Origin of the sequence: Sporosarcina sp. P1, assembly GCF_002743155.1 — a bacterium.
In the GTDB taxonomy this organism is placed as follows: Bacteria; Bacillota; Bacilli; order Bacillales_A; family Planococcaceae; genus Sporosarcina; species Sporosarcina ureae_B.
Map to the genome: position 1 here is coordinate 1 of NZ_PDYS01000008.1, position 57,671 is coordinate 57,671.

The following is a 57,671-nucleotide window of genomic DNA, read 5'->3' on the forward strand; positions in this document are numbered from 1 at the left end:
CGCTTTCCGCTTTAGTATCATCCAGCTACAAGCGCCAGGCTCTCGGGTCGTTTCAGACTTTCCAAAAAGGCAAAGAACGCCTTTGTGGTAAGTCCTCCAACGCCTGTCGTGCCTACACGGCGCTTTCCGCTTTAGTATCATCCAGCTACAAGCGCCAGGCTCTCGGGTCGTTTCAGACTTTCCAAAAAGGCAAAGAACGCCTTTGTGGTAAGTCCTCCAACGCCTGTCGTGCCTTCACGGCGCTTTCCGCTTTAGTATAAAAAAAGCCTTCCTGCAGACAAGCAGAAAGGCCGAACGTATGTAGTTATGTACGTTACCATTTCTCTCATCTATCAAAGCATTACGCTTTGAGTGATTTGGCACCATTTCACATATGTGACGGTTGCCGGGCTTCATAGGGCACTTCCCTCCGCCGCTCTTTATAAGAGTTACATATTCATTTGATTAACTACTTATACCATACATCGACTTCTATTGTCAACTGAGCTTCTCTAGCAAATACGGGACGGATTGAAAGGCGTAAATTTTTTCTATAGGCTGTCCTTTGCGCTGAATAAGTAAACAAGGAACGCTTTCTATCTCATATTCTATTGCGATAGCCTGGACATAGTTCAAATCCGCCTTTCCAATCGGTAGTTTCGGACGCATTGTCTCGATTACCGTAAGCATTTTTGAAGCGACTGCGCATGTTCCACACATCGGTGTATATAAATAAAAAGCGGCTACTTGCTCTGCCGCCTGTGTGCGTTGCCAGTCTTCAATTGTCCAATTATTCATGTGGTCCACCTGCCAAGTATTTGGAATGTACTTTAAAATTAGCAGCAGCTAAAATGCTTGCCAATAGCTTAACGGGAGTCGTTTCTACTTCGCGGTAGAGACGATCCGTATATAAATGTCTCGCTTCAGGGTACAGTTGTTTGAACAACTTACGAATGGACTCACCGGAAGCGTCCGCATCCATAAAGACGAACAGGTCCTGCTGCTCGTACGGTTCAAGCAGTTCTTCAATATGGTACGCACTGATGGTACCATTCGTACAAAGAATCTCTACAGGCTCTGCAAGGATCGGCACTAGCCGCTTACGATCCGAACCGCCTTCTACAATGAGAACTTTCGGGTCCATCTGTTTCCTCCTAGCGTATAAAAAAGCGCTGAGACGTTCCAGCGCTTTTTTCTTTTAGAATATTATTCAGCTGTCATTTCTTCATACTGCTCAGCTGTCATTAACTCATCAAGTTCAGCTTTGTTATCGATTTCAACTACTACCATCCATGCGTCTTCATATGGTGATTCGTTAACCAATTCAGGGCTATCTTCAAGGTTTTCGTTCACTTCTACCACTTTACCAGTTAATGGAGCGTACAATTCAGAAACAGTTTTCACTGATTCAACGCTTCCGAAAGGCTCGTCTGATTTTAATTGATCGCCAACCTGTGGCAGTTCAACGAATACAATATCGCCTAGTTCAGACTGTGCGAAATGTGTGATGCCGATACGGTATTTACCGTCTTCTTCTTTTACCCACTCGTGCTCTTCTGAATATCGTAAATCTTTTGGTGTGCTCATGTCGTTACCTCCAAAAATATAATAGTTTATCTACCTTTAGTTTGCCATAGTTCCCGTATAAAGACAAGAATCTAAATCACTTCTTCCACGTTTCCGTGAATGTTGTTTCATTAAATCCGACTGTCACTTTTTGGTTATCAGAAACGATTGGACGTTTGATGAGCATTCCGTCTGAAGCGAGGAGTGCGATTTTTTCATCTTCTGTCATGGTTGGTAGCTTGTCTTTCAAGTTAAGCTCACGATATATCTTGCCGCTCGTGTTGAAGAACTTTTTCATTTCAAGTCCAGAGTTCGCGATCATGTTGCGCAGCTCGTCTTCGCTTGGAGGTTGTTCGGCGATGTTCTTTTCTTCGAATGAAATCCCTTCGTCCGTAAGCCATTTCTTCGCTTTGCGGCACGTGGTACATTTTGGATAGCCGTAGTATGTCATAGTCATAATAATCAATCCCTCCTTTTTTTCAGTATAGCAAATAAAGGGGCGTAGATGCTAACTTAGCGGCGTTTGACTGATGTTGTATTAGTGCGTAGAGGGGGGCTGGCAATGTGTTGGGGTTGGGGATTGACGCTTCGGAGGGGACGCGTTTCTGGAGGGCCCGCGGTGAGCCCCCTAGTCGCTACGCTCCTTTAGTGGTCTCACCTGATCGGGCTGATCCTCCCAGAGTCGCCCCTCCTACGCGCCAATCCCTTGCAAAGTGAGCGGGTGATACTTTTTTTGTGTATGGAAGTTAGTGTTGTGATTGATGTTGAACTTCGGTACTTGAACTGAAATAAGTCAAGACACAACAATAATTAACATACGCTCTCCAGTAAGTGATCTAAGTCCCCTCACTATCCACGTAGGATGGAAGCGGAAGTTGGGGTCGACTCCTGGAGGATCAGCGAGAGCCGTAGCGAAGGACGGCTTTTGCGAGTAAAAGCGAAGCGTTAGGCGTATGTGCTTTCATACACTACCTTGAGTAAGCCACGCCCTCAGGAAAGCGTTCCCAACTGGAGCTTCCATCCCCTCACAAATACAAATTCTCTCATCACGCAAAAGCACTTGTTTTTGAACTTAACCATGTTCAAAAACAACAATAACTAACACACCACCTCCAGTAAGTAATTCAAGTCCCCCCCTATCCACGTAGGATGGAAGCGGAAGTTGGGGGCGACTCCTGGAGGATCAGCGTGAGTTCGAGACCCTGGACTGAACGAAGTGAGGGAAGCGGCTCGGGCCACGCCCTCAGGAAAGCGTCCCCCAACTGGAGCTTCCATCCCCTCATACTCACAAATTCTCTTATCACGCAAAAGCACTTGTTTTTGAACTTAACCATGTTCAAAAACAACAATAACTAACACACCACATCCAGTAAGTAATTCAAGTCCCCCCACCATCAACGTAGGATGGAAGCGGAAGCTGGCGGCGACTCTGGGAGGATCAGCGTGAGTTCGAGACCCTGGACAGGTGCCTTAATTTCTGCAAAGTACACAGAAATGCGGCAAAGCGAACCCTTCGCTGTTCACTTGGCTCGGGCCGCGCCCTCCAGAAAGCGTCCGCCAGCTGGAGCTTCAATCCCCTCACACTCACAAATTCCCCCACCACCCCAATGCTCTCACTTTTGAACTTAAACAAATATCAGCCAAAACAAAAACGCCCCACATAGGAGGCGTTCTGTCTAAACTATACTCACACGATATACTTCTCTGCTTCGATCAGCTTCACTGAAGCCTCACGCTTCTTCGCAATCAAGTTATACGGATTATTACGAGTCAACTTACGCAAAGCCGAAATCATCATGCGCTGGTTGTCGCCGTCGACCGCTGCAAGCAACGTCTCTTTTGCTGCCGCTTCGATACGTCCGAACGCTTCCTGACAGAAGATCTGTGTATAAAGAAGCTTCTGGTTCTCTTTCTCTTCACCATTCTTGTTGATCGCCTTCTCCGTACGAAGCACTGCAGACTCCATACCGAATAAATCATTCGCAATATCTGCGATGTTCACAAGAATCTCCTGCTCCTGATCGAGCTTCGTACCGTAACGCTGTGCTGCAAGTCCTGCAACCAAGATGCCGATCTTCTTCGCGTTCTTCACAAGCGCCTTCTCTTGAGCCAATGCTTCGTCACCCACTTCTTCCGGCATAAGCATTAACAACTCTTCTTGCAACGCTTGTGCTTGTTGAAGCAATGGCAATTCGCCTTTCATTGCTTTCTTCAAGAACGTGCCTGGGACGATCATGCGGTTGATTTCATTTGTTCCTTCGAAGATACGGTTGATACGAGAGTCACGGTAAATACGCTCTACTTCGTACTCCGCCATGAAACCGTAACCTCCGTGAATTTGAACGGCTTCGTCAGAAATATAGTCCAAAACTTCTGAACCTACTACTTTATTGATAGAACATTCAATTGCGTATTCAGCAATGGATGCCGCCACTTTTGCACCGTCTTTTTGCTCTTCAGGGCTCATCGCCGCGTTACGCTCTTCAAAGTACCCAACTGTACGATAGATCAAACTTTCTGTTGCGTACAACATAGAAGCCATCGTACCAAACTTTTCTTTCGTTAAGTTGAATGAAGAAATCGGTGTGTCGAACTGCTTACGCTGGTTAGCATATTTGATAGCCAATTCAAGTGCACGCTTCGATCCGCCAATTGTGCCTACTCCAAGCTTGTAACGACCGATGTTCAAAATGTTGAACGCGATCACGTGTCCGCGACCAATTTCACCTAATAAGTTTTCAACAGGAACTTCTGCATCTTCTAGAATCAATGTACGTGTAGATGATGATTTAATACCCATTTTCTTCTCTTCCGGTCCAACTGAAACGCCCGGGTACTCTTTTTCCACGATAAATGCTGTGAATTTGTCGCCATCTACTTTTGCGTATACTACGAAAACATCAGCAAATGCAGAGTTCGTGATCCACTGTTTTTCACCGTTCAGTATATAGTGTGTACCGGCAGCGTTTAATTTAGCAGTCGTCTTCGCGCCTAGTGCATCTGACCCTGAGCTCGGCTCTGTCAATGCATAAGCTGAGATTTTTGCTCCACTTGCAGAGTTCGGCAAGTACTTCATTTTTTGCTCATGATTACCGAATAACACAATCGGCAATGTACCGATGCCTACGTGTGCACCGTGTGTAATCGAGAAGCCGCCAGCTACTGATAATTTCTCAGCAATCAACGCAGATGAAATCTTATCTAGTGCGAGACCTTCATACTCTTCTGGAATATCTGCCGCTAGAAGTCCTAAATCTCCAGCTTTCTTCAACAATGTTACGGAGTTTTCAAACTCATGGTTCTCTAGCTTTTCAACTAACGGTGTGACGTCATTTTTTACGTACTCTTCCGTTGTTTTGGCGATCATCTTTTGTTCATCTGTAAAATCCTCTGGTGTGAAAACGCGACTAGCGTCCATATCCTCAGTTAAAAACGCTCCACCTTTTACGAATTCTGTCATAGTAGTTCCCTCCATAGCTTTAGTCATGTAATTTCCCCCTATTTGTTTGTCTGTTTTTTATAGAACTTCGAATACTCCAGCTGCTCCCATTCCGCCACCGATACACATCGTGACGACGCCGTACTTTTTGCCTTGACGTTTCAATTCATTAATTAATTTCAATGTCAAAATGGTTCCTGTTGCACCTAGTGGGTGGCCTGATGAAATCGCTCCACCATTGACGTTCACTTTATCCGTATCCAATCCAAGTTCGCGAATAACTGCCAGTGACTGAGATGCGAATGCTTCATTGAGCTCAAAGAGATCAATGTCTTCAATAGATAGACCGGCTAGTTTCAATGCTTTTGGCACGGCTACAATCGGTCCAACCCCCATCACTTCAGGTGGAACTCCACCTACTGCGAATGAAAGGAATTTTGCTAACGGCTTGAGTCCACGCTCTTCAGCCACTTCTCTATCCATTAATAAGACCATTCCTGCACCGTCAGATGTTTGTGACGCGTTACCAGCTGTTACGGAGCCTTTCGCTGCGAATGCCGGACGTAATTTCCCCAGTACTTCAGTCGTCGTACCTGGACGCACGCCTTCATCCATTTCGAATAAAATCGTTTTTTCCTGATACTTGCCGTCTGAACCGACAAAACGCTTCGTTACTTCAACCGGTACAATCTCATCGACAAATTTGTCTTCTTTGATTGCTGCTTCCGTACGTTTATGTGATTCAACTGCGAACGCGTCCTGATCTTCACGGGAGATACCATACTTTTGCGCCACTTGCTCCGCTGTATGCCCCATCCCCATGTAGTATTCAGGTGCTTCTTCCGCCAGTTTGTAGTTCGGACGAATCGTATTGCCCATCATCGGGACCATACTCATCGATTCAACGCCACCCGCTAAAACGGCTTCTGAGTGACCCAGCATGATGCGTTCTGCCCCATAAGCGATCGACTGCAAACCGGATGAACAAAAACGGTTGACCGTTACGGCTGGAGTGGTGTCCGGTAAACCTGCCAATGCGCCGATGTTACGTGCTACGTTCATTCCTTGCTCTGCTTCTGGCATCGCACAACCGATGATTAAATCATCGATTGGCCCATCATAATTTCCTGCACGCTTCAATGTTTCCTTTATAGTCAACGCCCCAAGATCATCCGGACGGACAGTTGCCAAAGAACCTTTTCCTGCTTTTCCAATCGGTGTTCGAGCACCGGCTACAATTACTGCTTCGCGCATTCTGTTTCCTCCTTTAGCTATCTCTCATCAGTTACGTAACGGCTTACCCTTGACCAGCATATGCTGCATACGCTGCTGTGATTTCGGTTCTGCCACTAAACTTAAAAATGCTTCCCGTTCTAAATCAAGTAAGTACTGCTCATCGACACGTGTACCATACGGAATCTTTCCGCCTGACAGTACGTATGCGAGTTTCTTCGCAATCTTCAAATCATGTTCGCTAATGAATCCAGAATTGAACATCCCTTCAGCTGCAAGTAATAGTGTCGCATAGCCTGAATCGCCTGTTACAGGAACTTTTGCTCTCTTCGGCGCTACATAGCCTGCTTCAAATAAAGACAAAGCGGCCTGCTTCGCGTCGTAGATCAGATGATCAGGATTAACACTTATGCCGTCTGCAAAGTCGAGGAAGTTGTTCTCACGTGCTTCTTCAGCAGATGTCGACGTTTTCGCCATGGCAATGGATTCAAATACTTTATTCGCAATATGTTGATAATCAGTAGGTACACCGTTCGGTAAACCTTTAAGGTGCTTCTGATACAAGTTGACGTTTCCGCCGCCACCCGGAATCAACCCTACCCCTACTTCAACAAGCCCCATATACGTTTCCATAGATGCTTGAATATGTGCAGCTGGAAGACAAACTTCTGCTCCGCCACCTAGCGTCATCTGGAATGGTGCCGCAACAACCGGCTTACCGCTATATTTAATCTTCAACATCGCGCTCTGGAATGAACGGATGACAAAGTCGAGTTCAAAGATATTATCATCTTGGGCTTCCATTAAAATCATGCCAAGGTTTGCCCCGACACAGAAGTTTTTCCCTTGGTTCCCGATTACAAGCCCTTTGAAATTCTGCTCCACTTCGTCTACTGCGAAGTTGATCATCTGAATAATGTCCAGACCGATCGCATTCGATTGTGAATGGAATTCAAGTAATGCTACACCATCGCCAAGGTCAATCAAGCTTGCGCCAGAGTTCTTCTTAATGACACCGTGCTTTTTCTTGTACTGCTTCAAGTTGATCGCTTTCTCATTCACTTGCACCATCTGATAGTCCGTGCCGTCGAAGTAGTACGTATCGCCATCCTCTTCTTTATAAAAAGTTTCATAGCCTTTATCGAGCAATGACTGAACAAGTTCAGGAATTTCCTTGCCTTCTTCTTTCAGCATGTCCACAGACTTCTTCACGCCGATCGCATCCCAAATTTCAAATGGCCCTTGCGTCCAGCCGAAGCCCCACTTCATTGCGTTGTCGATAGATACGATATCGTCTGCAATTTCACCGTGAAGCTGTGCTGCATAAAGCATCGTTGGTGTTAACGTATTCCACAAAATCTCGCCTGCACGATCTTTTGCATACAGTAACGTCTTCACTTTATTAGCTAGTCCTTTTTGCTGTTTTGCCATCTCTATTGAAGGCGCTTTCATTTTCTGTGTAGGTACATATTCAAATGTCTTCATGTCCAGTTCCATAATATCTCGGCCTTTTTTCACGTAGAAGCCTTGTTTTGCTTTCGCGCCGATCCAGCCATTATCGATCATTTTCGTTACGACATCAGGTAGTTCAAATATTTTTTGTTCTTCACCAGTTGTCTGGTCGTAGACGTTTTTCGCAACGTGCATATACGTGTCCAGTCCCACAACATCTAATGTACGGAATGTCGCGGAAGTCGGACGGCCGATTAATGTACCTGTAATCGAGTCGATTTCTCCGATTGTATAACCGCGTTCTAGCATTTCATGCAAAGTCACTTGTAAACCATACGTACCGATTCGGTTACCGATAAAGTTTGGAGTATCCTTCGCAATAACGACTCCCTTACCTAAACGATCCTCGCCGAACACCGTCATAAACTCTAGAACTTCAGGTGATGTCGCTTGTGCAGGAATAATCTCAAGCAATTTCAAGTATCTTGGAGGATTGAAGAAGTGTGTTCCAAGGAAGTGCTTCTGGAAATCTTCTGAACGTCCTTCTGTCATCGCTTCAATACTAATGCCCGATGTATTGGATGAAATGATGGTGCCTGGCTTTCGCACATTTTCAATCTTTTCATATAAACTCTTTTTAATATCAAGGTTTTCTACGACGACTTCAATGATCCAATCTACGTCCTTTAATTGATCCAAATGGTCTTCGAAGTTTCCTGGTGTAAGTAATGATAAGCTTTTCTTCGTTGTCAGAGGCGCTGGCTTTTGTTTTTGTAATTTCTCCAATGCTGTAGCCGCAAACTTATTGCGGAATTGTGGATGATCATACGTTAATCCTTTTGCCTCGTCATCTGCACCTAATTTCGGTGGTACGATATCTAGTAAAAGTACGGGAATGCCAATATTCGCTAAGTGCGCCGCGATACCAGAACCCATAACTCCAGATCCTAAAACTGCCGCTTTTCTAATTTGATAAGTCACGTGCAATCCTCCCTTATGTTTTTTGAATGAACACTCATTCATTTATAGCGTAAAAAAAATACGCGTTGTCTATGAATCTAAGTATAGATCATTCGAAACTATTTCGCAATATTTAATTTGTATTTAATCAGACTTTTTAAAATAAGCAATTTAATACCAAACCGTCTTTATTCATTGTACACTATTTATTGAATGGAGGCGATTTAAATGAAAGAAATTAAAACGGTAACTGAGTTTGAAGAAATCATTGCGAGTGACCAACCAGTACTTGTGAAGTTTGAAGCAGACTGGTGCCCAGACTGTAAGCGTATGGATATGTTCATTGATCCAATCGTTGAAAAATACGATACATACACATGGTATGAAGCGGATCGTGACGTTATTCCTGAAATTGCTGAAAAGTATGAAGTGATGGGAATCCCAAGTCTGTTAGTCTTCCAAAATGGTGAGAAGCATGCACATCTACATAGTGCGTTTGCGAAGTCCCCTGAACAAGTTACGCAGTTTTTAGACGAAGTGAAGATCTAAAGATGATATGTGAAAATGCTGAGAGCCTATAGGTTCTCAGCATTTGCTTTATAGAGCGGTTGTGTAACTTGTATGAGCGCTTGCCACGCGTGATAGAGCGCATAACTGGATGGATAGAGCGAATATGCTACAACTATGAGCGCTCGGCCCGCTACATAGAGCGCATTACCAACGGGATTGAGCGGGTACACAGCAATTATGAGCGCTACACATTGCCCCCTCGCCAACCAACAACATTTCCTAGAGAGGAGAAGTTCTACATGTCCAAATACATAGAAGTGAAAGGCAAATCCCAATATGATCAAGACATTGAACCTAGCTATCGTCCGTCGGCTTGCGGACCTGTTACAGCGTATGTTTTGCTGCGCCATTTCTTCCCTTCTGAACCAACTCCTTCTATTAATGAGTTGTATCGAACATTAGGTAGTACGAAGATTGGTTTGCCTACTTGGCGCTTTGTTCGTAGGCTGAACCAAATGGTCGGCTCGCAGTGGAATGTGAAGATTTGTACTGTACAGCAGGCTATGGAGCAAATCGATGAAGACCGTCCCGTTGCGTTGAAATTTGATAAGTGGTTCAAGTTCAAATGGCGTAGCCGATTTTCATTCGATTATCATTGGGTCGTGATGGTCGGGTATGAATACGTAGAGAATCAACTACATGTACTCGTTCATGACCACGGTGGCAGAAATTGCGCGAGCCGTGTACGCTCCATTCCCTATGAGCCGAATAAACTGATTTTGACGTTTGTTAAAATCGAACCGTTAAAACGGTGAAACAGGTAGTCCTTGTTTAGCAATCATGGAATATCCGAGTTCTTCCATCACGTTTGCTGTTTCTGCAGTGAACTCCGGAATGTTCAATTCTTCTAGAGGATCGTCGAGTGTAATTTCACAATGAATCGTTGCGAGATTCTTTGAAATCATTAACATTTCCTCTTCTGCATTCAGTTTCTTTTGTACTCCTGCTGTTAATTTTTCTCTCGCCGCGAGCACACCATCTACCGAACCGTACTCCTGTATGAGCTTCAATGCCGTCTTCGGCCCAATCCCCTTCACTCCTGGATAGCCGTCACTGGAATCGCCAGTGAATGCTTTCATATCAATGAATTGCTTAGGAGTAATTCCATACTCTTCTATAAAACGAGCTTCTGTGTATTCATCATACTGCGTGAAGCCTTTTTTCGTCAGCGCAATCGACACATCGGGCTGTAGTAACTGAAGTAAATCTTTATCTCCTGATACCACTGTCAATTTTGCTTCGTCTTTCCACGTTTCAATCAGCGAACCAATCAGATCATCCGCTTCCATATTCTTGATCCCATAACTTTTCCACCCTAGTGTTTCCGATACTTCCCGTGCCATATCGAATTGGGGAATTAATTCTGGTGCTGGTGCAGGACGATGTGCTTTATAGTCTGCGAATAAATCATTACGGAATGTTTTTGATCCCATATCCCAACACACCGCTAAATGTGTCGGTTGGAAAATTGAGATGGCACTCATCGTATGCCGCGCGAATCCTTGTACGCCATTCGTTGGTACATCCAATGCATTGCGGAAAAACTGCCCGCTATGTGCCGTCGCAAAAAATGAACGGAATAACAAAGCCATTCCATCCACTACTAAAATATGCGGTTTATTTTCATTCATTCTAATCCACTTCCTTTGTTAATAGTTTAGCACAGCTGTCGTACGAAGAGATAATAAGGTCAAATAACCAACAGACTGCATATGATAAAACGAATAGAAAAGGAGGCGTAATAGTTGAATCCACAAGATGAATTTATGGGGTATCCGCACTTTACAGATTCATGGCAAGGTGCTGACCCGCAAGGCTTCTCCACAGCGCAATCGTTTTCTTCATGGCAACCTTGGTTTCCGGGGATGCAAGGACCTCAAAGTTTCCCAGGTATGCAATGGTTTCCGAGTATGCCCGGCTTCCCTGCATCACCTAGTTTTCCACAGCAACCGAATTTCCCTGGACATCAGCCAAGTCGGCCAGGGAATCCAGCCGGTCAGGCAGCTGCTCCTACTTCCCCGCCACCGAATCAAATCCCGAGCTATCCAGAATTTCAGACGTTCGCGGTAGATCCGGGTGCCATAGCAGGTTGTTTATATCGCTTTACGTATGTATGGACTTCACGACGTCATGGATTCTGGTTTTATCCAACATTTGTCGGTCGACAATCTGTCGCAGGGTTTCAGTGGAATCCACGCAGATTCCGCTGGGAGTATATAGGCATTGATTTGCAACGTATTGATCAGTTTCGTTGTGTGTAATGAGTCTAAATGAAGGAGTGATAGTTTGAATCAGCAAGATGAAGGCATGTGGTATCCGAAGCTACCTGACGGATATCCAAGTCAGCAGAATGAAGCACACCATCAACAGTATCGTCCGCCATATGGCCAACAACAGCAGGGGTGGCCAGGTGGGTACCCAGGATATCCACCACCAAATCAACAAAACCCGCAATGGCCTCCTAGTTATCCAGGGCATCAACAAGGGTATCCAAGTTATCCTCAACACCCTACTTATCCAGGACACTCGGGGTTTCCCGGACATCCTGGTCAGCAAGGATATCCAGGACATCATCCACAGCATGAGAACCACGGACATCATCAAGGACAGCCAGGAGGTCATCCACAGCAAAGTGCACCGACTTCCGCTCCTCCCAATCAAATACCGAGCTATCCGGATGCTCAACTACGCGCAGTGGATCCGGGCGGCATAGCAGGTTGCTTGTATCGGTATACGTATGTATGGACTTCACGAAACAAAGGGTTCTGGTACTACCCGACATTCGTCGGTAGAACTTCGATCGCAGGATATCGATGGGATCCACGTCAGTACCGCTGGGAGTATTATGGATTAGACTTGCAGAAGATCGATTCATTCAGATGTATGTGAACTGAAATGTAGTGATTCGAAAGCGTTCTAAGAGAAGCCTGACGATTTGTCAGGTTTCTCTTATTTTTCATCCATCTCCAAATGCCTTCTTTATACTTTACGACCGGAACAAAGGCTCTTTAAACATGCAGTTTACATAGCTAAAAACCTAGTCACAAGACTAGGCTTTTGTTAGCGCCTTTTCATACTGCGGATCACTTTCTTCATTTCTTGTTCCACGCGCGTCGATTCCGTGATTTTCTGTAATGCTTTATTATACGTAAACAAATCCAATGAATTTCTCCCAGCTAAATAACTCATTGTGGGGTCAGGCAACTTCACAAAACAACTAGACAATGCCCATGCCACTGCCATTTTGACGTAATAGCCTTCATGTTGCACGCGATCTAGCAAACCGAGTACTCTGTCGATATAGTCGGGTTCACTATAATAAATGAGCAGCATCACAATACCGAAGCGAAGTTCATATTCTTTCTCAGAATGTACATACGGTTGAAGAAATGACCAAACACGTTCCTTATTTTGCTTAGTGAATTTCAACCCCGAACAAAAACTGTCGCATACGGACCAATTATCTATTTTCGGAACAAATTTCGCTACATATAGTAAGAGCTCTTCCACGTCCGCTGTAACGTAACCAATTACTAAGCCTTGTAACATCACTTCTTCAAAATACTCATCATTCGCTGTCTGTAAATACGCTCGCCAATCATCTTTTGCAATCCTTTTTGCAAGTTTACGAAGTTCGGGCATTCGCACCCCAAGAATAGTATCGTTTGTCGGTATGAGTGCAGAGGAAAACTTCTGATAGTCTGTATCTATTTGATCAAAGATTTGTTTCCTGATGATATCGTGCATATAAAATCTCCTAGTAGTTTGTATTTATTTTTTCGGTTCAATAGTGGGTAATTTTTTATCAACTAGCTTAGGGGGAAGTGGTGTGATGGTGCAAAAACAATTGATATTGACTATAATACAGCTTTTCGTCTTCTTGAGGGAGTAAAGTTCTTCGCAAGTGTCTACTGGATTGCCTTCCATATCGACTGGTTCCAATAAAGTTAAGGTTGCACAGCATGTATCCATATCGAATTTTTCCAATCTGAAATAAGGGGTCTTCATGCATTTATAATGGGCACTGAATGGTGTTTGTAATTCGCAATCATGAAGTGTAAAGGGTATCGTATCGTAGACAGGAAACGAACAGACATATTGAAACCCTTGACTGAATGTAGCCATCAATTCTTGTTCTTCCAGTAATCTCTTCATCGCAACACAAATTACACTAGGAGTCGTCATCGTTTTTCTTCCATCCCTTCATATATACGTATCTACTATATATATGACAAAGCCGATAGAATGGTTGGGTGCGGTCAGGCATTCATTGATCATGTTTGGAATATACATCAAGTCGGTTTATTTTGCTTGGCAACATATACAGCATAAGGAACTAAGTTCTTTGCGATAAGAAATGCAAGTTCCTCATTTCCTGGTCTCCAATTCACTTCGAATATCCAAAGCTTATTATTTTCGTCGACGCCTATATCAATGCCAAGCTCATCAAATTCTATGTCGAAAGTACTTTCGAATTCATTGGTAAAACGTTCAGCAAACTTCTCTAAAGTCTGTCTCATATTCCTTCGTTCATCGCCAAATTCTCTTTCTAAAAACGATCTGAGCGTCCCCATACTGCCGCCACGTGCAAGATTACTAGTCACTCTGTCCATTGTACCGATCCGCGGATAAATAATCGAAATCATCCATTTCCCTTCTCCGTTTTTCTGCACATGTAGTCTGAAATCATATGGATTGCCATCTTTAGTACGGCAGGATATATACGGCTGGACCAAGTAGTCTTGCCCACTGATTAAATCTTGAAGATCGGAAATAAGTTGTTTTCGATTTGTGGTTGTCTTCTCTGTATCGACGATCGTATGGAAATGCTCTCCATCTTGCTCGACGAACCAAATCCCCCTTCCTTGATTGCCGGATACTGGTTTGATAATCACTTTTTTATATTTTTTCATAGCCTCCAACACGTCTTTAGGTTGCTCGATCCGGATCGATGGAATTAGATAGTCCACAAATTCTGGCATTTTACTAATCCTTCTATAGACACTCATTTTATTGCCGACTGAGTGTGAAGTGAAAGGAACGATCTTACTTAATTTAATATAGACGTCCATTTCCTCATCGGTCTTCATCCCGCATGCATTGTGTATGACATCCGGAAACATCATATCTTTTTCAACCCACTCGCCTTGTTCATATACATAACCTGAAATGACTTTCTTCTCAAAATTCACGCCTTGTGGTGAAAAGTAGTAAAAATTCACGCCTTCCATTTTAGCGACAGCTGCCCAGGCAAAAGCTTTATCTACTCTGCTCGGGTGTTTCCTTGAATGCAACATCGCCACTGTAATCATCTGCTCTCACTCCTCATTAGATTCTATATAAAACTTGATATTCTTCGCAGCATGCAAAGCGTTTCGTTTCGCTTTTGATGCTGTTTCGCCAGAAGCGATGACATAGCCATACCGACTTCCCATCGAAATGGGCGGTGTCATGAATGTCCCTTTACGTGGTTTCACGTAGACTTCGCGCACACCTTCATGCTTCTTTGCATAATTCTTCCCTGTCACTTTCAACAGCGTGCCATACGCGTTGACGGTAATATAATGCGTATAAATATGGTTTTCGTGCTTTCTCTTCAAATTTATTTCTTCACCCATAAATAGCTTCAATGTCTCTTCCATTAAATTAATACCATATGCCTCTTCTATCATGCGATTCATGGCGCCACCCGATATCCGTGGATTCAACTCAATCAACTTCCAGGTATCCCTGACATATCGTAACTCAAGGTGACAGGCTACATTTTTTGCTCCAAGGTCGTTGCAGATAGATTCCACTGCCTTAATAAGCTTGGCGTATAGGTTTCTTTCTAGTGATAGCTGAATATCATAACCAGTAATGATAAACTTCAAATCTTTTTGGATATCTTGTTTAATTACCGCAACTGGATGGAGCTCCCCCTCAACTACCACTAGTTCAACCAAATACTGTGGGCCATCCAAATACTCTTCAATGACAATTTGCTGGTTAGGATTTGCTTTCAACATACTCTTCATGACACGAGTCATTTCCTTTCGATCTTCAACGAGATACACATCTCTAGATGCTTTTGAAAATGGCGATTTGACGATCAGAGGAAATGTCTCTTGCTCACTGATGAACTGCTTCAAATCCGTCGATGGTTCAAAAATCATAAATTTGGGCGTCGCTTCGTTTGTAGCCAATGCGGTCCTAGTTAATGCTTTGTCCTCCATTTTCAGATAGGCATCAGCAGAAATTTTCGAATGACAAAATTCATTTGCTAGATGAGCGGTCATCGATACAAACGGATCCACGAAACTGAAAATCCCCTTCAGTTTGAATCCCAACTTCTGTATTGCGTGAATATGTTCCCGAATCGTTTCTTCCGTTATGCTGTCCATGTGAATCATTTGCGTAACTTCCGGAAACTCTTCTCTTTGATCGATAAATCTCGCATTCTCGGTTAACAACACGGTGGCATAGCCTAACCTTTCTGCAGCTTTTATCGCCTCCCTGCTCGAACCACTTTTCGTAGTTTCCACAAACAAAATAGTATTCATTTCACACACTCCTTAGCCAAAGCCTGTTAATCATTTATATGTGTTTATAAAAATACAAACAATACAGTCAGTTATTTTTGCGTTCTTTTATTCATATGATTGGTTACTGCTAGTCAGATAGGCCTTCGAACATGCGTGAATATAGTTTTTACGCTCGTGTAACATTGAATAAAAAGAGCAAGATAAGTAAAATACCATTGAATAATTCAGATTAGTAAGTATAATGGTATAATGGCAGTTAAAATAGTTTAAAAATTCTAATCAGTAGAACTACTTTCAACATAATTCATTGATCAGTAAGGAGAGAACACCTATGACAGCGACTACTGAAAATATCGTTCAGTCTTTGCAAGAAGTATTAACCGAAGAACAAGTGACCATTAATGACACCGTGCGTGAACTTCACGGAAAAGATGAGTCTTACCATACAATGAAATTACCAGATATTGTCGTGTTCCCTTCTTGTACGGAAGATGTCAGCAAGATTATGCGCCTATCGAAAGAACTAAACGTAGCCGTCATACCGTTCGGACTCGGCTCAAGCCTAGAAGGTAGTGTCATTCCGGATAGTGGTGGAATCACGATCGACTTTTCAAACATGAACGCGATTCTAGACGTACGTGCAGAAGATTTTCTCGTTACGGTACAACCAGGCGTCACGCGTACACAATTAAATAAAGAACTGAAGAAACATGGATTGTTTTTCTCTGTCGATCCAGGGGCAGATGCGACACTTGGCGGCATGGCGGCAACGAATGCTAGCGGCACGACTTCCGTCAAGTATGGTGTCATGCGCGATCAAGTTCGCGATCTCGAAGTGGTCTTGGCAGATGGCACGGTCATCCATACCGGCAACAAAGCGGCTAAATCTGCATCTGGACTTCATTTAAATGGATTATTTGTTGGCTCAGAAGGAACATTAGGTTGCTTCACGGAGCTGACATTACGCGTCTATGGTATTCCTGAATTCACAACAGCCGCTCGTGCATCGTTCCCTACCGTTCATGATGCAGTGGAAGCAGTCGTTTCTATCTTGCAAGCAGGCATTCCGATTGCGCGGGTAGAGTTGGTGGATGAGCCATCTATTAAACAAGCGAATATCTTCAGTGAAACGAATTATCAAGAAAAACCCACATTATTCTTGGAATTCCATGGCAATGAAGCAGGGTTACAGCAAGATGTCGAATTCACGAAAGAAATCGTTGCAGATCATCAGTGCACGGATATCGAATTTGAAACAGACAACGCCGAACGCAATCGACTATGGGAAGCCCGTCACAATCTGGCCTATGCCTATATTCATGGAAATCCCGGCAAAAAACTAATGGTCACAGACGTCTGTCTACCGATTTCAGAACTGGCTGACGCGGTCAATCATGCACGTGAAGTAGTCGAGTCACTTGAAATGCCAGGTGGAATTGTCGGCCATGTAGGCGATGGCAACTTCCACGTCTTGCTGATGATGAATATGAATGATCCAGCAGAACTGGCGAAAGCCGACGAACTTAACGAAAAAATCGTTCGCTATGCACTGGAGCGTGGCGGTACTTGTACCGGAGAGCACGGCGTCGGAATCGGCAAACAGAAATACCAGCAAGAAGAACATGGCGCTGCACTTCTGGTCATGCAGAAAATCAAGCGAGCACTCGATCCGGATAACTTACTCAATCCAAACAAGATTTTCCATTTAGATTCTGAGGTGATGAAACCATGAAAACACTTGAAGCAATCGGCTCAATTGCTGGAAAGTACTTTGCATTTTGGGTCATTCTAGTCGCTGTAATTGCGTTCATGTTCCCGACTCCTTTTCTCGGACTTGGTGCATACATCACGATTTTACTCGGCGTTGTCATGTTCGGCATGGGACTGACGTTACGTGCGGTGGACTTCAAAATCATTTTGACCAATCCGTTATCTGTGATCATAGGTGTAGCCGCTCAATTTATTGTCATGCCATTGGCTGCATTCGGACTTGCCTATTTATTGAAACTACCACCTGAACTAGCAGCCGGTCTTGTATTGCTTGGATCTGTTCCAGGAGGTACTGCTTCAAACGTCATGGTCTATTTAGCAAAAGGAAATCTCGCATTATCTGTTGCGATGACATCCCTCTCTACTCTATTGGCACCACTTATCACGCCGCTATTATTACTATTGTTAGCTGGACAGTGGCTACCGGTGGATGCGTTGTCGATGTTCAAGTCAATCGTACAAGTCATCATCATTCCCATTGCGTTAGGACTACTCATCCAACGATTCTTCCCAAGAGGAGTTGCGAAAAGTGTAACCGTCGTACCGATTATTTCAGTTGTTGCGATTCTCATCATTGTCGCTGCGGTTACTTCCGCAAACGCAGGCAACGTCGCAAGCTCAGGTCTAATCGTATTTATCGCCGTGTTCTTGCATAACGGGATCGGATTACTTCTTGGGTATTTGATTGCACTGGGACTTGGATTGAACGAAAACGACAGACGCGCCATTTCACTTGAAGTGGGCATGCAAAACTCTGGACTGGGCGTAGCGCTTGCGACTGCGCACTTCGGACCCCTTGCTGCACTTCCAAGTGTATGGGGTGCGATCTGGCATAATATCTCGGGTCCAATTCTTGCGACAATCTGGTCGAAGAAGCCAACGAAAGATATCGAGGAACCGGAAGTTTTGATTCAAGCAAAAGTAAAAGTCAATGTATAGAAAACTGAAAATGCCAGACTTCGATGTCTTTGTCGAAGTCTGGCATTTTCTATCTATAAATAAAGAAAAAACTATTTTATTGTTTTATTTGTAAAAATTAATTGTTTACTATTCTACTAGTGTGCTATCGTTAGTTTTTGGAGACATACTAGAAAAAGCAATTATAGATTTGGAGAGATTATTGTAATGAGAAAATGGCTTGTTGCTTCTTTGGCTTTTGTCTGGATTATAGGTGGAGTGATTTTGTGGAGCGATTGGAATAATAGAGAGCAAGCATTATCTGCCAAAGCCGATGTAATAGCACAAAAAAGTGCAGTAGACGGTACATCTGAAAAAATGAATAAAGTAGAACCAGATCAAAAATTAGAAGAAACGATTATTAATACAGCAACAATCGGTATGGTTGGCGATGTATTATTACATAATCCAATTTACACGTATCCTCACTTCGATTTTGCATTCGATGCGGTAAAAGAGGAGATGACCAGTATTGATTTTCTCTTGGCAAATCAGGAATCTATGCCTGGCGGTGTGGAACTTGGTTTATCTACTTATCCAAAGTTCAACAGTCCAAAACATATACTCCCCGCTTTACAAAATGTTGGCGTCGATATGGTTTCATTCGCCAACAATCACACGTTTGACAAAGGGGAAAATGGTGTGCGCAAGGCGATTGAACATGCGCAACAATATGGCATGCAGTATGTAGGTGCTTATGAATCTTTTAAAGACCGCAAGACTCAACGAATTGTCGAAGTGAACGGCATCAAAATTGGAGTGCTCGCCTATACGTACGGTACAAATGTAGAGATAGATTTGCATGACAAAGAGTACTTGGTGAACTACATCGATCGTGAACGAATGGAAAATGAAATCCAACAGATGAAGCCAATGGTAGACGTGACGATCGTATCGCTGCATTGGGGTCCTGAGTATCAACTCGAAACGTCCGAAGATCAAGCAGAGCTCGCGCAATTCGTTTCGGATGCGGGTGCTGACGTGCTGTTCGGACATCACCCACATGTTTTACAACGCTATGGAGAAGTGGGACATACCAAAGTGTTCTTCTCGCTCGGCAATTTCTATTCTGCCCAACCGTTCGATTATACGAACTTTGGCGGAATCGCCAGACTGTCTGTAACGAAAGAACAAACGGGTGGGCAAAAGACTGTCACTATCGAAGATCCACGCTTTTTCCCGACTGGCGTCATTAAAGATCAAAATAAGCGCTTTAAAGTCGTACCACTTAACAAAGCCCATTCCACCATTCATTACACTGAAGAATGGGTGGAAAACCATGTCGGTGTACCGAAATGGTAACTAGATAAAACAAATAACGCCTTTCTAATCAATCGATTAGAAAGGCGTTATTTGTTATGTAGCTCATTATTTACTTAACACGGTCTTTACATCTTTTATCAACAATTCATTCTCGGTTTCTGTTAGACCATCGTATCTTTTCACAATTTCACCATCAGGATTAATTAAATAAAAATAATAGCTATGCGCACGTTGATCTAATGCTCCACTTTCCAATATAGAAAGGAATGTGTTTCTCGATAATTCCTGAATCGTTTTAAAATCATAACCTGTCAAAAAACTCATCGTACGGAGATCGGCTCCAAAATCTGCAGCATAGTTCCTTAATACTTCTGGTGTATCATTTTCTGGATCTATACCAAATGAAACAATACGAGGTTCCAAACCATCTTCCTTTAATTTTTCTTGAATACCGACCATATTAGCGGTCGTTCTTGGGCATACTGTGATGCAGTTGGTATAGGAGAAATAGGCAATCCACCACTCACCCTTTAAATCCTTCAAGCCAAGCGGTTCGTTGTCTTGTGTAGTAAATTCAAAGTCCGGCATCGTTTGGGACATATTCGTTTCGATCTCATTATTGCAGCCGCTTAGTATAAGAATCATGGTCAAGAAAATAACAGCAAATTTTACTTTCATAAATATCCTCCCTCTTTTGTATGTCGCAAAAAATAAAGTGATTCTTCTGCAACGGCCTACTGTGTAGTATTGCACGTTTTACTACAATCATTTTAAGTCTTAAATGATTGTATCATCTTTATTCCAACTTGACGCACGTGATCCATTTCACTCGAATCATAAGAGATAATGGCACTGTATTACAGTCTACTACTTCTTCACTTACTAAATCAAAAAACTTAAAAGAAATATGATAAAAGAATGTATTGTTGTCTAAATAGGATAAATAAGGGCAGGATAAATAAGGATAACGTATGGAAATGACTACATGTTCTATGTACTAATCAATGAAAAAATTTTTATGTATATGGAGGGGTTAAAATGGCGGATCAACAACCACCCAAAGACGTAAATGGGAAACCGCAACACGAGCAAGATTTGGGACGGAGAAATTTCTTGAAAAATACCGGACTCGTTGCTGGTGGACTCGTCGGGGGATCTATTTTCGGGGGTCTACTCTCAGGCGGTTTGGATAAGAAAAATGACAACATAGCGAAAAATGATAGCAATAAAGGTATCGAAGTAACGCAAGCACGTCAATTCTTCACGCGTCATCAAGATTTTAAAGTATTAAATGCAGCAACAGAACAAATTTTACCTGAGGACGAACTCGGTCCTGGCGCAATTAAGTTAGGTGTCCCCTATTATATTGACAAACAATTAGCAGGACGCTGGGGTGTCAACGCATACGACTATCGACAGGCTCCCTATGCAATTGATTTGAAAGCAGTCGATCAAACGGCAGGGCCTGGCGGAGAACAATCGATTTTGGATCGTGGCATGATCTTCTTGCTAGGTCTTCGTAAAATGGACGAAGAAAGTCAAAAGCGTTTCGAAGTTACATTTGACAAAGCAACCGAAGAACAACAAATAGAAATCATGACGGACTTCGAGGCAAACAAAGTGAAAATGAAAGGCGTAAAAGCTTCAGAGTTTTTCATTTTGTTAAAACAAGCGACATTAGAAGGGGCTTACTGTGATCCATTGTACGGCGGCAATATCAATATGGAAGGATGGAAAATGAAAGAATTTCCGGGCGCTGTGGCTTCTTACGCTAACTATATTGAGTCAGATGAATTTGCAAAGCTGGATCCCGTCAGTCTGCGAGATTACCAAGGGCATTAAAATAGAAACCGTAAGGAGGATATAAAATGGTAAAACAACTTAAAAAGGTAGATGCGGTTATCGTAGGTTCAGGATGGGTCGGTGGAATTGCAGCAGCGGAACTGACGAAAGCAGGATATAATGTAGTCATTTTAGAACGAGGGAAAAACAAAAAGCATGAAGACTATATCGGTACGAAAGATGAGTTACGCTATTCTAAGCGATATGATCTCATGCAAGAATTGAATAAGGATACAATTACTTCACGTAACTCCATGAGTAAGGAAGCAATACCCGTTCGGAATAATATGAACGCACGTCTTGGAAATCATACTGGAGGCGCAGGTGTTCACTGGAACGGGATAGCTTTCCGCTGGTTGCCATATGATTTCGAAATTTATAGTAAGACTGTAGAGCGCTATGGTAAAGATAAAATCCCTAAAGAATCGACCATGCAGGATTGGGGGATTACATATGATGAGCTCGAACCGTATTATGATCAATATGAAAAAACAGCTGCCATCTCAGGCGAAGAAAACCCAATTGGTCCTCCACGGTCTGATAAGTATCCTAATCCTCCTATGAAGGAAACGCCGAATATTCGTCTATTCATGAAAGCAACGAAAGCTCTTGGTTATCATCCCTATCGTATCCCTTCAGCTAACGCTTCACAAACATACACCAACCCTGATGGTGAAACGATCAATGGTTGCGTATACTGTGCATTTTGTGAAGAGTATGGTTGTGACTTCGGAGCGAAAGCGGATCCGATCGGTACGGTACTCAAGACGGCACATAAAACAGGTAAGATGGAAATTCGTAATGATGCGTTCGTGAATCGAGTAAGCCACGACGGAAAGAAAGCGAATGGATTAATCTATACCGATACCACGACTGGTGAAGAATTCGAACAACTAGCAGATATCGTAGTACTTGCAGGTTTCGTCTTTACGAATACGAAGTTGCTGTTACACTCTAAAATCGGGCAGCCTTACGATCCGAAAACAGGACAAGGCATCATCGGCAAGAACTTCACAGGCCACTTCAACAACTTGTCAACGTATATTGGCGCTCGTGGATTCTTCGAAGACAAGAAGTTCAATAATTTCATGGGTGCTGGCGGGATGGGTGCGACGATCGATGATTTCAGTGGGGACAATGAAGATCACACGAACCTAGACTTCTTGCATGGCTATGAAGTGCACTACAGTCAGCTTGGTTCACGTCCTATTGCCAATAACGCAGTTCCATATGATACACCTGGTTGGGGTAAAGAATTTAAAAAGAATTCAATAAAATATTATAATCGTAATCTATTCATCACACCACAAAGTGGCTTCTTGCCGAACAAGAATACGTATATGGATTTGGACCCAATATATAAAGATGCACTCGGTAATCCACTTCTTCGTGTCACCGTTGAATATGCAAAACAGGACATCGCACGTGCGAAAGCAGGCGTCGCACGTTGTGAAGAGATCATGAAAGAAATGGGAGCAGACAAAATGAACGTCGATGTGGTGAAAGACGATACTGTATTTGACCATAAATTCTATACGGATCACTTCTTCGGTGGTGCCATTATGGGTGCTTCTCCTAAAAACTCCGCAGTCAACACCTACTCACAAATGTGGGATATGGAAAACCTATTCGTAGTAGGCGGGTCCTCATTCCCGCATAACAGTAATTACAACCCTACCGTTACGATTGGCGCATTCGCTTATCGTGCAGCCGAAGGAATGATTAAATTCTTAAAAGAAGGCGGCAATGTAGCTGTAAAACCACTTGAAAAGAACGCTTAATTCTAATAACTACATACGCCATCACCATGTCTGAATTGACAAGGTGATGGCGTATTTTTTGTGTAAGAATACATCATAACTCTATGAAGTCACTTAATATGCAATATAACTTCTTCTTTCAAACTGGATAAAATCGGTGAACGTTCAACCGCAGTAGCCGCGATTTCAGCCAATTGTCCTTTATTCGTAGTGGACTCAGCCGATAAAACGATCATCGGTTTCATAATGCCGCTATTGCCGCTTTGAATTCCTAGAAACGGCGCTTTATCGCATACGCCAGTGAAAACGATTTCCGCTCTATCTACAGTCACTCCTTGATTATACGCTTCCAAATGGAATGTAACACCGAAACTAGTAGTTGCTGCAGCAATTAATAATTCAATCGGCATGACTTGTTTTTCTCCTGGCTTCGCAATACCTTCTAGATCAATTTCCTGTAGATCTTTCGTTTCAAGTGACATCATTTCCCCTACTACATACTGGCTTGTCCCTTGCCATTCACTAATTGCGAGTGACGGATCTTGCTCTATCAATTTCTTCATTATATTCATAATTTTTGTTGTGCTCATATTTTAATGCCTCCAGATTGTTCTCATGGTGTCTATTATACATGTATAACATTGATTTGCTAATAAAGTATGCATTGCGCTTTATCGATTGTCTAGTGATAGGATAACAAATTTCTAGTACTAACAAGAAGTATAGAACTGAAACTTATGACGTGTTGTCTGTTACTACATAATCTATGTATGTGATGATGACCCTCATTACGACTGTAGCACATCTCGGTTGATAAACTGATCCATCATATGTTATAGCTGACTCCTCCTTTGTACACTATATAGAGTCAGAAAGAGAAAAGAATACAGCGTGTGGAAATATTTTTTCCACACGCACTATATCTTTTTTTGTAGTGTGTTTAAGTTCTTAGGTTATTGCTAGTAGCAAAATCGTCTCTTAGAGTGGAACAAAACGTTCGCTTGAAGGGATTGGTTTACTCTTCTCGTCATACCTACTTGAACAGTCGCTGTTTCAATTTCTATAGTTAATAATTTTATCAATAAAAACAGTAGACAAATTTTATTAAAACTTTGTCTACCGTTTGAATGTTTCTTTATTTTTTTATAATTTATTTTTGGAACATGCTTTCAATCAATTCTTCCATATCTTCTGCAGCATGCAGTTCTTTCGACTGAAGGGCGTCGAGCTCACCGCTCTCCATCGCTTCCACGCTGAACTTCTCTGTCTTCTCTTCTACACAATGGACGAATACGGTATAGGCTTCTTTCAGTTCATTGCCTTCCGTCTCAAATGCGTTCGGAACTTCCAATGCATTCATATCAGCGAGGATCTGCTTGAACTCTTCTACTTTAACTAGCCATTGTTCTTTCATTGCGGGTATATCCAGCTCTTGTTTCGAAATGAATTGTTCGGAAATGCCTTCATACTCTTCTGACGCTATGATTAAGCGTTCGTGTAATCCAATAATTTTCTGTAAATAATCTTTTCTACTGAGTGCCATAGTATCATCTCCTAGTATGAGTATACTCGTTTAGTATTTCATCATACATCTCCTAATGCAAAGAGGAAAGTCTAGACACTTGTTCGGTACTTTTCAACATTGAAATGCTTGTCATTGATCAGCGATAACGAATTCTGTTTCTGCATCACTAGTCTTCTATTTCACCCATTATGTATACACACCAGACCGGCTCTATATAGCGTGCGGTTGGTTGACGGCTTATGCTGAACAGCTGCCGGTCTGGTGGTTTTCTATTTCTCACTTCGATAATGCTTCCCATTGTTGTTGCGTAATAAAAACCAGGCTGGCTCTATAAGCGAGCGGTTGGTTGACGGCTTGTGCTGAACAAATACCAGCCTGGTTCGCGTGAAGATGTATGCATCACCTCCTTTACAGTGTGTAGAACATTATTTCTTCACTATCCATTGACCGGAGCTTGTATCCCTTCCCATAGTGAACACTTGCTCCACGACGCCTTCACGTCCATATTGATAACGAATTTCTACTTTATCATCGGCAATCGGAATGGCTCGACGATAGGCGGCCTCCAGGAAAAGCTCACCAATTCGGCTTGATTGTGCAAATACCGAAGACTCAGGCAGTTTATCCAATCCTGTAAGCTGGTCGTATAAATATAAATCAAAGTACTGCTCGGCTGTATAGTCGCTTTTGAGCTGATCTGTCAGATAATCTATATAGATAGAGTCGGTTTTTTCTTCGGTTGCCACACCAATCAGTTTGCCGTAAATCTTGTGTATAGGTGTGATGGTCGCTCCTTGCACAGTGTCTTTTGCCGGGAAATGGTTCAATAATAAGTATTCCCGGGCATTTAACAACTGGTCATAGCCACCCGCCATCGTTACATTTTGCTCCTTATATCGATCCATTAGTTCGGATGATACCTCGTTACCGTTGACTTTTAGTTTGCCGTTTTGCAGTACAACTCGATCTCCAGGAACCGCAACGACTTCATAATAGACACCCGCATACGTCGGTAAGTGGCTATTCGTATTCGTAAATGTGCGTACCACATCTCCCGGATCATAGACGGAGGCATCATACAAGTCTGCCTTACGTTCTATCACTGGATGATACGTATCGGGGCTCCACTGTAGTGAAAAGGAATCGTCATCAACATATAATAGACCGTCTACTTTCTTTACTACAGGTAATGAAGAAAATTCTTCGTAATCTATAGTGGATAGTTGATCTTTCTTTTGTAAAGCAGAAATTAACGCCATGTCGTCAAGCGGATCATACGGCGTTCCTGGACCTTGATCAGAAGAGAATTGATTATCTGACACTAGATTAAACACTAGCAACAAAGCCACTACTGGTAGTGCTGCGGTGACCAGCAACGCTTGCCAAGAAAACCGTCTCCTTTGCGAAGGTTGAAGGGTTTCATGTACCCGCTGTTTGATTCGGCGTTCCTGTTCCGTCGTATCTCCCATCATATGGTCCAGTTTTTGTTTAAAATCATTCATAGGTTTCTACCTCCTCTTTCACAAAGAATTCCTTAAGTTGCAACTTGGCTCTTCGTAATCTAGTCTTGACAGTATTTTCATTGAGCCCAAGAAATTCCGCAATCTCCGCAATTGATTGTTCGTCATAATAATATAGCAGTAATGGCTCGCGGTATTTCAAAGGAAGCTGGAATAAATGCTTTTCAAGTGAAGCCAGTTGCTCTTTCTCCATTAGTTGTTGTTCCGAGCTTTTGGAAGATACAAAAATCGTCTCGAACACTACATCTTTTTTATGCTTCCAGGAGCGCAAATAATCTTTTGCACGATTAGCAGTCATTTTGGTTAAGTACGTTTTAATAGACGCTTCATTACGGAACTGGTCACTCTTCTGGAAATACGTAACGAAGACTTCTTGTACGACATCTTCCGCAGTTGACCAGTTTTTCACGTATAAATAAGCGATACGCACTAAATAACGCGAATGCTCATTCATGATTTGATCCATTTCATTCATTTGGGCTAGTCACTCTCTTCTATGGCCATCTCATGTCTCCGTCAACATACGTTGCAAAATCCTTAAATGACCTTTTTTCTGTCATGCCGAAGCGGTTCACTTCATAATTGGATCGATCCATATTGGCATATCCTTCGACTGTTGTGTAGCCGATCAGTAACCCTACTTCTTTCGCCGCCGCAATGAACTCTTCATTATATTGTCCATAGGGATAGGCAATGGAAAGCGCTGAAGGAACATGTTGTAAATTTTTCTGTAAGTCTTCAATGATTTCTTCTTCTGTATGTTCGAATACTAAACCTGCACCACTTTCTCTACCTAGTTCATGCAATGCACATGTGTGGGCTTCGAACTGAAATACATCTTTCATTTCGTTTAGGTCTTCCATATTCAAATACTTCAGTAGGCCTCCCCCGTCAAATGCCGGACCGCCTTTTTCTCTATCCATACGAGATGAAATAATATGTTGAGACGAAGTAAATCCATATTGTTTCAAGATAGGATAGGCGTATTCTTTAGATGACAATAAACCATCATCAAATGTAATAATCAACGCTTTCTCTGGCACAACGAGTCGGCCTTCCAAATAATCATATAATTGTTGTGAAGTCAATGTCGTAAATTGCTCATCTGCCAAATATGCCATCTGCTTTTCAAAGCTTTCAAGTGAAATCGTGCTGATCTCCGTTTTCATCTCTTTACGGGGTAGCACTTGGTGATACAGCAGTACCGGTAAGCCTTCATCCATTTCTACTGAAGGTTTATGGATATAACCAGCGCGCTCACCCACTTTGATGAGATACCAGTCTTTATCTTCCTCTAGAACAGGATAGCGATAGCCTTTTCTTAATTGGATGAGAACATCACTTTCAAGATTCGCTTCCGTATAGACAGGTGTTGGTTGAGCCGTTTTTACAGCACCCAATCGTTCTGTATGTAAAGGAGTTTTCATCACATGCTTTTCTACTTTTGCCTGACCTTTACGAATGAAGGCTGGCATCTTACCTACTCGAATTTCATAATATTCCTCATCTTCTCCTACGAGCGCAACCGGTTGATTAGCTTGCAGTTCACCAATTTGCTTTAAGTTCTCTTGCTTCATAAAAATCGGTTGAGTGTTTGTCAGCGTCAATACCTGATCAAATTCTTTTTCTGTAATGAATGGTTTACTTTGTATCGTTTCTGCAAAAGCTGTCGCTGATTGCTCATGGAACAATGGTACTTCATTCAAATTCCACTTGGCTTCATTTCCCATTATAAATAACAGTAAGCTCGCAAGTAACAGCAGACAACTATATATTTTCTTCATGTGAATCCCCCTATTATCATTTGCGCACCGTATAGACGGAGGATTCCTGAAAAAGTTTCAAAAATATTTTAGTAAGTTTTTTGACGATGCTTGTTGTTGTTCAGAACCGATGTGACTTTCCAAGGCTCTTCTGTTTCTTCAGGAGAAAAAGCACTCTTTCGCTCTTAGTAGAACGATAGAATGCCCCCACTTAGTTAATTCACTTTGCGTCCTGTTTTCCCCAGCTTATCCCAATAATCGTCTCGGATCTGCACTTTCAAGATCTTTCCTGACGCCGTTTTTGGAAGTTCCTCCACAAACGTCACACTTGTCACCGCTTTAAAATGTGCTAGCCTCGATCTCGTGAAATCTATAATATCTTGCTCGGTCGCTTCTGAACCACTCCGTAACACGATATAAGCATGCGGTGTCTCTCCCCACTTCTCATGAGGTACAGCAATTACCGCAGCGTCTAAAACAGCAGGATGATCATAGAGCACACCTTCAATTTCTATAGAAGAAACATTTTCACCACCACTGATGACAATGTCTTTCTTCCGGTCCACGATATTGACGTAACCGTGTTCATCCATCGTCCCCATATCTCCCGTCATCATATAGCCGTTACGCAACACTTCATCAGTCGCCTCTTGATTCTTCCAATAGCCTTTCATGACGCCATGACTTCGGACCGCGATTTCGCCCGCTTGCTGACCGTCCTGTGCCACGTCTTCTCCGTAGTCATCAATTAGTCGAACGTCCACACCAATCATGGAATAACCCGCTTTGGCTTTTAACTGAAGCTTCTCTTCATCCGATAAATGTTGAACAGTCGAGCGAATCGTAGAGAACAAACTTAAAGGAGATGTTTCCGTCATGCCATATACTTGAATAAATTCCCAACCGAGTTCTTTTTCAACTCGTGAGATGAACGACGGTGGCGGAGCAGATCCCGCAACAATCACGCGAATCTTATGAGTGAACGTCGGCTTATGCTCTTCGCAATACTGAAAAATCAAATTCAATACAGCCGGTGCCATATGCACTATCGTGACTTTATGCTTTTCAATCGCGTCAATAATCGTCTGCGGCGACGTTTTACGTAAGCATACTTGAGAAGCGCCGTTCGCTGTATAATAAAACGGTGATCCCCAGCCGTTCACATGGAACATCGGTAGCACGTGAAGTAGAACATCATGATCGGTCACACGCAAATGATGCATTGCACTCATGGCATGCAAATAATTATTGCGGTGCGTTAGCATAACTCCTTTTGGATTACCTGTCGTACCACTCGTATAAAGTAAACTGCATACGTCATCTTCCTGCACGTCTGCGCGGTCAAATGATTCCGTAGAGAATGATTCGAGCCACACATCGTAATCTACTGCTTCCGAATCATCGTTTTTATGATGAACAATAATCTTTTCTACCGTATCGAGCGAGTGCTCAATCGGTTTGATAAAATGATATAAATCTTGATCTACAAATAATAACTTCGACTCACTATGGTTTAAAATGAATAGATAATCCTCAGACTTCAATCGTGTATTTAACGGCACCATGACGCCGCCTACTTGATAGAGTCCATAAAATCCTTCCAGCATTTCGATGGAGTTGCCACATAAATAAGCCACGTGATTTCCTTTTTCAATACCTACGTCACGTAACCCGTGTGATAACTGATTCACTCGACCATTTAACTGTGCATATGTAAAAGAGCGTCCTGCTTCCCCAAAAATCGCTTCCTTACTTCCATACAACGTAACGGCACGATCTAGAAATTGCGTCAAAACCAATGGAACATTCATCTGCATACCTCCTCATTCTGTTCTACCACAATTGTAGCTCAAACATTTCTATTTTACTATATTTTCTAATAGTTTAAAATACAAGTTTAATAGAAATATTCTTCTATTGCAGTATTTGTCCATATAATTTATAGTCTGGCACATGTACACCACACATGAAAGGGGCTGGGACATACCTATAAAATAGTCCGCTCCCCTGCGCTCTTGTTTCTCAAAAGTTGCTTTTAAAAATACGTAGTCAAAAAGAAAAATGCATGAAGGAGAAAAATGATCCTTCATGCATTTTTGGGGTTTTGTCCCAGCCTCTTGTTGATTACACAAACAAAAAATCTACTTCCCTAAAACTTTCTTCACATCCGCCACCAGCAACTCATTTTCTGTATCGCTCATACCGTTATACTGTTTCACAATCTCTCCGTCAGGATTAATCAAATAAAAGAAAAAGCTATGTGATCGCTGGTCAAGCGCTCCTTTTTCCAACATGGCTTTAAACGTAGTAACTGATAAATCACGTATTTCTTCAAAATCATAACCTGTTAAAAACGTCATCGTCTGTAGATCAGCACCATAGTCTTTTGCGTATTCTCGTAAAACTTCCGGTGTATCATTTTCCGGATCGATGCTGAATGAAATAATAGAAGGTGTTAAGCCTTCACTTTTTAATGCTTCCTGAATACCAACCATATTAGCAGTGGTCCTCGGACAAACAGTCGTGCAATGTGTATAGGAGAAATAAGAAATCCACCAATCACCTGTCAAGTCATCCAAGCCTAGTTTATTCTCATCTTGCGTAGTGTATTCAAAATCTGGTATTTTCTCTGACCTATTCGTTTCGATGGTATGATTGCAGGCACTCAGTAAAAGGACGGCTGCCAGTAGGAGTAGGACGGCTCGTATGTTCATAGGCATATTACCTCGCTTTAGTATGTATGAAAGAAAGGAGAGAGGTAATCCCTCTCTCCTTTTGTAGTATTATGCTTTTGCTGTTTCCTTTTCTTTAACTAACTGGCCTCCGCCAGTCTCTAAAAACTTGATCATACCTTCTGCGGCACGGTAAGCTAGTGCGCCAACTGTCGCTGTTGGATTGGAACTACCCATAAGTGGGAATGAAGAAGCCCCCACTACGAATAAATTGTCCATGTCCCATACTTGTGAATAATTGTTTACAGCAGACGTTTCGGGACGATCCCCCATGACTACACCGCCACCTGTATGGTCAGATAATGACGATTTATCAAACTCTGTTTCCTCTGTAATTTCAGGAATCGTAATATGGTCTGCGCCCATTTGTTCCAGTAACTCTTTCGCTCTTTGATGCGCATATCGTACAATGTTTCGGTCTTGATCATGGAACTTGCTCGTGACGCGCAGTAATGGATCACCGAACATATCTTTGTACGTCGGATCCAAGTCCATATAGTTTTCTCGCCAAGCAAGGGCACCGTTTTGTTGCTGAACGTCTATACGACGGTTCGCATAGAAAATAGACTTGTCTTTAAATTCTTTCCCCCAAGATGGAACGTCTGCAGGAACATGGTTATTCGTAATCGGTCGATCTCCTCTTTGAGATGTCCGCAAACAGAAACCATGCAAGAAATCGAGTTTCGTATGATCAAGTTGCTCCACATTGAAATCATCCAATGTCACGCCGAGCGCACCGGTACCTGCATAGCGATTGAATTTCTTCTCATCAAAGAATCCACGGACACGCGTATGCGTCAAGTTGCGCTGGTGAGCAGTCAAGTGGCTACCGATCACGCCTGTTCCATCTTTCGGATTGTATGGCTTGCCAATTTCAGATAACAGCATGAGGCGAGTATTCGTGAAGGTAAATCCGGCAACCACGACGATATCTGCCGGTTGAATGAACTCTTCTCCTGTTTCTGTGTCTACATATTTAATACCAACTGCTTTTCCATTTTCATGTACAATCCGAACCGCATACGAATTATTACGCAACTCATAATTACCACTTTTATGTGCAGTAGCTAAAACCGTAACAATCGGATCTGCTTTCGCTCCGAAGTCACAACCGAACGCTTCACAAAATGCACAGTACACACATCCGTTAATCGTCTCACCGTCAGGGTTAGTATACGTCTCGGATATGTTAGCAGAAGGAATACGATACGGATGATAGCCCAAATCTTTTGCCGCTTTCGTAAAGGTACGAATGATATCCGTTTCTTTCATCGGCGGTGTCGGGTATTCATCCGAACGCTGACCCGGTCGCAATGGATCTGGTTCACCTGAGATGCCGGCAGTTTTTTCAAACTGATCGTAATACTTCTCCAGCTCATCATATGTAATACCCCAATCTTGGAGTTGCATATCTTTCGGGATGATTTTTTCTCCATATTTTTCTACCGTTTTCGTATGGAATTCGAAATCTGTTGGAAGCCAACGATATACCATGCCGTTCCAGTGAACACCTGAACCGCCAGTAGCCGTACCATTGATCGCATTTGTATCGTTACTTCGGTTTGGTGTCGCCGTTTCGTCTAGCGTATTACGAATCGTCAACGTTTCTTTATTCAATTCTTGGAACATGAGCTTCCGCACATCGTAGCGAAGTTCATCCTTCGCGCCGACGAAATCTTCTCGTTTTTGCGCTTTCCCTCTTTCTAAACCTACTACTTTATATCCTTTTTTCGTTAATTCAGCTGCCGCAATACCACCTGCCCAGCCTGAACCGACGATGACTGCATCTACTTTATCTAATGTTTTTACCATTCTTTTCTCCCCTTTCCTGTAGTTTATTTAGGTTGGTAATCTGTAAGGCTCACTTGATCCATTTTCACGAACTTATCTTCTTCTATCATATGGGCATACGATGCGATGGCGCCTGGATATTCTTTCATTTTCCAGCCTTTCATATCTCGATTGCCTCCGTACAATGGATCACAATACGCCCCTTCAAGCGTAGTAGAACGCAACAAATTAAAGAATCCTTTCGAACTAATACCTTTGATTTCCACTTTGTCATCTGCAAAGTCCGTCATAATTTCTAATTGCTGATCTTCCGTTGCTTTAACAAAATTAGTATCAAATCGTTTTAGACTCTCGACATCCATTGTTCGTAATCCATTAATGAAAATCTGGCCACGATCGAGACTAGAGTCTGCAGCCGAAGCTTTAGAACCTATAAAAGGACCTTGTCTGTAATCGCCTACATTGGATCCATAAGGTCCTGCCAACTGTTTGTCAATATAATACGGAACGCCTAATTCTATCGCTCCCGGACCGTTATGATCTTCAGGGAAAATCCGCTCCACTGCCTGCTCCAAAATAGCGAAATCGGCAATACGAGTGAAGTACATACGCGCTTCTTCATAGCGCTTCTCTTTCACGCTTTCCTTAGTCGCAGTGGAAGTCGAATTATTATTTTTCGATCGATTGCTAAACAGACCTCCAAGCAACGCACCACCGGCTACACCTCCGACAGCAATTCCTGTGTTCTTGACGAAACTGCGGCGTCCCGGATCAGAAACTTCGTTCGTATTCTTCGGGTTATTCGAATTATTATCAGCCATTAGCTTGTCCTCCTTTAATAGGTAAATAGTTCAACACTACACTAGCGATCCATACTGAAATATATGCGCAATCAGTAAAAAAATGAATGCGTTTGCACTGAGGCGATCATTATGTATTTGTCGACAACGCTAGTAGAAAACAGAACACTCCAATCTCTAGTAGATCAAATAGAAAATACTCCGCTTACTAAACGGACGGTTCTATGCATAGTGTAAATCTTAAGTCCTGACTTTTCAAACTATTAACCTTTTTTCAATTATTATTGAAAATAAGGCTATCATCTAGTCAGGCATAGATCCGTATTTTTGCTTCAAAGTTCTTCAGTCGATAGTTCTCCAAATGTAACATCATTTCCACTTGTTCTCATACACTATAATGAGGTGAAAAATTATGGCGAGAGTCAAATACCGAGATTCAGATGTCGATTTAATGGCTAGAATGATGAGAGCCGAAGCCGAAGCCGAAGGAAATCAAGGAATGTTATATGTCGGAAATGTCATCGTCAATCGTGCAGTAGCCGATTGTCTGGACTTCAATGATGTACGGTCCATATATGATGTCATTTTCCAAATACAAGGGAATAATTATTCATTTGAAGCGGTTCAAAAAGGAAACTTATTTTATCAACGTGCAAGAGAATCTGAAAAGAAATTAGCTAGAAGGAATTTAACTAATTGGCGAGAACATCCGGCTCACTATGCACTATGGTACTTCAATCCCTATGGCCCCTGCCCTTCTACTTGGTACGGGCAACCGTTTACAGGGCAGTTTAAAAACCATTGTTTCTATGAACCGCAAGCTGGTACATGTGACAGTGTGTACATGGGGTAATGCACATACCCTTGACTAGACTCGATTGAACATTTTACTTGAAGATGATAAACTGGTCCTATGAATACAATCGTACGTAAAAAGTAACCACCTTCCACTGGGTCAGGGTAGAAGGTGGTTACTTTTCTATTTACTACACTGAATAGCTTTTACATAGGAGGTATTACCCGTGCAAATTATTACATCACATGTCAATACAGACTTCGACGCACTTGCTTCGATGATTGCTGCAAAAAAATTGTATCCAGATGCACAGCTAATTATTTCAGATAAGCTCGAAAGCCGCGTACAACGTTTTTTAAATATGTACCGTGATGTCTTCGACTTTGCGCCGAGCGCTCGAGTGAACTGGGAACAAGTGACAGAAATGATTATCGTCGATGTTGCATCTTTATCTAGAATAGGTAAACTTCCTGACGATTTCGATGCATCCACGCGCAAAATCATCGTCTACGACCATCACCAACAAGGCGAAAACGACGTGCAGTATGATAAAGGCATCGTGGAATTGACCGGCGCTGCAGTCACGTTACTTATTGAAGAAATACGCAAACAAAATATAGCTATTTCCAGCTTTGAAGCGTCACTATTTGGACTCGGTCTGTATACAGATACAGGGAATTTTACATATGCAAACACCACAGTACGAGACATGCAGGCAGCTGCCTATTTACTTGAACAAGGAATGAGCCTGGAAATGGTCGCTAGTTTCGCTGAGGAAACATTAACATCCGAACAGCAAGATATATTGGATCAGCTGCTTACACATACAGAAATTCATGAAGTTGACGGTCTCGAGATTGCCATAAGTACACATGAACTGGATCACTTCGTCAACGGCCTTGCCTTAATTACAACAAAAGTTTTAGGAGTCAAAGGGACGGATGCGGTTATTGCTATCGTTAAAATGAAAAACACAGTATGCGTCGTTGGTCGTGCAAATTCAGAACGAATCACGTTGCAACCCATCCTGAAAAAGCTTGGTGGCGGCGGGCATCAACATGCAGGTTCCGCCACGGTAAAAAAAGGAGATAAAGAAGCAATTCTTGAAGACATCAACAACAGTTTGGAAACGATGCTACGCCCAGCGATTACCGCCAAAGAGTTGATGACTTCTCCTGTTAAAACACTAACTCCCGAGACGACGATTGAAGAAGCTGGCCGTCGTATGTACCGCTACGGACATTCAGGCTACCCTATCGTCGAAAATGGAAAACTAGTCGGACTCATTACTAGACGCGATCTCGATAAAGCGAATCACCATGGACTGGGCCATGCGCCTGTCAAAGCGTATATGACGACTAAACTCTACACAATCGGACCGGATGCTTCACTCGAAGAAATTCAAGAACTCGTCATTGCACACAACATCGGTCGGTTGCCTGTTATTGAGAATGAAGAAATCGTCGGGATTGTGACTCGATCTAATATTATCCAAGTGCTATACAGTGATATGACGGAAAACAAAAAAGCAACAAGTACTCTCTCTTCCAATGACTTGATTGAAAAAATGAAAAAGCAATTATCCGAAGAGGCTTTGCAGCAGTTGAAAGAAATCGGAGAAACGGCCAGTCGTATTCATATGCCTGTTTATTTAATTGGCGGGATCGTACGAGATATTTTATTGGACAAGCCAAATTATGACATCGATATTGTAGCGGAAGGTAATGGAATCGAATTGGCGAATCGTATGTTGGAAACACATGGTGGCGACGTCATGGAACATGAAAGCTTTGGTACAGCGACATGGAATACGCCATCGGGTTTATCGATCGATATTGTGTCGTCTCGACTCGAATATTACGAACAGCCTGCCGCTTTGCCCGAGATTGAGACATCTGTTCTTGGCGATGATTTGCAGCGACGTGATTTCACGATCAACGCCATGGCCATTCGTCTGAATGCCGAATCATTCGGTGAATTGATTGATCCATTTGGCGGACAGAACGATCTACGCGAGAAGAAAATCAAAATCCTTCATAATATGAGTTTTGTCGAAGACCCTACCCGCATTTTTCGAGCGGTTCGCTTTGAACAACGGTTCGGATTTTCGATGGATGAGCAGACTGAAAAATTGGCACTCGAGTCTATCGACAAAGTAATCCACTTGTCACCACAACGCATTAACGAAGAAATGATCCGTTTATTTACGGAAGGCAGTCCGAAAGAAGTGATCCGACGCCTGTTCAACTTGAATGTTTGGCAACAGTTCGGTGTAAACGAAAAACAGTTGGAAGCATCGGTTGCGACAGCTGAAAATCTAGAACACATCTACAACGAACAAGTACGTAAGATTTCTAATTTAAAAATCGCTGAAAAACCTAGTTGGTTCAATTACTTTTTACTACCATTCTATTGTAATGATAGTTTGTATGCCGCAGAGAAATTCACATTGCGGAAAAACAGGAAAAAACTTTTGGAAGAAGTCATGGCGTTACAAAAACATGAACAATGGAAAGAACCCACACAAACTGGCGACTACCATTTGTTTTTACACGACTTCTCGGATGAAGCCATCTTGTTTATTCTAGTAGCTGATCACGTGCCTTATCTGGAATCTGTTATTGCGTATTTATACAATCGAAACACCCTTCAAAGCTATTTGAACGGTGCCGATTTAGTAAAAGCGGGACTCAAGCCAGGCCCAACCTTTTCTAAGATTTTGCTTCAGTTGGAAGTGAGTCAGCTAAATGGAGAAGTTTCATCGAAAGAGGATGCCGATCAATGGTTGGAAGAGTATTTGTGTACGCTGTAACGAAAAAACGCAAAACACCTGGCAAGCTAGAGTGTCACTCTAACTTGCCAGGTGTTTTTCTCTTACTAAAAAATTCCCTTACTTTGAATCCGCCCTAAATCCTGCTTTATCATAACCGTATTTGTCATAACCACTTCGATCATAGCCGAGTTTATTGAAACCTTTTCGGTCATAGCGGTCCGCATCATAGCCCGACTTATCATACCCCTGATCATCCCGGTCCGTTCCATTTCGATGGAGACCTTGCGGAGTGAAGCCATTGCAGTCGAATCCTTTTGTATCATACTTTGTACCATTGGCATGTTTGCCATCCCGATTAAAACCATAGCGATCATAGCCGAATCGGTTGTAGCCTTCTTTATTAAAACCGTTCTTATCATAACCTTGTAAATTAAAACCTTTTTTATCATACCCTTGTCGATTTCGACCATTCTTCCCAAAACCTTCTCGATCGACGCCTGCTTTATTAAAGCCATCTCGATTATAACCTTCTCGGTCTATACCCTGTTTATTGAAACCTTGGGCATCATAGCCTTCCGAATCATAACCAAGCGAATTCAAGCCTGATGCATCGTATCCTGCTCGGTCAAAGCCATCACGATTGTAACCGTGCTGATCATAACCTTCTTCATCATACGTCTTTTCACTAATATGTGCGCCATCGCGGGTAAATCCTTCACGATTGTATCCTCTTTTATTGAAACCTTGTGCATCATAGCCTGCTTGATCAAAGCCGTGGTCATCGAACGGACTATTATTTAAATGAACACCTTGAAAATCAAAGCCTTTGCTGTCATACATCGTACCGTTCATATGCTTGCGATCACGATTAAATCCTCGTTTGTCATAGCCGAATTTATTATAGCCTTGGCGATTAAAACCGTTCTTATCGTAACCTAGCTTATTAAATCCATCCGTTCCATACCCTTGCGCACTCACACCGTATTTATTGAAACCGTACTTGTCATACCCTTGCTTATTGAAACCCGCACGGTTGAAGCCATGGACGTCATAACCGTCTCTGTTATAGCCATTCTTGTGAAAGCCTTGTCGATTGAAACCATCTACTTTATAGCCTTCTCTGTCATACCCTTGGACGTTATAACCGCTTTTATTATACCCGTCTGCATCATAACCATAACGATCATAACCCGTTCGATCAAAGCCCGCTTTATTATAGCCCGTGGCTCTAAATCCTTCTTTGTCATAGCCTTGATTATTATAGCCGTTTTTGTCAAAGCCTTGTGCATCAAAGCCATACTTATCAAAACCACTGGCATTAAATCCTTGTTCATTAAACCCATGACGATCATAACCAAACTTATTAAAGCCGCGTCTGTCAAAACCTTCACTATTATAAATTGTCGTATCTCGTTCTATGTCTTTATCTCTTAACGGATCCCCATAATTCATGTCGTACCTCCGCACACTATGTTATCGAATTCACACTCTCTATGCATCATACTACAAAAAGAGGGTAAACTCACCAAGTTTTGCAAGGCGAACGGTGAAGTATGGTGATTTAACCGGAACTAGAGCGTTTATATACGACCACGGACTTACTATGCAGTGTAGTGGGTAGAGCTATTCCTTAAACATATGCTTCTTATGCCATTTCAAATACGGCTTGTTCTTCTCCGTTCGGTTCACTCTCATCTTGCTATGCAATCCATACTTCTCGTAATCCCCTTCAGGAATGCTAGATGAAATATGAATCGTACCTGTTCCGTCAAACGCAATGAAGCCATTATGATAGAGCGCATCATGATTGCGACAGAGAAGAATCCCGTTGTTCGGATCGATGCGTTCGTTATTCGTACAATCTTTCCATGGTTTAGCGTAGCTAGCTTGCAATAATTCCGGTAGCCCGATATCGCATAGAGCGCACTGATCATTCCATAGTTGCATGAGTTCATGGCGGAAGCGCTGCTGCCCCATTCGCACTTTCGTTTTCGTTTCCGATTCGGTTTCAGCAAGTACCGGAATGAGGAAATCATGCTCCGTCTTCTGAACGGTCCCCATGACGAACTCCAATTGTTCTTCATCGATTTCATAAATATTTAAATCTGCAATCAACTCAACTAATTTACTAGTCAGTTCTTCATTGCATGGGAAGAGATAGCCTTGATTTCCATTGCCGTTCTCTTGAAACGCAGAATACTTAATCGGCAATAATGGTAGAAGTTCATCTAAACAATCCACAATCGTTAACGGTTGATCGAGTTCGTGATACTCCACTTCCACTAAGTACCCATTGGCGTCTTCACTGTCTGCCAAGGGAATCGCAGACGGCTTTCGCTCCTCGCGGTAACTGGACTTCGCTACACTTATGGCGACCATATCCCCTTTTACATAATGAAAGATACGATCTCCTTCACGCACTTCTTTCATCCGTTCCCAAAAATGATGAACATTGCCTATACTGTCTTGCTGCAATGACCAAAGCACACCTAACTCTTTCTCTTCATCGTATGTACGTCCTTGCATAACGATATAACTTTGCATCGTGCTTCACTCCTTTATGCGCTACGTTGTTTCCTTAAGTATAAGTCTTTACTGATTGACTAGGAAATTATTGCTTTAGCACAGTACGAATCATTTCAACTACCTATCTATTCAAATCATTAGTAAACGCTCTTGTATGAATGGATTACTTACCAGAGCGCGCCTTTCTTACATAAAGGAATTAATATATCCATTTCACAAATTGATGTTTTTATAACAGAAATGCATCCTCTTACTTTCATTACTTTATTTTCCAGAAAAATAGTCTGTAACAAAACTATTATACTATGGTTTTTGACTGGTCGCACGTGTTTTTTCCTACTATTCATACAACTAAAGAAATAGAAAATGCCTCGGAGAATCTACTGGTAGATTCTCCGAGGCATTTTCTTAGATAAGAAACAATGTGTTCGTTATTTGACGCTTAGGTTTACAAACAACTATTCAACATTTTCTCATGTCCACTCTTGTGAAATTTTTTCAATAGGCAAAGTATAGTCTACTGTTGTTAGTAATCCGTTGTTTAACATTATTTTAGCGTGGGATTGTCCGCTGTGTCATACGTATAGTGAATCTCTGCATAGTGAAAAATGCCAGGTACTGGAACAACTCGAAATTGTGTGAGTACCTAGCTCTTTTTTTGTTGATCTAATGTCTCTTCAAAATTTCCAAATTATTTTTGGTGGGTTTTCACTATCTTTATCAATAATTACGCGTCTAAAAACCTAATTTACTTTTCTTTATTGATGACCGTTTGGTTTTCGTTTGCCCTTTATTGGAAGGACTTCTTAATTGAACACACCTTGCTTAAACAGTTAATATAGCGTGCTTACACTGCAAGATATGGGCTTTTCATTTCGTCCAATGATCACATCTGGTGTCCAATCTTGACGAACTTTTTCATTGATATAGTCAATTTCAGAAGAAGGTAATTCAATGTGGTGGCGTCCACAATTTGATTTATTCTCTTGATATCGAAGGTAAATTTCAAGTGCAGTAAAGCCTTTTTTAAGCTGTTTAATAACTCGATAGATGACTTCGTGACCACGCTTTATTTCTAGCAATTGTTCGTCCAGAATGACCAAAAAAATGATATTCTTCCGTGAAAACCTACTCTGTTTTAGTAAGATGGGTGTAGGACATGTCTTTTTTGGTGTCTCGCTTAATTATAAAATCGGCGCAGATAAAAAGCGTTTTTCTTGTGTATTTAAAAAACTTTCCCACAATTCATCAAAATTTGTTAAGTCGCGTGATTCATTATTTATTATGAAATACGTTGGAGCATTAATATACTTTTCACCAAAGAGATCTTCAAGAACAACTGGTCTATCGAAATCCTCCCATATTACAGACACCTTTTCATATGAATCGTGCAGTAAATAAGGTACTTCCGCATGTAAGATAGTGTATTGTTCTTTATGTTTGAATAGCCAGCTTAGTATAAGATACAACCACTTTTCTTTAATGTTATTTATATCTTGTACGGGTTCTTGATCAGCTAATTCTACCAAATATGGTTCTACTAATGATACTTCATGTTTAAACAAGCTTCCTAAGTCTACTAATGAAGTTGAAATCTTTTCTTCTTGAGAAATGAGTTTAACAGCTTTTTCGATTGCCGCATCAGGTTTAATAAATCCACACTTGGTCCCAAAATATAATTCTTTCCAAGATAAATCAGTTTTACTAATTACAAATTCATAAGGTACAACAATTAATAATGAATTCTCTACAATGTTATTTGTTTGATTTTCTCCTGACATTTATTAAAGTTTACCTACTTTCCCTGCAAGATGGACTGGACAATGGCATTCAGATCCACCCGGTCGGTCTTTGTATAATTCAGCATCTTTTACCGTTCCTCGGCAGTTGTCGCTGCGTTAATGACCCGGACCAGATACCCATAATCATGGCAAATACTCACCAGTGATAATATCTAAAGAAAAAATGGATACACCAGATACATACCGATAAGAATGAAAAGTAAGAAACCGAGCATTAGTAAGGTAAATTTAATAGCTTCTCCATTCTTAAATTTAATTAGTGCAACACAAAGAAATAATATTACCAATATGTGCACTTCTAAATAGATTATCTGCAATGCTGGGTTAATGAGTGTACTAATTAAACTACTAATAAAAAGAAAAAATATAAATTTCTTTTTTAAAATTAAATTTCCACCTGATCTTTTAAATATTGATAATAATAACTCTATTAACAGCACTAATGCAATTCCAACCAGGATGAATTGTTGCCATATTACCATTATTACATCTCTTTTCTATTTTCTTTTACTAAAATTAATATATTCAACTGTAGCTACTTTCGTCAGTTGATCAAAGGCGTTCCATTCATAGCGGAATTTACCATCATTAAGCATGTTCCCATTTGCCTCTACTTCATATGCTTGACCATTCACGCTCTTTAATTGATTTGCCTTATTAAACGAATAGTCTACTGTTGTTGGGAATCCGTTGTTTATTACTTTTTAGAAGTACGGTTGCCCGCTGCATCGTACGTATAGTGAATCTCTGTACCGTCAAGGTATATTTAACTTTAAAAAGGACCTGTGCGAGAAACAGTCGTGAAGGTTCGTAAATTCACAATTTTTGAAACGAATTTGAATTTCCAAACAAACACAATAGTTTATTGCACAGGCACCTGCTTAATTATACTCCGAAATATGATTACTCGAAGTCGCTTGTCTTGTGTAAACTAAATAATTAGACCGACTATTATCAGCAATACTCCCAAATATAATAAAACACTACCCCCAAATGGTTCAGTAACATAATATATCAGTGCAGAAAGTTTACTCTTTAAAGTCTTTTTATCTTTGAGCACTAAAATTAAAAAACTTAGGGAAATTATACATAATACTATTCCCAGTATTATCATTACTAATTTCAACTTCATCCCATCTAATATAATTTTTAAATTGGGATTCCTAATCTCCTCATTTTTTTCGTAACAAAACTCGTCCAAGTTTCGCTACCAGGCTTCTTGGAACCGATGTTAACTGCAGAATTTGTAACAAAGTGCTTAACTGTAATAAATTTTTTATATAAACTTACTTCTCTTTTTGTCAAAATACCAGCTTTTAATGATCTGTTTAAAAGCCCTCCAAACTTTGCTACTCCAGATATCCCACCAGAAAGAGCACCTAATCCCGCTGAAGCTCCAATTTTAGCGAATAGAGAATTCCTAGAATACTTTCTTATTTTTAGTTTAACTTCAAGTGTATAGATTCCCCAAGCAATTAAACCACCTGAGATTGCACCGACAATAGCCCATGCAAATATCCCTTCAGGATCTACATTTATCACCGGATTATTATTCGCATAGCTATAACCATTCATTGTGATAGGATTCATTGTATCCCCACGTACAGGGTCAAGTGATAGGAATACCCCCGTATCTGGATTATAATAACGTGCCATTAGATAATATAACTTCGTTACTTCATCATAACGATATCCTGCATAGCGATAAGGATTTTCAGAAGCCATCGGACCAGGTTGCGTTAAAATATTCCCCCACGCATCGTATGTGTAGGTTGCGACTCTTTCCCCTGATTTGTTCACAAGTGCGAGGACATCTCCACGGTAGTTTGTGAGGTAGTAATAGGTTTCACCCTGGTAGGTCATTGTCAATGGGTTGCCGTTATCGTCGTATGTGTAGGCTTTTGTGAGGTTGCCACTTGGATCTTCTTCACATGTTTGACCATTCACACTTTTTAATTGATTTGTCTTATTAAACGAATAGTCTACGGTTGTTAGTAATCCTTTGTTTATCATTTTTTAGAAGTACGGTTGCCCGCTGAGACGTACGTATAGTGAATCTCATAGTAATTCTCTATACCATCCAAGTATATTTCACTTTTTAAAAGTATCCTGTGTAAGAAATAATCATGGAGGTTTGTAAATTCGTTTTTGATTAAACAATCGTGTGTGTTTTAACAAACACAATTATTTCTTACGCAGGCACCCTATTATTCCTCGCGGAGGACACCCTTGCCTTCGTTCCTACTGCCAAGTCTGTTGTGGACTTTCACCACCTAACGATTATCCATGCCGTGCACATCACCACAAACGCCCACCTAAAAAATAGGTGGGCGTAATTAGACATAAATGTATTACAGATTTAATAGTTCCAAAAATGTTTTATGTCCAATATTGACTTCTCTAATTTGGATGTTACTTAAATCAACTATTTGTTTCATTATTTCTCCTGATGGGTCACCTATCCACTCTGCATAAAAGACAGCTGTCTCTTTAAACTTTAAATGCTTTCTTAAAAGGGAACATAGGCTTCGGAAAGCTTTAACACTTTCCTCACAGCTCTTTTTGTTATAAAGTAAAAACTCTCGATCCCAATCAAAAATGATTGCACTACTATCTGTTGTCATACATTCATAAATATTTGGTAACTTGATTACATTCCCAATATTTTCAAGGTCATCTATATGCTCTACAAGTTCCAATACAAAATCGAATTCCGTATTCCCTTCAAATATCTCAAAGTTAATTTTTGTTTGCGTTCCTATATACGTTCTATAACTCAAATACTTCCCTCTCTTTCTGATGAACTACCAAACCAGTATATGTTTCGCGTCTTGTTTAATAAATCTTTTTCCAGGAATTGCCCATCTAAAAATATAATGAAATTTGATCGTTTTTAAAATGATAATGCTATACTGGAGTGACGTCATCTCTAAAGGATTTTGCAAAATTTGGTTTTCGATACATTTGCTTAACTCCGTGATAATCAATAGAAAACATGCGTTTATTTTTATACACTACTACTATGATATTTTTATCCGTTGGTCCAATAATTTTAACATGTTTATTACCTTTCAACATTTTATTGGCTAAATTTACAACTTGTTGACCATGCTTTTTTATTAAATATGGGGTAGCTCTCGTAATCATTTTTTTTATTAAGGGAATTGCGGCTCTTAAGACTATCCAAAGTATAACTTTAGGAAATTCCCCATCAGGATCCACATACATCACCGGATTATTATTCGCATAGCTATAACCATTCATTGTGATAGGATTCATTGTATCCCCACGTACAGGGTCAAGCGATAAGAATACCCCTGTATTAGGATTATAATAACGTGCCATTAGATAATATAACTTCGTTTCTTCATCGTAACGGTATCCTGCATAGCGATAAGGATTTTCAGAAGTCATCGGACCAGATTGCGTTAAAATATTCCCCCATGCATCGTATGTGTACGTTGCGACTTTTTCACCCGATTCGTTCACAAGCGCGAGGACATCCCCGCGGTAGTTTGTGAGGTAATAATAGGTTTCACCCTGGTAGGTCATTGTCAATGGGTTGTCGTTATCGTCGTATGTGTAGGCTTTTGTGAGGTTGCCACTTGGATCTTCTTCAAATAATACTTGGTTGGATGTTCCGTTATAACGGTAATACGTTTCGCCTCTAGACGTATTTAAATACACGCGTCTGCCTTGGTCAAAGTATTGATACTCTGATACAATTTCACCTTCAATTGTCGCTACTTTCGTTAGTTGATAAAAGTCGTTCCATTCATAGCGGAATTTACCATTATTAAGCAGGTTGCCATTTGCATCTACTTCATATGCTTGACCGTTCACTCTCTTTAATTAATTTGCCTTATTAAACGAATAGTCTACGGTTGTTGGTAATCCGTTGTTTAATATTGTTTTGGTAGTACGGTTGCCCGCTGTGTTTAAACATTCACGATTGTTCGAGGAGAATGAATATTTAAACAAAGGCATTAATTTGTTGCACAGAATACATTCATCAATTGTGGAAGAATCTATTATATGATGTGTTCTCTATTGAAAATTATTAATATTGCCGTGAAAATAAATATTACTTTATATATTTTTTTTACATATTTATTTTCAATAAAATATCCCTTTTCATAAAAAAATAACTCTAAAAATGTAAAAACAGAATACGCTATAGCTAATACAAAAAAATTTAATCTACCTGAGAAAAGTAAAGACAACATTATAAATGAATAAGCTACCATTCTAAGTAGTTGGTTTTTCATTATTTTCACCCTACTTAAATTAATTTTAAATTTCTATTTCAATCAAAATATCCGGGAATACATAAAGTGAAATTATTAATTATTCGTTTTACTTTTAATCACACTTCGTGAGGACAGCTTGTTTTCGCTACTGCTACAATGGACTTTTTTCGTTCGTGCTTTCCCGGGGAGCCATCGTCTTACGTTACATTCGCCTTTCGAAACTTCCTTAAATTAACTAACCTCCATTAATATCCATTAAAATATCCGTTATTCGGATACTTGTCTCTCCTATCTAAAAATTCAAATATATGCTTTCCAGGATCGCTATAAAAACCCGCAATATTTGTTGCTATAGTCAATGTAGAGACAACTTTACTCGCAACATTTGCTGAGATACCTTTCCTTCTCAAATTCCTCCTTACCTTATCAGCAAAAATTATACCTTTAGCTGCCGTTAATTGTTTTTTTGCATACTTTGATAATATTTTTGCTATACTACCTCCTAAGTATACGGAAACAATGAATAATACAGCATTTATGGTTTTTGCTAAAAATGATTTTTTATTCCACCAAGCGTTTTTCCAATATTCCCCATCCGGATCCACATTCATCACGGGATTATTATTCGCGTAGTTATAGCCATTTAGTGTAGTTGGATTTGTTAAATCCCCACGTATAGGATCAAGTGATAGGAATACTCCTGTATCTGGATTATAATAACGTGCCATTAGATAGTATAACTTCGTATCTTCATCATAACGGTAACCTGCGTAACGATATGGGTTGATGGTTGCGATTTCACTACCACTTTGCGTTAAAATATTCCCCCACGCGTCGTATGTGTAGGTTGCGACTCTATCACCTGATTCGTTCACAAGCGCGAGGACATCTCCACGGTAGTTTGTGAGGTAATAATAGGTTGCCCCCTGGTAGGTCATTGTCAATGGGTTGCCGTTATCGTCGTATGTGAAGGCTTTTGTAAGATTGCCACTTGCATCTTCTTCAAATAATACTTGAACAGTATATATGAATTCAGGAGTAAAGAAATGCGTCAAAGTAACTTAATGCACGGCCATTTATATATATTTAACTACTAATAATTTCACAACAAGGTGCAGGAAATATAGTCTATTATTTTTTTTGTTGCAGGCATTTTATACTCCTACACCTTTCGTTTCCAAGAACATCTGTCACTTTAAGAGATATTTTGTGTTTATTATTAAGCGTTATATTGCACAACCGAATGTAACACCTACCTCACAGCTTGTATAAGTACTTTCATTGTTTAGAAATCGCATACTTTAAAGTGCAAAAAAGCACTTTAAACAGATACAATTTATTGATTAAAATTACATCCAAAAGTAGATGTTGTACTTCCGGTATCGTCTCTTCATTCACATAAATAATCGACTATTTTCCATTAACACCATCCCCGCAGTCCGAGCGTTTCTATCTTATACTGATCTATTTGATGCATATTTTTTCGCCCAGCCGCAAACATCCCATCTTCCCCTTTGACTTCCTTCATTCTCGAATGAAAACAATGAATATATAACACCGTACGTTGCCTTGATGATCTTCTGAACGAGCATTGCTTATCCAATTCATTCACCATTCATTTGAATCACAACAGCTCTTCATGCAACTAAGCCCCTTCTATATGCAGGTCACTGTAAAAGCTATTGTTCGATTTCCATGACCGTGATACGATTCAGCCATGAAGACTAACTGGGGGTGATGACCATACGGCTGAAAATTGAAGAATCCACTACATTTCAGGAGATTGAAATCACCATTAAATGTCCTGAAGTAGATGAACGCTTATCCCGGCTTATCCAGCAGATCAATCAAATGATGTATAGCTTTACAGTTACACAAGATGACGCTGTGTATTCGATACAATCCAGTGATGTTCTATATATCGAGACAGTAGATAATGCCTCCTTTTTGTACACACAAGAAGACGTCTATGAAAGCGAACTAAAGCTTTATGAATTTGAGAATCAATTGAAAAATACGCGATTTCTACGAGTCAGCAAACATATGATGGTCAATACATCCAAAATAGAAAGTGTGCGTGCGTTATTGAATGGGCGATTTGAAGCCACCTTAGAAAACGGTGAAATGGTCATCGTGAATCGACACTACGCAAAAATATTTCGAAAGCATTTCCTAGGATGAGGTGATCCAGTTGAAAAATCTTTTACTCTATATAAGCGGGGCTTGCTTTGCGTTTACATTCAGCACAATCGTCTACTCTTTATTCCGGTTACTTGGAATCTTCCCTCCACTGACAGAAAAGATGACTCTGTCCATGCTAGTTATTTCCATCGTCATTACGATTCTCATTTGGCTTTCGCATCTATTGCCACTAGAGAATCCAATATGGGTGTATGCAGTAGAAGCTAGCTGCGTTATGACTGTGATGATCGTAGCCGGTGCATTTTTCGACTTATATCCTTTCGGGTTGTATAACCTAGTGATGGCTGTACTGGTGGGGCTTATTGCGTATGGTTCTGTTATTGTATTGATTTACTTGAACAATAAAGCAGATGAGTTAAAAATAAATCACACGATCTTGCAGAGGAGGAATCGGGATGCAAACGATCATTGAAGTGGAAAATGTCAGTAAATCTTTCGGTCATGTGAAAGCAGTTGACGAGTTGAATTTCTACGTGACAAAAGGAAGTCTATTCTCATTTCTTGGAACGAACGGTGCCGGTAAATCTACCGTGATTTCTATTATTTTAACCGTGCTCCAACCGGACAGCGGCTCCGTAACGGTCAACGGATTTACGGTTGGTAAAGAGGATGAATTCATTCGAAAAGAGATCGGAGTCGTCTTCCAAGAAAGCTTGTTAGATCCACTATTGTCTGTACAAGAGAACTTGGCAATTCGTGCACAATTATATGGAATGGCAAAGCATGAAATACTGTCTGCCATACAGCGATGCGTTGAAATTGTAGATATTCATTCCATCTTAAAGCAGCGATACGGCAAATTATCTGGGGGCCAGAAGCGAAGAGTCGATATCGCACGTGCCCTTCTCCATCAACCCAAGATTTTGTTGCTCGATGAACCGACAACAGGACTCGATCCTCAAAGTCGTCAGCAAATCTGGAAAATGATTGGACACTTACAAAAAGAGCATGGTATGACCGTTTTTCTGACGACACATTATATAGAAGAGGCCGCGAATTCGGATTTCGTTATAGTGATAAAAGAAGGACGGATTATCGCCAAAGGCACTCCGATTGATTTAAAACAGCAATACTCTGCGGATCGCTTATTCATTACGACAACCGATCACACTGCACTGCGCACGCAATTTCTACATGATCATGTGCTGTTTCAAGAAGAAACTGGCGGATACACAATCGATTTACCGAATACGATAGCAGCTATTCCTATGTTACATACATACCAATCGCTTATTACGTCTTTTGAAGTACGAAAATCTAGTTTGGATGATGTCTTTATCCGTATTCATGATCGAGAGGGTGTGTAGACGATGCTAGTTTTCGCTAAAAGGAATGTACTGCTCTATTTTCGGGATAAGTCTGCAGTGTTTTTCTCATTGCTAGCTGTGTTCATCTTGATTGCACTCTATGTATTCTTTCTTGGTGATCTGATCGCGGATGGAGTGCCAGACTTTCCAGCAAAGCATTGGCTGTTGCTGTCTTGGATTATTGCGGGGGTCGTCACGGTTACGAGTGTGACGACCACATTAGGCGCATTCAGTGTGATGGTAAACGACCAAGCAACCAATGCCTATAAAGATTTCCGTGTCACACCAATTAAACAATCCGTATTACTCGGTGGCTATATAATTAGCTCACTCTCCATAGGATTTCTGATGTGCAGTATGACTCTTCTTGTAGCAAACGCTATGCTTTTCGCCACTGGGGAGCCGGTACTTTCATTCATACAAATCATTCAATCGGTAGGCGTCATATTTCTAGCCGTTTTGACTGCTGGTTCCATGATCTCTCTACTTGTCATTTTCTTCAAAACCTCCCCTGCATTCGCTGCGGCTAGTACAGTAATTGGTACATTAATTGGTTTTCTTACAGGTATCTACATTCCAATCGGCACTTTACCTGCCTACTTACAAAGTATGATACACATCTTCCCCATCTCACATATCGCTGCTTTGCTTCGGCAATTTCTCATGGACGCTCCTATGGCCGAAGCATTCGCTCAAGCACCCGTTGAAGTGAAAGAAAGCTTTCAGTTGAATATGGGCGTGTTCTTCAAAGTAAATGGATGGCAAATCCCTCCATTCGTCAGTGTCGTGTATCTCCTACTGATCACCATCATTTTCTTTATACTTTCAGTGAGTGTGATGAAATATAGTAGAAGATAAGTATTAAACCATTAAATGGTATCCAGTCCATAAACGATTCGGAATGTTTATGCTATGATACACATAACCAATACCATTCTAGTAAAAGAGGTGAATGAATGGATTTCATTGCTTGGACGATTATTGCTTGTGAAATAGGCTTTTGGGTCGTTATTCTTGCTGGCCTCATTACACGATATGTATGTAATAAAAAACGACTCGGTTTATTTTTTCTAGCGTTAACACCAGTCATCGATTTACTATTGCTAGTCGTCACGGCTTCCGATCTTTATAATGGCGCTGTGGCTACACAAGTTCATGCCATTGCGGCGATTTATCTCGGCGTATCAATCGCATTCGGAAAAAGTATGATTCGCTGGGCGGATGAACGCTTTCTTTACTACGTCAAGAAGCAAGGCACAAAACCAGCGAAGAAAACAGGATATGCACATGCACGCCATTCCGTGAAAGGTGCATCGCAACATGTACTAGCATTTATCATCGGTGGCGGATTCTTGTTCGCAATGATTTACCTAATTGGAGATGCCAATAAAACGGAAGCACTCTCTCAAATGTTGAAGCTTTGGGCGCTCATCGTAGGCCTTGATATGGTGATCTCGCTCTCCTACTTCATTTGGCCACGTGCTGAAAAAGTTCATCGACATAGGTAACGTGCTGTTTCATGGAGATATGGGTTTGGTACATGGAATGTTTTTTTAAAACGCATGGCATCTAGAGACTCAATTCGTACTTGAGTGGGAGTCCCTATTTTTGTTTTTGAAATAACGTTACAATCAACAATCCATAGTAAATCACCTTATGATAGGCAGACAAATTTTCAACAGCGCATAAATTTATGTACTCTTGCTAATTACGTTGTCAAATGCATGTTCATTGATGAATGGAATGGTTTACTAGGAAAGAATTTTGAAGTAATAGAAAACGTCAATGTAAAAAAGGAACTTTATGCTGAAATGAATGATAAGAGGTTGGCTTATTAAGCAAGCGGGTCATTATCTTGAGTATTAGGTGAGTGAGAAATGTTAGAAGTCAAAATAACTATTTGAAAGTTCCGTTGTGTTATTTCTGTGTTGTGAGGTGTGAAAATGATTGATTTTATCTTCTTTTGGTATGTTTTCATAGGCTTGTGGGTTTTATTAGCTTTATCAATTTTGTTTGCATTTTATGCTTTTAAAAAGAAATCGTGGAAATTAATGTTTATATCTGTTGTTTTTTCTATACCTAATACTGCTTTAGTTTTGATTGTAGAATTAGAAAAAGTAATGTATTTACTATTGGTCTGGTTTATTGTTCAATTGGCACTATCGTACTTTCTTTATAGAAAAATACCTTTATTAAGAAAGAATCGGGCGCGATAACTGAAGAAGGATTTTCCACAATAAGGCCAGATTGTTGTATAAAAACAAGGGGGCATATTTATGAGTATTGGATATGAATACTTGAAGATTGTACAAGAAAGATTTGAAAGCGTTAAAAGTCTTGGAGATAAAACAATAAGCCAATTATCAGATGAGGACATACACTGGAAATTAAACGAAGCTTCAAATAGCATTGCAATTATCGCAAAACATTTAAGCGGAAATATGATATCTAGATGGTCTGATTTTTTAACATCAGATGGAGAGAAATCTTCCAGAAATCGTGATCAGGAATTCGAGGATGACATCTCCTCAAAACAGGAAATGATAACTATTTGGGATAAAGGATGGAACACGCTTCTTGATACATTGAATGGATTAGAAAGCCATGATTTATTAAAAAATATAACCATTCGGGGTGAGAAACACACTGTGCTAGAAGCAATTGAAAGACAAATGGCTCATTACGCTTATCATGTTGGGCAGATTGTTCATATTGGTAAGCAATTAAAAGACGAGAACTGGGAAACCCTAAGTATTCCTAAAGGAAAATCAAAAGAGTACTTACAGCAGAAGTTAAAAAAACATCGGTCTTAAAATAGTAGACTTTTGTTCCCTAAACAGGTGCTATACTTGAAGATCATTGAGCTGCTAAGACAGCTCTTTTTCTAATTCAACTAAAGGATAGAATAGTAGTAAAAAGGTTGGGACTTTGCCTGTGGATAAATATATATAATAAAACAAGAGTTTAATGGCGAACCATATATTTGTTACAACCAAGAGTGGATTAAAATACAAAAAAATGAGTTATTGAGGTTTAGTAGATGAAAAATAATAGAAAAAAACGAAACGGCTTTTTTAAAGATATCCTAATTGAGCTTAGGGATTCCATCTTATTTGAAGTGGCTTGGAACGTCTTGATGTTTATCCCAAGAATGATGATCCGCGTAATAAAGAACATTTGGTAAAGTCGTTAATCGAAATGTTGATCTTCGCTACAGCCGGAGCGACTAGGTGAATCAGTAGAGCCGCAACGAAGAACGGCTTTTGAAATTGAATCTCGAATCAAAAGAATTTAGAAGAGTGCTGCATAATCCTCATCTGGAAAATCTAAGTCCTTCTCCTGACATTCAGATAAAAATCTCAGAATTCATAAATACAAAGACCCCAACATGTATTATAGAACCAAAATAAAAGCCTACACCTCGATCTCTATTTTGTAAGTAGAGGCTGGAGGTTAGGCTTTTTACAATCAGTATTGTATGTAGAACTTTTTAGTGCTTACGCTTAACTTCGATTCTATAGCCATCAGGGTCAGTAACAAAGAAGTAAGAAGGTGTTCCACCTGCAAGTCCTTTCAAGTCACCTGTTTCATAAGAAGAAGCTTTACAAATTTCATGCATTTTTTCTAAATCATCTACTGTTACGCCTAAATGACTGAAACCATTTCCTATAACATATGGTTCTGCATCATAATTATACGTAAGTTCTATTTGTACGGAAGAACCTGGTGAATTTAGGTAGATCAAATCAAATTTATGCTCAGGGAATTCTCTGCGACTGGCTACTTCAAAATCAAAAAGCTCCGTATAAAAATCTAAGGTAGCATCAATGTCTCTAACGCGTAAACAAATTTCAACGAGTACTTGGTTCATCACTATCATCCTCCATGATTTTATTGACTTAATCTTATCATAGATACCATATCAGTACACTTTATGCGATTGCATAAAGTTAGTTATCCTAAAAGTTATCACGCGCGTTACGTAATTCGATAAAGTCTTCCAATGTTTCCGCTTGCAGAAAGAGGTTAATTTCCTTCTCCCTGCCGATCGTTGTCGGAAGCGTTGGCTGTCCTTTCGCACGCAATTCCCGAACTTCATCCAATGAGTTGGAGATTTTTTTATGATCGGGATGCATTTCGTATGCAAAACGTAAATTAGTTTCGGTATACTCGTGACCCGGATAAACTTGTATATCATCATCCAAGCGCTTAAATTTCTGCAAAGTTTCATATTGAGATTCGTAATCGCCGGTAAATACCCGACCACATCCTGCTGAAAACAAGGCATCCCCGCAAAAGAGATGATTTCCCATTAAAAAACTGATATGGCCATGCGTATGACCTCCTGATTCGTAGACTTGGACAGTTTGGCTCAACAAGTTAAAGGAGTCCTCTTCCTTTACAACTCTATTCACCAAGTCTTTCGTTTCTTTCGGTCCATAAACAAGACTTTCGGGATGACTCGCTAGAATCTCCCGTACCCCGCCAGTATGATCTTCATGCATATGAGTTAAAAGAATGGCCGCCAAACGAAGCTGCTTTTTTTCCAGGTAATCAAGAACACCTTTCGCTTCACCTGGATCCACCACCACTACCTCTGTTTCTTCTTGAATGCACCATATATAATTATCAGAAAAGGCGTTGATTGGATGAATAATCACTTTATGATTCCTCCCCTTGTTACATAGTTAATTTGTGGTTTGGAGACGCTTTTCCCTTTCCACCGACAAGTTTTACTTTATCCTGCTATCATAACACAGAGATTATTATTACACATGAAGGATACCACCTCACCTGTTTGTAATTCAATCCTTGATTCTGTAATTTTGAAAAAAGGTTTATTTATTATTATGCGAAGAGAGCCAAAACAAACGGCTCTCTTCCCATAATCTACTTCAATTATTCTTCTGATAGTACTGCCGTTGCAACTCTCGCACTTGCTCCGCATACCCTTCTACTGGCCCCACTACTTCGATAGCAGGCACCATTTCTTGAATTGGATAACTCTTTACAGGAGCAGGCGTAGTTACACCCATTTCTTTCTTCCACTGCATTAACTGTTTCGATGAACTCGCATAGACAATTCGTCCCAAACCGACTAAACCATGCGCTGTCGCACACATCGGGCAATGTTCACCTGACGTAAATACTGTCGCTTTCGCCCTGTCTTCCGCGTCCATATGATCTGCCGCCCATCGTGCTAAAGCAAATTCCGGATGCTGCGTCGGGTCGCCACCACTTGTACGATTATGGTCTTCAGCTAACACTTCACCACTCGCTGAAACCAATACCGAACCAAATGGCTGATCTCCTTTACGTAGCGCCATTTCTGCTAATTCGACAGATCGTTGTACATGCTTCAATTCGCTTTCTTGTAACATGAATGAATCCCTCCTTATTGTTCACTTCCCTTTATAGCACTTCTTTTAACATACTTACATCGTTATGTTTATAATTCCTTCATCTACTAGGTATCAATCATCATATTCCTACTTATGTAGTTTACATAGAAAGTAGACGGGTACAAAATAAATACAACGCAAAAAGGATGTGATGGTATGAAAGCAGTAACATTTCAAGGAAAGAAGTCGATGGTCACTAAAGAAGTGAAAGCTCCGAGTATCCAAGAAACTAGTGATGTAATCGTACGCATTACGACAAGTGGTATTTGTGGATCGGATTTGCATCTGTATCATGGCGGGATTGTGCCCGAGCAAGATTATGTAGTGGGTCATGAGCCGATGGGGATTGTCGAAGAAGTAGGTTCTGAAGTGAAAACCGTAAAGAAAGGCGACCGGGTCGTCATTCCGTTTAATATAGGGTGCGGTGAATGTTTCTTCTGCCAACATGAAATGGAAAGTCAATGTGATGAATCCAATCCACATGGAGAAGTTGGAGGACTATTCGGATTTGCTGAGCCAAATGGAAACTTCCCAGGTGGCCAAGCCGAATATTTACGTGTTCCATATGCGGACTTCACGTCATTTAAAGTTCCAGAAAATAGCGAGCTAGACGATGAGCATCTCGCTTTATTATCTGATGTCATTCCTACAGCCTATTGGAGTGTCCTTCATAGCGGCTTGAAAAAAGGCGATACAGCCATTATTTTAGGCTCCGGTCCAATTGGATTAATGGCACAAAAATTTGCATGGATGCAAGGTGCCAAACGAGTCATTTCGGTAGACCATGTCGATTATCGCTTGAAGCATGCGGAAAAGACTAATAAAGTAGAAACCTATAATTTTAAAGAACATGACGATATTGGCAAATTATTGCATGAAGAAACGAAAGGCGGCGCAGACGTCGTCATTGATTGTGTAGGTATGGATGGAACAGTGCAACCAGATGAAACATTTGGGTCCAGTGGAGATAACCAATTCGGTACAATTAGCCCGATTATCACAGCGTCACAAGTGGTACGGAAGTTCGGTACGGTGCAATTAACGGGTGTCTATGCGACGGATGCGAACAACTTCCCACTTGGCGATTTCTTCACACGCAACGTTTCCTTAAAAATGGGACAAGCACCCGTTATTCACTTAATGCCTGAGCTATATAAAAAAATCGAAGCAAAAGAATTCGATCCGACAGATATTATTACCCACAAAGTAAAATTGGAAGATGCTGCAGATGCATATGCAATTTTTGATAAGAAAGAAGACGGTTGTATCAAAGTACTTATCCAACCGTAAACTATAAAAACGCGATGGTTTGTTCATCGCGTTTTTTTGTGTAAATAATATGACTATAGAATAAAACTACATATTGTCATTGTGTCGGGACCTCAAAACTCCCGATTCCACAAAGGCAAAAACCATTTAACCCCGCGCCGATTAACAGGAAGAATCTTCATATCCGCAAGCAGATGACTAACATACCCAGCAAGCCCTGCAGCAACCAGACCGTCGATCGGCCACTGCATATACAAATGCTTCAAAATATACGCATAAAAAACAATCCCTATAATAGAATGCGTATACGATCTATGTGGCAAGAACGACGCAATAATAATATAACTACCAGCGAGTAAAATACCTAGCGACTGGTCAAGGACAAATCCGAGAAGCATGACGAGGATACCGGTAATGGTGAGCATCCGTCGCTGTGTGATGAGTCGCGACACAATGAGCAACAGAAGTCCGATACCTCCATACAGATAAATATCTTGGCTCAGTCCTTCTGTAAATACTTGATAGATGAGTGTCAGCAGAATAACGATGCCAGCAGTTTCCATGAGCCATTTGCTAACTTTCTTACTAAGTGTGATGCTGTTGCTCGCGAGTCCGTTCGTATCGAGATCCGGAACGACTCCGGATATTCCGCCGACTGCCGCGCCAATCAACGCAGTCTGGATGTCCGGCTGCACAGCGTATCCCGCAATGGCGCCGACCGCTGTGCCGATAAATAAATGTGAAGTGCCTTTCATATGTAAACCTCTCTAGCTGTATAGTGTACGGTCGAATCCAGAACGTATATTCGTTCCGTCTTTTCTAGTATAACGATTGATAGCTGAAATGGGAAACATTCTGTTACGTCAGGAATACAGTAGCCCTTGATCCCTCCGTTTCTATGCAGCAAACTCCCTGCACACCACTAAAAAACGACTGGACACTAGCCCAGTCGTTTCAAGTTCACTTAGAAGAAATACAAACCGATACTAATAATAACGCCACTCACTAACAGTATGAAAAGACAGTAGCCCATAATATCCTTTGCGCGAAGTCCCGCGATGGCGAGTGCTGGCAAAGCCCAGAACGGTTGAATCATGTTGGTCCATGCATCGCCCCACGCAATAGCCATAGCTGTTTTTGAATAGCTAACGCCAAGTGTTTGCGCGGCATCGAGCATGATAGGAGCTTGCACTGCCCACTGACCGCCACCCGATGGTACAAAAAAGTTCACCAGGCCCGCCGCATAGAACGTAAACAATGGAAACGTACTTGCCGTCGAAATGGAAACAAACCATTCGGACATGACGCCAGCAAGTCCTGAAGCAACCATCATGCCCATAATTCCTGCATAGAACGGGAATTGGATGATGATGCCACCGGCTGTTTTAACTGCAGTTGTAACCGCGGCAAGAAAACGTTTCGGTGTCCCGTGGAAAATAATGCCGAGTACTAGGAAAATAAAATTCACAATGTTTAAGTTTAAATCGAATCCTTTGGTTAGGAAATGCTGAATGAGATAAATGAGACCGAGTGCGCCGATCAGCATGGAAATACTTACACTGTTTTCCAGTCTGCTAGCCGGCGTGTTATCTGTACTTTTCTCCACTTCAATATGTTCTTCTAATAGTTTCGGATCGACAGTAACGGTATCTTCAGGCTTTGGCATCATAAAACGATTCAAAATCGGAATGGCAATGAGTAGCGCCACGACAATAATCATATTATACGTTGAAAAGATCGTTTCAGATGTGCGAACGACACCCATTATGTCAGCGAATGGATGATCTGCAGTCGCGATCGAAAGTGGAATGGTTCCACCTAGACCACCATGCCAAATAATCATACCGGAATAAGCACTTGCAATTAAAAGACGGTAGTCAACATTGGGTACTTTCTTT

General features: G+C 41.1%; 53 protein-coding genes, 1 pseudogene and 1 riboswitch (1 of these 55 running past the window's edge). Of the genes and pseudogenes, 19 read left to right on the forward strand and 35 right to left on the reverse strand.

Annotated features, from left to right (window positions below; translation table 11 throughout):
• The coding region (locus CSV73_RS16700) for a hypothetical protein (RefSeq protein ID WP_233202868.1) at positions 1-260 on the forward strand (260 nt) is incomplete at its 5' end.
• A gap of 62 nt (positions 261-322) precedes the next feature.
• Positions 323-428, reverse strand: a riboswitch (SAM riboswitch).
• A gap of 49 nt (positions 429-477) precedes the next feature.
• Here CSV73_RS16700 and CSV73_RS09345 read toward each other — a convergent pair.
• The 7 genes from CSV73_RS09345 to CSV73_RS09375 form a co-directional block, all read right to left on the reverse strand.
• A complete protein-coding gene (locus CSV73_RS09345; RefSeq protein ID WP_085131465.1) occupies positions 478-777 on the reverse strand; it encodes a thioredoxin family protein in 300 nt (99 codons plus the stop codon).
• Entirely contained in the window at positions 770-1,123 is a 354-nt protein-coding gene (locus CSV73_RS09350) for a toprim domain-containing protein (RefSeq protein ID WP_085131466.1), read from the reverse strand. Before CSV73_RS09350 ends, CSV73_RS09345 begins: the two co-directional genes overlap by 8 nt.
• A gap of 62 nt (positions 1,124-1,185) precedes the next feature.
• Positions 1,186-1,566 (reverse strand): glycine cleavage system protein GcvH, encoded by a 381-nt coding sequence (gene gcvH / locus CSV73_RS09355; RefSeq protein ID WP_085131467.1) that lies wholly within the window; start codon positions 1,564-1,566, stop codon positions 1,186-1,188.
• Positions 1,567-1,642: 76 nt separating this feature from the next.
• The gene (locus CSV73_RS09360) at positions 1,643-2,002 is read right to left on the reverse strand and encodes an arsenate reductase family protein (protein ID WP_099627333.1); all 360 of its coding nucleotides are present in this window, start codon (positions 2,000-2,002) and stop codon (positions 1,643-1,645) included.
• A gap of 1,230 nt (positions 2,003-3,232) precedes the next feature.
• Complete coding sequence (locus tag CSV73_RS09365) at positions 3,233-5,032, reverse strand: acyl-CoA dehydrogenase family protein (RefSeq protein WP_369802581.1); 1,800 nt, start codon at positions 5,030-5,032, stop codon at positions 3,233-3,235.
• 30 nt (positions 5,033-5,062) lie between these two features.
• Entirely contained in the window at positions 5,063-6,238 is a 1,176-nt protein-coding gene (locus CSV73_RS09370) for an acetyl-CoA C-acetyltransferase (protein WP_099627334.1), read from the reverse strand.
• A 27-nt stretch (positions 6,239-6,265) separates the two neighbouring features.
• The gene (locus CSV73_RS09375; RefSeq protein ID WP_483315709.1) at positions 6,266-8,692 is read right to left on the reverse strand and encodes a 3-hydroxyacyl-CoA dehydrogenase/enoyl-CoA hydratase family protein; all 2,427 of its coding nucleotides are present in this window, start codon (positions 8,690-8,692) and stop codon (positions 6,266-6,268) included.
• Between the two features lie 165 nt (positions 8,693-8,857).
• Here CSV73_RS09375 and CSV73_RS09380 point away from each other — a divergent pair, with 165 nt between their 5' ends.
• Together CSV73_RS09380 and CSV73_RS09390 are read left to right on the forward strand one after the other, a co-directional pair.
• Positions 8,858-9,178 carry a thioredoxin family protein gene (locus tag CSV73_RS09380; RefSeq protein ID WP_085131471.1) on the forward strand — a complete coding sequence of 107 codons (321 nt, stop codon included), beginning with the start codon at positions 8,858-8,860 and terminating at the stop codon, positions 9,176-9,178.
• Positions 9,179-9,438: 260 nt separating this feature from the next.
• Entirely contained in the window at positions 9,439-9,954 is a 516-nt protein-coding gene (locus CSV73_RS09390; protein WP_099627337.1) for a C39 family peptidase, read from the forward strand.
• On the opposite strand, the gene CSV73_RS09395 is transcribed toward CSV73_RS09390, so the two are convergent.
• The gene (locus CSV73_RS09395) at positions 9,943-10,830 is read right to left on the reverse strand and encodes a 5'-3' exonuclease (protein ID WP_099627338.1); all 888 of its coding nucleotides are present in this window, start codon (positions 10,828-10,830) and stop codon (positions 9,943-9,945) included. The two genes, CSV73_RS09390 and CSV73_RS09395, sit on opposite strands and share 12 nt — an antisense overlap.
• Before the next feature lie 114 nt (positions 10,831-10,944).
• Between CSV73_RS09395 and CSV73_RS09400 the strand changes: the two genes are divergently transcribed.
• Both CSV73_RS09400 and CSV73_RS09405 read left to right on the forward strand, forming a co-directional pair.
• On the forward strand, positions 10,945-11,460 hold the full coding sequence (locus tag CSV73_RS09400; RefSeq protein WP_369802582.1) for a hypothetical protein: 516 nt from the start codon (positions 10,945-10,947) through the stop codon (positions 11,458-11,460).
• 25 nt (positions 11,461-11,485) lie between these two features.
• Positions 11,486-12,088, forward strand: a complete 603-nt coding sequence (locus CSV73_RS09405; protein ID WP_099627339.1) for a hypothetical protein — start codon at positions 11,486-11,488, stop codon at positions 12,086-12,088.
• Between the two features lie 171 nt (positions 12,089-12,259).
• Here the strand turns inward: CSV73_RS09405 and CSV73_RS09410 are convergent, their stop codons facing one another.
• The 4 genes from CSV73_RS09410 to CSV73_RS09425 form a co-directional block, all read right to left on the reverse strand.
• Positions 12,260-12,946: a DNA alkylation repair protein gene (locus tag CSV73_RS09410; RefSeq protein WP_099627340.1), complete on the reverse strand. Its 687-nt coding sequence runs from the start codon at positions 12,944-12,946 to the stop codon at positions 12,260-12,262.
• A 24-nt stretch (positions 12,947-12,970) separates the two neighbouring features.
• A complete protein-coding gene (locus tag CSV73_RS09415) occupies positions 12,971-13,384 on the reverse strand; it encodes a CotY/CotZ family spore coat protein (RefSeq protein ID WP_099627341.1) in 414 nt (137 codons plus the stop codon).
• A gap of 107 nt (positions 13,385-13,491) precedes the next feature.
• Positions 13,492-14,511 carry a YheC/YheD family endospore coat-associated protein gene (locus tag CSV73_RS09420; protein WP_099627342.1) on the reverse strand — a complete coding sequence of 340 codons (1,020 nt, stop codon included), beginning with the start codon at positions 14,509-14,511 and terminating at the stop codon, positions 13,492-13,494.
• Positions 14,512-14,517: 6 nt separating this feature from the next.
• Positions 14,518-15,741, reverse strand: a complete 1,224-nt coding sequence (locus CSV73_RS09425) for an ATP-grasp domain-containing protein (RefSeq protein WP_099627343.1) — start codon at positions 15,739-15,741, stop codon at positions 14,518-14,520.
• 313 nt (positions 15,742-16,054) lie between these two features.
• Between CSV73_RS09425 and CSV73_RS09430 the strand changes: the two genes are divergently transcribed.
• From CSV73_RS09430 to CSV73_RS09440, 3 genes are all read left to right on the forward strand, one after another.
• Complete coding sequence (locus CSV73_RS09430) at positions 16,055-17,455, forward strand: FAD-binding oxidoreductase (RefSeq protein ID WP_085131481.1); 1,401 nt, start codon at positions 16,055-16,057, stop codon at positions 17,453-17,455.
• Positions 17,452-18,432 carry a bile acid:sodium symporter family protein gene (locus CSV73_RS09435; RefSeq protein WP_099627344.1) on the forward strand — a complete coding sequence of 327 codons (981 nt, stop codon included), beginning with the start codon at positions 17,452-17,454 and terminating at the stop codon, positions 18,430-18,432. Before CSV73_RS09430 ends, CSV73_RS09435 begins: the two co-directional genes overlap by 4 nt.
• 186 nt (positions 18,433-18,618) lie before the next feature.
• Complete coding sequence (locus tag CSV73_RS09440; protein ID WP_099627345.1) at positions 18,619-19,752, forward strand: CapA family protein; 1,134 nt, start codon at positions 18,619-18,621, stop codon at positions 19,750-19,752.
• Positions 19,753-19,818: 66 nt separating this feature from the next.
• Here the strand turns inward: CSV73_RS09440 and CSV73_RS09445 are convergent, their stop codons facing one another.
• The gene (locus CSV73_RS09445; RefSeq protein WP_099627346.1) at positions 19,819-20,391 is read right to left on the reverse strand and encodes an SCO family protein; all 573 of its coding nucleotides are present in this window, start codon (positions 20,389-20,391) and stop codon (positions 19,819-19,821) included.
• Positions 20,392-20,751: 360 nt separating this feature from the next.
• On the opposite strand from CSV73_RS09445, the gene CSV73_RS09450 reads away from it, so the two are divergent.
• Positions 20,752-21,555 (forward strand): gluconate 2-dehydrogenase subunit 3 family protein, encoded by an 804-nt coding sequence (locus tag CSV73_RS09450; RefSeq protein ID WP_099627347.1) that lies wholly within the window; start codon positions 20,752-20,754, stop codon positions 21,553-21,555.
• A 26-nt stretch (positions 21,556-21,581) separates the two neighbouring features.
• Positions 21,582-23,336: a GMC family oxidoreductase gene (locus tag CSV73_RS09455; protein ID WP_099627348.1), complete on the forward strand. Its 1,755-nt coding sequence runs from the start codon at positions 21,582-21,584 to the stop codon at positions 23,334-23,336.
• An 89-nt stretch (positions 23,337-23,425) separates the two neighbouring features.
• Here the strand turns inward: CSV73_RS09455 and CSV73_RS09460 are convergent, their stop codons facing one another.
• The 9 genes from CSV73_RS09460 to CSV73_RS09500 form a co-directional block, all read right to left on the reverse strand.
• Positions 23,426-23,905, reverse strand: coding sequence for an OsmC family protein (locus tag CSV73_RS09460; protein WP_085131487.1), 480 nt, complete (start codon positions 23,903-23,905; stop codon positions 23,426-23,428).
• A gap of 560 nt (positions 23,906-24,465) precedes the next feature.
• Entirely contained in the window at positions 24,466-24,858 is a 393-nt protein-coding gene (locus CSV73_RS09465; RefSeq protein WP_085131488.1) for a hypothetical protein, read from the reverse strand.
• Between the two features lie 407 nt (positions 24,859-25,265).
• Complete coding sequence (locus CSV73_RS09470; RefSeq protein ID WP_099627349.1) at positions 25,266-26,342, reverse strand: S26 family signal peptidase; 1,077 nt, start codon at positions 26,340-26,342, stop codon at positions 25,266-25,268.
• Positions 26,335-26,835, reverse strand: coding sequence for a sigma-70 family RNA polymerase sigma factor (locus CSV73_RS09475; RefSeq protein ID WP_099627350.1), 501 nt, complete (start codon positions 26,833-26,835; stop codon positions 26,335-26,337). The genes CSV73_RS09470 and CSV73_RS09475 overlap by 8 nt, the downstream gene beginning before the upstream one ends.
• Before the next feature lie 19 nt (positions 26,836-26,854).
• Positions 26,855-28,144, reverse strand: a complete 1,290-nt coding sequence (locus CSV73_RS09480; protein WP_099627351.1) for a polysaccharide deacetylase family protein — start codon at positions 28,142-28,144, stop codon at positions 26,855-26,857.
• Between the two features lie 194 nt (positions 28,145-28,338).
• Entirely contained in the window at positions 28,339-29,934 is a 1,596-nt protein-coding gene (locus tag CSV73_RS09485; RefSeq protein ID WP_099627352.1) for a long-chain-fatty-acid--CoA ligase, read from the reverse strand.
• 330 nt (positions 29,935-30,264) lie between these two features.
• Complete coding sequence (locus CSV73_RS09490; RefSeq protein ID WP_099627353.1) at positions 30,265-30,837, reverse strand: SCO family protein; 573 nt, start codon at positions 30,835-30,837, stop codon at positions 30,265-30,267.
• A gap of 69 nt (positions 30,838-30,906) precedes the next feature.
• Positions 30,907-32,667 (reverse strand): GMC family oxidoreductase, encoded by a 1,761-nt coding sequence (locus CSV73_RS09495; RefSeq protein WP_085131493.1) that lies wholly within the window; start codon positions 32,665-32,667, stop codon positions 30,907-30,909.
• Between the two features lie 23 nt (positions 32,668-32,690).
• The gene (locus CSV73_RS09500) at positions 32,691-33,467 is read right to left on the reverse strand and encodes a gluconate 2-dehydrogenase subunit 3 family protein (RefSeq protein ID WP_099627354.1); all 777 of its coding nucleotides are present in this window, start codon (positions 33,465-33,467) and stop codon (positions 32,691-32,693) included.
• A gap of 391 nt (positions 33,468-33,858) precedes the next feature.
• On the opposite strand from CSV73_RS09500, the gene CSV73_RS09505 reads away from it, so the two are divergent.
• Both CSV73_RS09505 and CSV73_RS09510 read left to right on the forward strand, forming a co-directional pair.
• Positions 33,859-34,299, forward strand: a complete 441-nt coding sequence (locus tag CSV73_RS09505; RefSeq protein WP_099627355.1) for a cell wall hydrolase — start codon at positions 33,859-33,861, stop codon at positions 34,297-34,299.
• A 169-nt stretch (positions 34,300-34,468) separates the two neighbouring features.
• Entirely contained in the window at positions 34,469-37,054 is a 2,586-nt protein-coding gene (locus CSV73_RS09510) for a CBS domain-containing protein (protein WP_099627356.1), read from the forward strand.
• Between the two features lie 78 nt (positions 37,055-37,132).
• On the opposite strand, the gene CSV73_RS09515 is transcribed toward CSV73_RS09510, so the two are convergent.
• The 8 genes and pseudogenes from CSV73_RS09515 to CSV73_RS09560 all read right to left on the reverse strand — a co-directional run bounded on the left by CSV73_RS09515 (position 37,133) and on the right by CSV73_RS09560 (position 46,648).
• Complete coding sequence (locus CSV73_RS09515) at positions 37,133-38,467, reverse strand: hypothetical protein (RefSeq protein WP_099627357.1); 1,335 nt, start codon at positions 38,465-38,467, stop codon at positions 37,133-37,135.
• 171 nt (positions 38,468-38,638) lie between these two features.
• The gene (locus tag CSV73_RS09520) at positions 38,639-39,559 is read right to left on the reverse strand and encodes an HNH endonuclease (RefSeq protein WP_099627358.1); all 921 of its coding nucleotides are present in this window, start codon (positions 39,557-39,559) and stop codon (positions 38,639-38,641) included.
• 791 nt (positions 39,560-40,350) lie between these two features.
• Positions 40,351-40,702 (reverse strand): annotated as a pseudogene (locus tag CSV73_RS09525) (transposase); the annotation flags it as partial.
• Positions 40,703-40,725: 23 nt separating this feature from the next.
• Positions 40,726-41,322 (reverse strand): DUF2247 family protein, encoded by a 597-nt coding sequence (locus tag CSV73_RS09530; protein ID WP_099627360.1) that lies wholly within the window; start codon positions 41,320-41,322, stop codon positions 40,726-40,728.
• A gap of 1,170 nt (positions 41,323-42,492) precedes the next feature.
• The gene (locus tag CSV73_RS09540) at positions 42,493-43,356 is read right to left on the reverse strand and encodes an RHS repeat domain-containing protein (protein ID WP_099627362.1); all 864 of its coding nucleotides are present in this window, start codon (positions 43,354-43,356) and stop codon (positions 42,493-42,495) included.
• Positions 43,357-43,694: 338 nt separating this feature from the next.
• Positions 43,695-44,123 (reverse strand): hypothetical protein, encoded by a 429-nt coding sequence (locus CSV73_RS09545; protein ID WP_099627363.1) that lies wholly within the window; start codon positions 44,121-44,123, stop codon positions 43,695-43,697.
• A 127-nt stretch (positions 44,124-44,250) separates the two neighbouring features.
• The gene (locus tag CSV73_RS09550; RefSeq protein ID WP_099627364.1) at positions 44,251-45,186 is read right to left on the reverse strand and encodes an RHS repeat domain-containing protein; all 936 of its coding nucleotides are present in this window, start codon (positions 45,184-45,186) and stop codon (positions 44,251-44,253) included.
• 652 nt (positions 45,187-45,838) lie between these two features.
• Complete coding sequence (locus CSV73_RS09560) at positions 45,839-46,648, reverse strand: RHS repeat-associated core domain-containing protein (RefSeq protein WP_233202869.1); 810 nt, start codon at positions 46,646-46,648, stop codon at positions 45,839-45,841.
• Positions 46,649-47,330: 682 nt separating this feature from the next.
• Between CSV73_RS09560 and CSV73_RS09565 the strand changes: the two genes are divergently transcribed.
• The 6 genes from CSV73_RS09565 (at position 47,331) to CSV73_RS09600 (ending at position 51,915) form a co-directional block, all read left to right on the forward strand.
• Positions 47,331-47,774, forward strand: a complete 444-nt coding sequence (locus tag CSV73_RS09565; RefSeq protein ID WP_099627366.1) for a LytTR family DNA-binding domain-containing protein — start codon at positions 47,331-47,333, stop codon at positions 47,772-47,774.
• A 10-nt stretch (positions 47,775-47,784) separates the two neighbouring features.
• Entirely contained in the window at positions 47,785-48,207 is a 423-nt protein-coding gene (locus tag CSV73_RS09570) for a DUF3021 family protein (RefSeq protein WP_099627367.1), read from the forward strand.
• Positions 48,191-49,102, forward strand: coding sequence for an ABC transporter ATP-binding protein (locus tag CSV73_RS09575; protein ID WP_099627368.1), 912 nt, complete (start codon positions 48,191-48,193; stop codon positions 49,100-49,102). The genes CSV73_RS09570 and CSV73_RS09575 overlap by 17 nt, the downstream gene beginning before the upstream one ends.
• Before the next feature lie 3 nt (positions 49,103-49,105).
• Complete coding sequence (locus CSV73_RS09580) at positions 49,106-49,960, forward strand: ABC transporter permease (protein ID WP_099627369.1); 855 nt, start codon at positions 49,106-49,108, stop codon at positions 49,958-49,960.
• Between the two features lie 98 nt (positions 49,961-50,058).
• Positions 50,059-50,610 (forward strand): hypothetical protein, encoded by a 552-nt coding sequence (locus CSV73_RS09585; protein ID WP_099627370.1) that lies wholly within the window; start codon positions 50,059-50,061, stop codon positions 50,608-50,610.
• Between the two features lie 768 nt (positions 50,611-51,378).
• Positions 51,379-51,915, forward strand: coding sequence for a DUF1572 domain-containing protein (locus CSV73_RS09600; protein WP_099627373.1), 537 nt, complete (start codon positions 51,379-51,381; stop codon positions 51,913-51,915).
• 677 nt (positions 51,916-52,592) lie between these two features.
• Here CSV73_RS09600 and gloA read toward each other — a convergent pair.
• The 3 genes from gloA to CSV73_RS09620 all read right to left on the reverse strand — a co-directional run bounded on the left by gloA (position 52,593) and on the right by CSV73_RS09620 (position 54,483).
• Positions 52,593-52,973 carry a lactoylglutathione lyase gene (gloA, locus tag CSV73_RS09610; RefSeq protein WP_085131504.1) on the reverse strand — a complete coding sequence of 127 codons (381 nt, stop codon included), beginning with the start codon at positions 52,971-52,973 and terminating at the stop codon, positions 52,593-52,595.
• Between the two features lie 88 nt (positions 52,974-53,061).
• Entirely contained in the window at positions 53,062-53,763 is a 702-nt protein-coding gene (gloB, locus tag CSV73_RS09615) for a hydroxyacylglutathione hydrolase (RefSeq protein ID WP_099627375.1), read from the reverse strand.
• 234 nt (positions 53,764-53,997) lie between these two features.
• Positions 53,998-54,483, reverse strand: a complete 486-nt coding sequence (locus CSV73_RS09620; RefSeq protein ID WP_085131509.1) for a nucleoside deaminase — start codon at positions 54,481-54,483, stop codon at positions 53,998-54,000.
• A 177-nt stretch (positions 54,484-54,660) separates the two neighbouring features.
• Here CSV73_RS09620 and CSV73_RS09625 point away from each other — a divergent pair, with 177 nt between their 5' ends.
• Complete coding sequence (locus CSV73_RS09625; RefSeq protein WP_099627376.1) at positions 54,661-55,794, forward strand: alcohol dehydrogenase catalytic domain-containing protein; 1,134 nt, start codon at positions 54,661-54,663, stop codon at positions 55,792-55,794.
• Between the two features lie 92 nt (positions 55,795-55,886).
• On the opposite strand, the gene CSV73_RS09630 is transcribed toward CSV73_RS09625, so the two are convergent.
• Complete coding sequence (locus CSV73_RS09630) at positions 55,887-56,528, reverse strand: metal-dependent hydrolase (protein WP_099627377.1); 642 nt, start codon at positions 56,526-56,528, stop codon at positions 55,887-55,889.
• Between the two features lie 209 nt (positions 56,529-56,737).
• Positions 56,738-57,671: the 3' portion of a short-chain fatty acid transporter gene (locus tag CSV73_RS09635; RefSeq protein WP_099627378.1), read on the reverse strand. 380 nt of this gene lie beyond the right edge of the window; only the last 934 of its 1,314 coding nucleotides appear in the window; its start codon lies beyond the right edge, outside the window; its stop codon occupies positions 56,738-56,740.

What these genes read in the sequence shown, in the direction of transcription:
- CSV73_RS09345 (WP_085131465.1), bottom strand. Translation starts at nt 777, where the DNA reads ATGAATAATTGGACAATTGAAGACTGGCAACGCACACAGGCGGCAGAG.
- CSV73_RS09350 (WP_085131466.1), bottom strand. Translation starts at nt 1,123, where the DNA reads ATGGACCCGAAAGTTCTCATTGTAGAAGGCGGTTCGGATCGTAAGCGG.
- gcvH (WP_085131467.1), bottom strand. Translation starts at nt 1,566, where the DNA reads ATGAGCACACCAAAAGATTTACGATATTCAGAAGAGCACGAGTGGGTA.
- CSV73_RS09360 (WP_099627333.1), bottom strand. Translation starts at nt 2,002, where the DNA reads ATGACTATGACATACTACGGCTATCCAAAATGTACCACGTGCCGCAAA.
- CSV73_RS09365 (WP_369802581.1), bottom strand. Translation starts at nt 5,032, where the DNA reads ATGACTAAAGCTATGGAGGGAACTACTATGACAGAATTCGTAAAAGGT.
- CSV73_RS09370 (WP_099627334.1), bottom strand. Translation starts at nt 6,238, where the DNA reads ATGCGCGAAGCAGTAATTGTAGCCGGTGCTCGAACACCGATTGGAAAA.
- CSV73_RS09375 (WP_483315709.1), bottom strand. Translation starts at nt 8,692, where the DNA reads ATGAATGAGTGTTCATTCAAAAAACATAAGGGAGGATTGCACGTGACT.
- CSV73_RS09380 (WP_085131471.1), top strand. Translation starts at nt 8,858, where the DNA reads ATGAAAGAAATTAAAACGGTAACTGAGTTTGAAGAAATCATTGCGAGT.
- CSV73_RS09390 (WP_099627337.1), top strand. Translation starts at nt 9,439, where the DNA reads ATGTCCAAATACATAGAAGTGAAAGGCAAATCCCAATATGATCAAGAC.
- CSV73_RS09395 (WP_099627338.1), bottom strand. Translation starts at nt 10,830, where the DNA reads ATGAATGAAAATAAACCGCATATTTTAGTAGTGGATGGAATGGCTTTG.
- CSV73_RS09410 (WP_099627340.1), bottom strand. Translation starts at nt 12,946, where the DNA reads ATGCACGATATCATCAGGAAACAAATCTTTGATCAAATAGATACAGAC.
- CSV73_RS09415 (WP_099627341.1), bottom strand. Translation starts at nt 13,384, where the DNA reads ATGACGACTCCTAGTGTAATTTGTGTTGCGATGAAGAGATTACTGGAA.
- CSV73_RS09420 (WP_099627342.1), bottom strand. Translation starts at nt 14,511, where the DNA reads ATGATTACAGTGGCGATGTTGCATTCAAGGAAACACCCGAGCAGAGTA.
- CSV73_RS09425 (WP_099627343.1), bottom strand. Translation starts at nt 15,741, where the DNA reads ATGAATACTATTTTGTTTGTGGAAACTACGAAAAGTGGTTCGAGCAGG.
- CSV73_RS09430 (WP_085131481.1), top strand. Translation starts at nt 16,055, where the DNA reads ATGACAGCGACTACTGAAAATATCGTTCAGTCTTTGCAAGAAGTATTA.
- CSV73_RS09435 (WP_099627344.1), top strand. Translation starts at nt 17,452, where the DNA reads ATGAAAACACTTGAAGCAATCGGCTCAATTGCTGGAAAGTACTTTGCA.
- CSV73_RS09440 (WP_099627345.1), top strand. Translation starts at nt 18,619, where the DNA reads ATGAGAAAATGGCTTGTTGCTTCTTTGGCTTTTGTCTGGATTATAGGT.
- CSV73_RS09445 (WP_099627346.1), bottom strand. Translation starts at nt 20,391, where the DNA reads ATGAAAGTAAAATTTGCTGTTATTTTCTTGACCATGATTCTTATACTA.
- CSV73_RS09450 (WP_099627347.1), top strand. Translation starts at nt 20,752, where the DNA reads ATGGCGGATCAACAACCACCCAAAGACGTAAATGGGAAACCGCAACAC.
- CSV73_RS09455 (WP_099627348.1), top strand. Translation starts at nt 21,582, where the DNA reads ATGGTAAAACAACTTAAAAAGGTAGATGCGGTTATCGTAGGTTCAGGA.
- CSV73_RS09460 (WP_085131487.1), bottom strand. Translation starts at nt 23,905, where the DNA reads ATGAGCACAACAAAAATTATGAATATAATGAAGAAATTGATAGAGCAA.
- CSV73_RS09465 (WP_085131488.1), bottom strand. Translation starts at nt 24,858, where the DNA reads ATGGCACTCAGTAGAAAAGATTATTTACAGAAAATTATTGGATTACAC.
- CSV73_RS09470 (WP_099627349.1), bottom strand. Translation starts at nt 26,342, where the DNA reads ATGAATGATTTTAAACAAAAACTGGACCATATGATGGGAGATACGACG.
- CSV73_RS09475 (WP_099627350.1), bottom strand. Translation starts at nt 26,835, where the DNA reads ATGAATGAAATGGATCAAATCATGAATGAGCATTCGCGTTATTTAGTG.
- CSV73_RS09480 (WP_099627351.1), bottom strand. Translation starts at nt 28,144, where the DNA reads ATGAAGAAAATATATAGTTGTCTGCTGTTACTTGCGAGCTTACTGTTA.
- CSV73_RS09485 (WP_099627352.1), bottom strand. Translation starts at nt 29,934, where the DNA reads ATGAATGTTCCATTGGTTTTGACGCAATTTCTAGATCGTGCCGTTACG.
- CSV73_RS09490 (WP_099627353.1), bottom strand. Translation starts at nt 30,837, where the DNA reads ATGAACATACGAGCCGTCCTACTCCTACTGGCAGCCGTCCTTTTACTG.
- CSV73_RS09495 (WP_085131493.1), bottom strand. Translation starts at nt 32,667, where the DNA reads ATGGTAAAAACATTAGATAAAGTAGATGCAGTCATCGTCGGTTCAGGC.
- CSV73_RS09500 (WP_099627354.1), bottom strand. Translation starts at nt 33,467, where the DNA reads ATGGCTGATAATAATTCGAATAACCCGAAGAATACGAACGAAGTTTCT.
- CSV73_RS09505 (WP_099627355.1), top strand. Translation starts at nt 33,859, where the DNA reads ATGGCGAGAGTCAAATACCGAGATTCAGATGTCGATTTAATGGCTAGA.
- CSV73_RS09515 (WP_099627357.1), bottom strand. Translation starts at nt 38,467, where the DNA reads ATGAATTATGGGGATCCGTTAAGAGATAAAGACATAGAACGAGATACG.
- CSV73_RS09520 (WP_099627358.1), bottom strand. Translation starts at nt 39,559, where the DNA reads ATGCAAAGTTATATCGTTATGCAAGGACGTACATACGATGAAGAGAAA.
- CSV73_RS09530 (WP_099627360.1), bottom strand. Translation starts at nt 41,322, where the DNA reads ATGTCAGGAGAAAATCAAACAAATAACATTGTAGAGAATTCATTATTA.
- CSV73_RS09540 (WP_099627362.1), bottom strand. Translation starts at nt 43,356, where the DNA reads ATGATAAACAAAGGATTACTAACAACCGTAGACTATTCGTTTAATAAG.
- CSV73_RS09565 (WP_099627366.1), top strand. Translation starts at nt 47,331, where the DNA reads ATGACCATACGGCTGAAAATTGAAGAATCCACTACATTTCAGGAGATT.
- CSV73_RS09575 (WP_099627368.1), top strand. Translation starts at nt 48,191, where the DNA reads ATGCAAACGATCATTGAAGTGGAAAATGTCAGTAAATCTTTCGGTCAT.
- CSV73_RS09580 (WP_099627369.1), top strand. Translation starts at nt 49,106, where the DNA reads ATGCTAGTTTTCGCTAAAAGGAATGTACTGCTCTATTTTCGGGATAAG.
- CSV73_RS09585 (WP_099627370.1), top strand. Translation starts at nt 50,059, where the DNA reads ATGGATTTCATTGCTTGGACGATTATTGCTTGTGAAATAGGCTTTTGG.
- CSV73_RS09600 (WP_099627373.1), top strand. Translation starts at nt 51,379, where the DNA reads ATGAGTATTGGATATGAATACTTGAAGATTGTACAAGAAAGATTTGAA.
- gloA (WP_085131504.1), bottom strand. Translation starts at nt 52,973, where the DNA reads ATGAACCAAGTACTCGTTGAAATTTGTTTACGCGTTAGAGACATTGAT.
- CSV73_RS09620 (WP_085131509.1), bottom strand. Translation starts at nt 54,483, where the DNA reads ATGTTACAAGAAAGCGAATTGAAGCATGTACAACGATCTGTCGAATTA.
- CSV73_RS09625 (WP_099627376.1), top strand. Translation starts at nt 54,661, where the DNA reads ATGAAAGCAGTAACATTTCAAGGAAAGAAGTCGATGGTCACTAAAGAA.
- CSV73_RS09630 (WP_099627377.1), bottom strand. Translation starts at nt 56,528, where the DNA reads ATGAAAGGCACTTCACATTTATTTATCGGCACAGCGGTCGGCGCCATT.